The organism is Helicobacter aurati, from assembly GCF_003364265.1.
Classification (GTDB): Bacteria; Campylobacterota; Campylobacteria; order Campylobacterales; family Helicobacteraceae; genus Helicobacter_A; species Helicobacter_A aurati.
The window spans coordinates 1-57671 of sequence record NZ_NXLW01000002.1 but is presented as its reverse complement, the minus strand read 5'-3'; the positions used below and the strand labels follow the sequence as shown (position 1 = coordinate 57671).

Annotated in this window: 56 protein-coding genes (1 of these 56 running past the window's edge); 28 read left to right on the top strand and 28 right to left on the bottom strand. The window is 33.6% G+C overall.

What is annotated here, in order from left to right:
• Positions 1 to 245 carry the 3' portion of an arginyltransferase gene (locus CQA66_RS01460; protein ID WP_104762975.1) on the top strand. It extends 478 nt beyond the left edge of the window, so 245 of the gene's 723 nt are visible here — the last part of the coding sequence; its start codon lies beyond the left edge, outside the window; its stop codon occupies positions 243 to 245.
• 103 nt (positions 246 to 348) lie between these two features.
• Here CQA66_RS01460 and CQA66_RS01455 read toward each other — a convergent pair whose 3' ends face one another.
• Positions 349 to 966: a DedA family protein gene (locus tag CQA66_RS01455; protein ID WP_104762974.1), complete on the bottom strand. Its 618-nt coding sequence runs from the start codon at positions 964 to 966 to the stop codon at positions 349 to 351.
• Between the two features lie 186 nt (positions 967 to 1152).
• On the opposite strand from CQA66_RS01455, the gene CQA66_RS01450 reads away from it, so the two are divergent.
• From CQA66_RS01450 to CQA66_RS01420, 7 genes are all read left to right on the top strand, one after another.
• Positions 1153 to 2694: a Na+/H+ antiporter NhaC family protein gene (locus CQA66_RS01450; RefSeq protein ID WP_104762973.1), complete on the top strand. Its 1542-nt coding sequence runs from the start codon at positions 1153 to 1155 to the stop codon at positions 2692 to 2694.
• Between the two features lie 2 nt (positions 2695 to 2696).
• The gene (locus tag CQA66_RS01445; RefSeq protein ID WP_233707725.1) at positions 2697 to 3767 is read left to right on the top strand and encodes an RluA family pseudouridine synthase; all 1071 of its coding nucleotides are present in this window, start codon (positions 2697 to 2699) and stop codon (positions 3765 to 3767) included.
• A gap of 221 nt (positions 3768 to 3988) precedes the next feature.
• The gene (locus CQA66_RS01440) at positions 3989 to 5299 is read left to right on the top strand and encodes a fibronectin type III domain-containing protein (protein WP_147289192.1); all 1311 of its coding nucleotides are present in this window, start codon (positions 3989 to 3991) and stop codon (positions 5297 to 5299) included.
• A gap of 57 nt (positions 5300 to 5356) precedes the next feature.
• Positions 5357 to 6541 (top strand): tRNA (guanosine(46)-N7)-methyltransferase TrmB, encoded by a 1185-nt coding sequence (gene trmB, locus CQA66_RS01435; protein WP_104762971.1) that lies wholly within the window; start codon positions 5357 to 5359, stop codon positions 6539 to 6541.
• Between the two features lie 3 nt (positions 6542 to 6544).
• A complete protein-coding gene (locus CQA66_RS01430; protein WP_104762970.1) occupies positions 6545 to 7216 on the top strand; it encodes a cell division ATP-binding protein FtsE in 672 nt (223 codons plus the stop codon).
• Positions 7203 to 8012, top strand: coding sequence for an FtsX-like permease family protein (locus tag CQA66_RS01425; RefSeq protein WP_104762969.1), 810 nt, complete (start codon positions 7203 to 7205; stop codon positions 8010 to 8012). Before CQA66_RS01430 ends, CQA66_RS01425 begins: the two co-directional genes overlap by 14 nt.
• Complete coding sequence (locus CQA66_RS01420; protein WP_104762968.1) at positions 8009 to 9469, top strand: murein hydrolase activator EnvC family protein; 1461 nt, start codon at positions 8009 to 8011, stop codon at positions 9467 to 9469. Before CQA66_RS01425 ends, CQA66_RS01420 begins: the two co-directional genes overlap by 4 nt.
• Before the next feature lie 27 nt (positions 9470 to 9496).
• On the opposite strand, the gene CQA66_RS01415 is transcribed toward CQA66_RS01420, so the two are convergent.
• The 3 genes from CQA66_RS01415 to CQA66_RS01405 form a co-directional block, all read right to left on the bottom strand.
• Complete coding sequence (locus CQA66_RS01415) at positions 9497 to 10150, bottom strand: metallophosphoesterase family protein (protein WP_104762967.1); 654 nt, start codon at positions 10148 to 10150, stop codon at positions 9497 to 9499.
• A gap of 77 nt (positions 10151 to 10227) precedes the next feature.
• Positions 10228 to 10971, bottom strand: a complete 744-nt coding sequence (locus CQA66_RS01410) for a hypothetical protein (protein ID WP_104762966.1) — start codon at positions 10969 to 10971, stop codon at positions 10228 to 10230.
• Positions 10972 to 11002: 31 nt separating this feature from the next.
• Positions 11003 to 11764: an ATP-binding cassette domain-containing protein gene (locus tag CQA66_RS01405; protein ID WP_104762965.1), complete on the bottom strand. Its 762-nt coding sequence runs from the start codon at positions 11762 to 11764 to the stop codon at positions 11003 to 11005.
• 204 nt (positions 11765 to 11968) lie between these two features.
• Here CQA66_RS01405 and CQA66_RS01400 point away from each other — a divergent pair, with 204 nt between their 5' ends.
• Complete coding sequence (locus tag CQA66_RS01400; protein WP_104762964.1) at positions 11969 to 12670, top strand: Bax inhibitor-1/YccA family protein; 702 nt, start codon at positions 11969 to 11971, stop codon at positions 12668 to 12670.
• Between the two features lie 124 nt (positions 12671 to 12794).
• On the opposite strand, the gene CQA66_RS01395 is transcribed toward CQA66_RS01400, so the two are convergent.
• Together CQA66_RS01395 and CQA66_RS01390 are read right to left on the bottom strand one after the other, a co-directional pair.
• A complete protein-coding gene (locus CQA66_RS01395; RefSeq protein WP_104762963.1) occupies positions 12795 to 14351 on the bottom strand; it encodes a YifB family Mg chelatase-like AAA ATPase in 1557 nt (518 codons plus the stop codon).
• Positions 14352 to 14452: 101 nt separating this feature from the next.
• On the bottom strand, positions 14453 to 14944 hold the full coding sequence (locus CQA66_RS01390; protein ID WP_104762962.1) for an META domain-containing protein: 492 nt from the start codon (positions 14942 to 14944) through the stop codon (positions 14453 to 14455).
• Positions 14945 to 15065: 121 nt separating this feature from the next.
• Here CQA66_RS01390 and argB point away from each other — a divergent pair, with 121 nt between their 5' ends.
• A complete protein-coding gene (gene argB / locus CQA66_RS01385; protein ID WP_324843340.1) occupies positions 15066 to 15926 on the top strand; it encodes an acetylglutamate kinase in 861 nt (286 codons plus the stop codon).
• A gap of 37 nt (positions 15927 to 15963) precedes the next feature.
• Here argB and CQA66_RS01380 read toward each other — a convergent pair whose 3' ends face one another.
• The 7 genes from CQA66_RS01380 to CQA66_RS01350 form a co-directional block, all read right to left on the bottom strand.
• Positions 15964 to 16638, bottom strand: coding sequence for a protein-L-isoaspartate(D-aspartate) O-methyltransferase (locus tag CQA66_RS01380; protein WP_104762960.1), 675 nt, complete (start codon positions 16636 to 16638; stop codon positions 15964 to 15966).
• Positions 16638 to 17366, bottom strand: a complete 729-nt coding sequence (locus CQA66_RS01375; protein WP_233707736.1) for a carbon-nitrogen hydrolase family protein — start codon at positions 17364 to 17366, stop codon at positions 16638 to 16640. The genes CQA66_RS01380 and CQA66_RS01375 overlap by 1 nt, the downstream gene beginning before the upstream one ends.
• On the bottom strand, positions 17356 to 18402 hold the full coding sequence (locus tag CQA66_RS01370) for a ribonucleotide-diphosphate reductase subunit beta (RefSeq protein ID WP_104763056.1): 1047 nt from the start codon (positions 18400 to 18402) through the stop codon (positions 17356 to 17358). Before CQA66_RS01370 ends, CQA66_RS01375 begins: the two co-directional genes overlap by 11 nt.
• 121 nt (positions 18403 to 18523) lie before the next feature.
• Positions 18524 to 19315: a hypothetical protein gene (locus CQA66_RS01365; RefSeq protein WP_147289191.1), complete on the bottom strand. Its 792-nt coding sequence runs from the start codon at positions 19313 to 19315 to the stop codon at positions 18524 to 18526.
• A 23-nt stretch (positions 19316 to 19338) separates the two neighbouring features.
• The gene (fliP, locus tag CQA66_RS01360) at positions 19339 to 20052 is read right to left on the bottom strand and encodes a flagellar type III secretion system pore protein FliP (protein ID WP_411698676.1); all 714 of its coding nucleotides are present in this window, start codon (positions 20050 to 20052) and stop codon (positions 19339 to 19341) included.
• A 502-nt stretch (positions 20053 to 20554) separates the two neighbouring features.
• Positions 20555 to 22801, bottom strand: a complete 2247-nt coding sequence (gene metE / locus CQA66_RS01355; RefSeq protein WP_104762957.1) for a 5-methyltetrahydropteroyltriglutamate--homocysteine S-methyltransferase — start codon at positions 22799 to 22801, stop codon at positions 20555 to 20557.
• Between the two features lie 84 nt (positions 22802 to 22885).
• Positions 22886 to 23557, bottom strand: a complete 672-nt coding sequence (locus CQA66_RS01350; RefSeq protein WP_104762956.1) for an NAD(P)H-dependent oxidoreductase — start codon at positions 23555 to 23557, stop codon at positions 22886 to 22888.
• Between the two features lie 159 nt (positions 23558 to 23716).
• Here CQA66_RS01350 and eno point away from each other — a divergent pair, with 159 nt between their 5' ends.
• Both eno and CQA66_RS01340 read left to right on the top strand, forming a co-directional pair.
• A complete protein-coding gene (eno, locus tag CQA66_RS01345) occupies positions 23717 to 24988 on the top strand; it encodes a phosphopyruvate hydratase (protein ID WP_104763054.1) in 1272 nt (423 codons plus the stop codon).
• 307 nt (positions 24989 to 25295) lie between these two features.
• The gene (locus CQA66_RS01340) at positions 25296 to 25883 is read left to right on the top strand and encodes a flagellar FLiS export co-chaperone (RefSeq protein WP_104762955.1); all 588 of its coding nucleotides are present in this window, start codon (positions 25296 to 25298) and stop codon (positions 25881 to 25883) included.
• 105 nt (positions 25884 to 25988) lie between these two features.
• Here CQA66_RS01340 and purH read toward each other — a convergent pair whose 3' ends face one another.
• Positions 25989 to 27560 (bottom strand): bifunctional phosphoribosylaminoimidazolecarboxamide formyltransferase/IMP cyclohydrolase, encoded by a 1572-nt coding sequence (purH, locus tag CQA66_RS01335; protein WP_104762954.1) that lies wholly within the window; start codon positions 27558 to 27560, stop codon positions 25989 to 25991.
• A gap of 119 nt (positions 27561 to 27679) precedes the next feature.
• On the opposite strand from purH, the gene rbfA reads away from it, so the two are divergent.
• Together rbfA and CQA66_RS01325 are read left to right on the top strand one after the other, a co-directional pair.
• Complete coding sequence (gene rbfA, locus CQA66_RS01330; protein ID WP_104762953.1) at positions 27680 to 28054, top strand: 30S ribosome-binding factor RbfA; 375 nt, start codon at positions 27680 to 27682, stop codon at positions 28052 to 28054.
• Positions 28044 to 28532 (top strand): ribosome maturation factor RimP, encoded by a 489-nt coding sequence (locus CQA66_RS01325; protein WP_104762952.1) that lies wholly within the window; start codon positions 28044 to 28046, stop codon positions 28530 to 28532. Before rbfA ends, CQA66_RS01325 begins: the two co-directional genes overlap by 11 nt.
• Before the next feature lie 49 nt (positions 28533 to 28581).
• Here CQA66_RS01325 and CQA66_RS01320 read toward each other — a convergent pair whose 3' ends face one another.
• Complete coding sequence (locus tag CQA66_RS01320; protein WP_104762951.1) at positions 28582 to 29220, bottom strand: carbonic anhydrase; 639 nt, start codon at positions 29218 to 29220, stop codon at positions 28582 to 28584.
• Between the two features lie 69 nt (positions 29221 to 29289).
• Here CQA66_RS01320 and CQA66_RS01315 point away from each other — a divergent pair, with 69 nt between their 5' ends.
• From CQA66_RS01315 to CQA66_RS01300, 4 genes are all read left to right on the top strand, one after another.
• On the top strand, positions 29290 to 29967 hold the full coding sequence (locus CQA66_RS01315; protein ID WP_104762950.1) for a DedA family protein: 678 nt from the start codon (positions 29290 to 29292) through the stop codon (positions 29965 to 29967).
• A 65-nt stretch (positions 29968 to 30032) separates the two neighbouring features.
• Positions 30033 to 30428: a flagellar motor switch protein FliN gene (gene fliN, locus CQA66_RS01310; RefSeq protein WP_104762949.1), complete on the top strand. Its 396-nt coding sequence runs from the start codon at positions 30033 to 30035 to the stop codon at positions 30426 to 30428.
• Between the two features lie 12 nt (positions 30429 to 30440).
• On the top strand, positions 30441 to 31484 hold the full coding sequence (locus CQA66_RS01305; RefSeq protein WP_104762948.1) for a flagellar biosynthetic protein FliO: 1044 nt from the start codon (positions 30441 to 30443) through the stop codon (positions 31482 to 31484).
• 9 nt (positions 31485 to 31493) lie between these two features.
• A complete protein-coding gene (locus tag CQA66_RS01300) occupies positions 31494 to 32333 on the top strand; it encodes a TonB family protein (RefSeq protein WP_104762947.1) in 840 nt (279 codons plus the stop codon).
• Positions 32334 to 32406: 73 nt separating this feature from the next.
• Here CQA66_RS01300 and ileS read toward each other — a convergent pair whose 3' ends face one another.
• Positions 32407 to 35349, bottom strand: a complete 2943-nt coding sequence (gene ileS, locus CQA66_RS01295) for an isoleucine--tRNA ligase (RefSeq protein ID WP_104762946.1) — start codon at positions 35347 to 35349, stop codon at positions 32407 to 32409.
• Positions 35350 to 35445: 96 nt separating this feature from the next.
• Here ileS and CQA66_RS01290 point away from each other — a divergent pair, with 96 nt between their 5' ends.
• The 3 genes from CQA66_RS01290 to cheP all read left to right on the top strand — a co-directional run bounded on the left by CQA66_RS01290 (position 35446) and on the right by cheP (position 38429).
• Positions 35446 to 35835, top strand: coding sequence for a c-type cytochrome (locus CQA66_RS01290; RefSeq protein WP_324843337.1), 390 nt, complete (start codon positions 35446 to 35448; stop codon positions 35833 to 35835).
• Between the two features lie 20 nt (positions 35836 to 35855).
• Positions 35856 to 37232: a UDP-glucose dehydrogenase family protein gene (locus CQA66_RS01285; protein ID WP_104762945.1), complete on the top strand. Its 1377-nt coding sequence runs from the start codon at positions 35856 to 35858 to the stop codon at positions 37230 to 37232.
• Positions 37233 to 37568: 336 nt separating this feature from the next.
• The gene (gene cheP, locus CQA66_RS01280) at positions 37569 to 38429 is read left to right on the top strand and encodes a cheVAW transcriptional regulator CheP (protein ID WP_104762944.1); all 861 of its coding nucleotides are present in this window, start codon (positions 37569 to 37571) and stop codon (positions 38427 to 38429) included.
• Between the two features lie 44 nt (positions 38430 to 38473).
• Here the strand turns inward: cheP and tatC are convergent, their stop codons facing one another.
• From tatC to CQA66_RS01255, 5 genes are all read right to left on the bottom strand, one after another.
• Positions 38474 to 39280, bottom strand: coding sequence for a twin-arginine translocase subunit TatC (gene tatC, locus CQA66_RS01275; protein ID WP_104762943.1), 807 nt, complete (start codon positions 39278 to 39280; stop codon positions 38474 to 38476).
• A 105-nt stretch (positions 39281 to 39385) separates the two neighbouring features.
• Entirely contained in the window at positions 39386 to 40336 is a 951-nt protein-coding gene (locus tag CQA66_RS01270; protein WP_342352818.1) for a glycosyltransferase family 8 protein, read from the bottom strand.
• A 41-nt stretch (positions 40337 to 40377) separates the two neighbouring features.
• Complete coding sequence (locus tag CQA66_RS01265) at positions 40378 to 40641, bottom strand: hypothetical protein (RefSeq protein ID WP_104762941.1); 264 nt, start codon at positions 40639 to 40641, stop codon at positions 40378 to 40380.
• Positions 40642 to 40796: 155 nt separating this feature from the next.
• On the bottom strand, positions 40797 to 41510 hold the full coding sequence (locus CQA66_RS01260) for an ABC transporter ATP-binding protein (RefSeq protein ID WP_104762940.1): 714 nt from the start codon (positions 41508 to 41510) through the stop codon (positions 40797 to 40799).
• Positions 41511 to 41709: 199 nt separating this feature from the next.
• Complete coding sequence (locus tag CQA66_RS01255; RefSeq protein WP_104762939.1) at positions 41710 to 43314, bottom strand: ABC-F family ATP-binding cassette domain-containing protein; 1605 nt, start codon at positions 43312 to 43314, stop codon at positions 41710 to 41712.
• Positions 43315 to 43528: 214 nt separating this feature from the next.
• Here CQA66_RS01255 and ccoG point away from each other — a divergent pair, with 214 nt between their 5' ends.
• From ccoG to CQA66_RS01240, 3 genes are all read left to right on the top strand, one after another.
• Positions 43529 to 44962 carry a cytochrome c oxidase accessory protein CcoG gene (ccoG, locus tag CQA66_RS01250; protein ID WP_104762938.1) on the top strand — a complete coding sequence of 478 codons (1434 nt, stop codon included), beginning with the start codon at positions 43529 to 43531 and terminating at the stop codon, positions 44960 to 44962.
• A gap of 207 nt (positions 44963 to 45169) precedes the next feature.
• Entirely contained in the window at positions 45170 to 45877 is a 708-nt protein-coding gene (locus CQA66_RS01245; protein WP_104762937.1) for an amino acid ABC transporter permease, read from the top strand.
• A gap of 33 nt (positions 45878 to 45910) precedes the next feature.
• A complete protein-coding gene (locus tag CQA66_RS01240) occupies positions 45911 to 46645 on the top strand; it encodes an amino acid ABC transporter ATP-binding protein (RefSeq protein ID WP_181882213.1) in 735 nt (244 codons plus the stop codon).
• On the opposite strand, the gene CQA66_RS01235 is transcribed toward CQA66_RS01240, so the two are convergent.
• The gene (locus tag CQA66_RS01235; protein ID WP_104762935.1) at positions 46646 to 48247 is read right to left on the bottom strand and encodes an inorganic phosphate transporter; all 1602 of its coding nucleotides are present in this window, start codon (positions 48245 to 48247) and stop codon (positions 46646 to 46648) included.
• A gap of 245 nt (positions 48248 to 48492) precedes the next feature.
• On the opposite strand from CQA66_RS01235, the gene CQA66_RS01230 reads away from it, so the two are divergent.
• The 4 genes from CQA66_RS01230 to CQA66_RS01215 all read left to right on the top strand — a co-directional run bounded on the left by CQA66_RS01230 (position 48493) and on the right by CQA66_RS01215 (position 52426).
• A complete protein-coding gene (locus CQA66_RS01230) occupies positions 48493 to 49416 on the top strand; it encodes a branched-chain amino acid transaminase (protein ID WP_104762934.1) in 924 nt (307 codons plus the stop codon).
• A 169-nt stretch (positions 49417 to 49585) separates the two neighbouring features.
• Positions 49586 to 50656 (top strand): SPFH domain-containing protein, encoded by a 1071-nt coding sequence (locus CQA66_RS01225; protein ID WP_104762933.1) that lies wholly within the window; start codon positions 49586 to 49588, stop codon positions 50654 to 50656.
• A gap of 31 nt (positions 50657 to 50687) precedes the next feature.
• Positions 50688 to 51413, top strand: coding sequence for a bifunctional phosphoribosyl-AMP cyclohydrolase/phosphoribosyl-ATP diphosphatase HisIE (gene hisIE / locus CQA66_RS01220; protein WP_342352816.1), 726 nt, complete (start codon positions 50688 to 50690; stop codon positions 51411 to 51413).
• 8 nt (positions 51414 to 51421) lie between these two features.
• The gene (locus tag CQA66_RS01215; RefSeq protein WP_104762932.1) at positions 51422 to 52426 is read left to right on the top strand and encodes a DUF2393 family protein; all 1005 of its coding nucleotides are present in this window, start codon (positions 51422 to 51424) and stop codon (positions 52424 to 52426) included.
• Between the two features lie 67 nt (positions 52427 to 52493).
• On the opposite strand, the gene CQA66_RS01210 is transcribed toward CQA66_RS01215, so the two are convergent.
• The 6 genes from CQA66_RS01210 to CQA66_RS01185 form a co-directional block, all read right to left on the bottom strand.
• A complete protein-coding gene (locus tag CQA66_RS01210; RefSeq protein WP_233707723.1) occupies positions 52494 to 53462 on the bottom strand; it encodes an ankyrin repeat domain-containing protein in 969 nt (322 codons plus the stop codon).
• Between the two features lies 1 nt (position 53463).
• Positions 53464 to 54051 carry an HIT family protein gene (locus CQA66_RS01205; RefSeq protein WP_233707722.1) on the bottom strand — a complete coding sequence of 196 codons (588 nt, stop codon included), beginning with the start codon at positions 54049 to 54051 and terminating at the stop codon, positions 53464 to 53466.
• A 24-nt stretch (positions 54052 to 54075) separates the two neighbouring features.
• On the bottom strand, positions 54076 to 55503 hold the full coding sequence (locus CQA66_RS01200) for a response regulator (protein WP_104762931.1): 1428 nt from the start codon (positions 55501 to 55503) through the stop codon (positions 54076 to 54078).
• Between the two features lie 175 nt (positions 55504 to 55678).
• Positions 55679 to 56122, bottom strand: coding sequence for a hypothetical protein (locus CQA66_RS01195; protein ID WP_104762930.1), 444 nt, complete (start codon positions 56120 to 56122; stop codon positions 55679 to 55681).
• Between the two features lie 141 nt (positions 56123 to 56263).
• Entirely contained in the window at positions 56264 to 56929 is a 666-nt protein-coding gene (gene hsrA / locus CQA66_RS01190; RefSeq protein ID WP_104762929.1) for a homeostatic response regulator transcription factor HsrA, read from the bottom strand.
• A gap of 144 nt (positions 56930 to 57073) precedes the next feature.
• Positions 57074 to 57671, bottom strand: a 598-nt coding sequence (locus CQA66_RS01185) for a gamma-glutamyltransferase (protein WP_181882209.1), incomplete at its 5' end; no start/stop codon positions are given.

Genomic DNA, 57671 nt, shown 5'->3' with positions numbered 1-57671 from the left:
TAGAAGATTCGATGAGTGCTAATTACTTTTTTTATGATCATGGTTTTGGAAAATTCAGTCTAGGAACTTTAAATATTCTACTATTGTTGAATCTTGCCAAAAAACTTGGGCTCAAATATTTCTATCCTGGATACTGGATTAAAAATCATAAATCTATGGGATATAAAGAACGGTTTAAGCCATTTGAAGCACTATTAAATGAAGCAGATTTTTTTGATCGAACCTATTGGAAACGATATGATTAGTATTTGCAGTTAAGACTTGTCACGAAAGTTGTCAAAGAGAAATTCGAAAAGATATATTGAAGAATCAACAATGCCTACCGTTATCGTTGATATTTGTTAATCGTTATAATTTAACTGATTTAGATTCTGAAACATTACTTTTAGTAAATCGTTTGCGCACATAGGCAATGAGTATGAATACAATCATAATGCTCAAAAATGCCACAGCAAAGATATAAGGGTATTGCAATAAAACTTTTAATACAGGTAAAAACATACCCGTTGCATAGAAACCTAAGAGACCGAGACTAATCCCCCAAATAATACATGCAACAAAATTAATACTTAGAAACTTGATAATATTATATTTGCTAATACCCACTGCCAAAGGAACAAAAGTGCGAAATCCATGTATGAATTTACTGACAATAAAAAGTATCCAATCATATTTTTTTATCATAATTTGCAAATAGGCAAGTTTGCGTTTGTGTTTTTTTAATAATTGAAATACCTCTTGCTTTTGTGTGCGAGCAAAAATACAAAAAAGCGAGCTCCCCACAATATTGCCGCAAACTGCCAATAAAATACTAAGACTTAAATCAAATTTTCCTAAAGATGAAAAGACACCAGCTGTTATAATGCCAATATAGCCGCCTCCTACAGAATATAGAAATAATATCGCGTAACCAAAATTTTCTAAATTATTATAATTCTTCAGTATTTCAATAGCTTCATTGTCCATATTATTCCTTAACATTTATAAAATTCATTATTATAATAGGATTTGTTAAATTAAATATGAACATCAAAACTAGAAGAATATTAGAACAAGAATTTCAGCCCGTTTGACCCCAATATCTTGTAGCATTTAGCCTTTCAAGATACAATCAAGCAAGTTTGAGCGAGTAAATCTTTAAGGAAGTCCTTTATGTATACTGATTCGGTGTTAAGTTTATCGGTTCCTCTGTGTGTTATCCTATTGGTGATAATCACAAGACGTATTGTATTTTCTCTTTTTATTGGGATTTGTTTGTCGGGAATAATGGTTGGTTTTGCAGGTAGTATCTTGTATGGAATACAGATTGATTGGGAACAGAATCTAATCTATACTTTGTTTTATATTTATCACAGCATTAGCACAGTGTTTTATAACGTAACAAACGATGGAATAGAGGTGGAGCAGTCGAATCTTTATGTCTTTGGTTTCCTGTTTATTTTGGGTATTTTAACTCAAGTTATTTCCTATTCAGGCGGTGTATCGGCGTTTGTTAAGTGGGCGCGCGATAAAGTAAAAACTGCGAAAGGTTCGGAATTTCTGGCTTTTATTGCTGGCATTGTAATTTTTATTGATGATTACTTTAATGCGCTAACCGTTGGGCAAATTAGTAAATCACTGAATGATGCTAATCATTCTACACGAGAGAGATTAGCTTATATCATAGATTCTACTGCTGCGCCTGTTTGTATTCTTATGCCAATTTCTAGCTGGGGTGCTTATATTTTAGGTTTAATGCAAGGAATAGATGAAGAAAACAAATTCATTACTTTGTTTTCTAGTATTTGGGGTAATTATTATGCTTGGCTTACTTTACTTGCAGTTTTGCTTACGATTTTTTGGCAAATAAATTTACCCGCAATGAAGCGCAATCAAAATATAGGCGTTCGAGATTTCTTACAATCACAACAAAAAACACCAAGCCATATCGCCTTATTAATTGTCCCGATTCTAAGTTTAATTCTTTTTGTAGGTATTCTTATTTTCTACACGGGTTATTGCGAAACAAAAAATTTTAATCTTATTGAAATGCTTGCAAATACACAAACAGGTTTTTCGCTTTTTTGGGGGGGATTTTGTGCGCTTGCAGTAAGTTTCTTGATTTCTTACAGACATCTTACTTCTAATTCTTTTGTATCTATTGTGAAAATAGGCATTCTTTCTATGTTGCCTGCCACTTTAATTTTGACACTCGCATGGAGTATAGGACCTATCATTAAAAATGATTTACAAAGCGGAATCTATCTCGCAAATATTTCTAAAGTGTGGCTTGAAACAAGCATCATAAGCCCACATATTGCTGTTCCTTTGGTTGCATTTGTGATTTCTGCTTTTATTGCATTTTGTACGGGCACTAGCTGGGGTACTTTTGCTATTATGTTGCCTATTGGAGCTACTCTTGCAGGCGCACATGAATTAGACTTTAGTTTCATTATGGCGGCAATACTGTCTGGCGCAGTGTATGGAGATCATTCTTCGCCCATATCAGATACAACAATACTTTCTGCTGCAGGGGCCGGTTGCTCTGTCCAAAGCCATTTTATTACGCAATTGCCTTATGCCAGTACGGTAGCTTTCGTAAGTTTAATAAGTTTTTTTATAGCAAGTATCACCAACTCATTGGTAAGTGGCTATGCCATAGGTATTATTTTGTGTATTGGTATTTTTTGGTTTTACAAAAATAAATATAGTTGAAAATGTCGAATCTACAAATGCTCTATTACTTTACTGTATTGCAAAATTTCTCAAGGTTAGACAAGGCTTTATGCCAAATTTTAGGAATTTCTCGTTCGCAAGCTATACAATGGATAGTTAGTGATTCTGTCTTTATTAACGGTATATTGGCTAAAAAAAGTAGAGCACTTTACAGAAAAGATATAATCTCCATTTATGTTTCACAAGAATTTATGCGACAATTTTTAGCCAATTTTACTGGCAAATCTTTACAACCTATCCCTAGTTTATGTCGTTCATTAAAGCAAGCAATAGAATCTAATCATTCTGAAATTTTAGAGAATCTTGATATTGAAATCATTTCCGAGACCAATGATTATCTTATTCTTAATAAACCACGTAATTTAGCCGTTCATCCCGCACCAAGCATAAAGGATATTACGTTAAGTGAATATCTACAGTTTCACAAATATTCTTTGTCTACTATTAATGGGGAGGAAAGAAGTGGCATTGTACATAGATTAGACAAAGATACAAGTGGAGCGATTCTTATCGCTAAGAATAATGCAAGTCATAGGTTTTTTGCAGAAATGTTGCAAAAAAGACAATTAGGTAGAATTTATATTTGTATCATTTCTCCTCCACTGCAACAAAACCGTGTTGTAGTAGAATGTTTTATGGGCAGAAACCCACATAATCGTTTAAAAATGGCAAGGCTCGATAAACGGCGATTCCCACAAGCAAGGGATTCTAAAAGTGAATTCATGAGTATTATGCAAAGTAATGACGGTAAATATGAATTGATAAGTGTGCGATTGTTTAGCGGTAGAACCCATCAAATACGCGTGCATTTACACATACTCAATCGTTATATTTATGGGGATTCATTGTATAGTCCAAATTCTTTAAGCAAACATTATGAAAGCAAAATGCTACTTCACGCCATACTGCTTTATTTTCAAGGTAAGGTTTTTAGTGCAAAAATGCCCGAAGATTTGCTACAATTCTTAGAGCAAAATTTTAGTAATTATCAAGAAAAATTACAGACAACTCTTGATATTTGGAAACAAACATTGCGCATAGAGTGTTTGTAAATGGTAAAATCTTGAATAGGACTATCGGGGTAATCGAAATGATTCAAGCAAATAATTGTAGACATTATTTTTATAATAACTATCACAATGCTTATAAAATATTATCTGGTTTTTTTACATATTGTTTTTGCACTGAAAAATATAGGAAGTTTTTTTTATATTTTTCTTTTTTTCTGCTATTGATATGCAACATAGGTTGCTCTTCATCGCATTTTTTCAATATGATGGGCATTAAAGATGAAATTGATACAGAGTTGCCGACAATTACATCATTTCGTGCTTTGCCTGATGTAACATCCATTGGTTTTGAATGGAAAGTTCCAGAAGGAAATGTAGATTTTTTAAGTGGATATGTTATTTATCGTAAAGATAAAAAAGGGCAGTTTCAAAAAATTGCTTTTATCAAAAATATTCTTTCTACACATTATTATGACGGTAAACTCCAACCGCAAACAGAATATGAATATGCAATTGCAGTGGTGGGGGAGAATTCGCATGTTTCTCAAAAAAGCGACACTTTGCGAGTTAAAACTTCATTTATTGACCCAGTAGACTTTATTTATACTTCAAAAAACTATGCAAAACGTATTAAAATCTTTTGGAGTCCTAGTCCTAACCCCATAGTGAAAAATTATATTGTTCAAAGAAAAGATACCAAAACAAATAAATTCATTAATATTGGTTCTACTAATAATCGCATGTCAGTTGAATATTTCGATGATGACCTTGAGAATGGTATGGAATACACATATAGAGTTATTGCTCAAAGTTATGACGGGGCAAAATCTCTGCCTAGTAAAATTGCGATAGGACAAACCCGTTCTGCTCCGAATATGATTGGTGGTATTACAACAACAAACAATAAACCGCATGCTATTTGGATAGAATGGAATCCGAGTGACAGTAAAGATGTAATAGGGTATAGTGTTTGGGTTGCAGATTCTGAAAGCGGCAATTATACGAAATTGGCTTTTGTACGTTCCCCGTCTTATATTGACAAAATTCAAGAAAATGGGGTTGAACGTTTCTATAAGATAACAGCACAAGATAGCTATAAATTAGAATCATCTTTGCAAGAAACTCCAGTGAAAGGGCAAACATTGCCACCTCCGCAAACGCCGCACATTATTGAAAGCAAAATAGAAAATAACACGGCAGTTATTGTGTGGACACCAATAGAAGACGAACGAGTGAAATACTATGTTGTTTATCGCAAAAGCAACAATTATAACCATGTCAATCGATTTGATAGAATCATGAATACAAATTTTATTGATGCAAATATGGAAAAAGACATAACGTATTCTTATTATGTTGTAAGTGTAGATAAATTCGGCATAGAATCTCTACCAAGTCAAACTGTTACTCTTTCTCTAAACACAAATGCTTCACCTGATATAACAGAATTACCAGAAAATAAAGATAATCCTAGTTCTAGTTTTCTCAATATGAGCAATCATTTTTTCGCACAATACGCAAATTGCAATAATGTTTTTTATAAAAATTCGCATTTTTTTTGCTACAATCAGTAGTTTATCATAAGTTTTAAATTAGTAACGTCTCGAATTTATTAAAAACAAAGAAGATATATGCCTCATTTTGTCAGTTCTAAGAAATTTATGCAAACCAATGTTGTCTATCAAGATTTTCAGATTGCAGATTATCTTTATAATGAATCATTCCCCAATCTTTCGATTCTCCCTGTTATATATCAAGATGAAATGATTTTTATACGTTGTATTCAAAGGCAAAAAGATTATCTTTATAAAGTGGATAAACTCGCACGTATTGCAGATATTGTCAAGATAAAAGAGTTATTATGTTTTCTCTCAAAAGATCTAGGAATAATCACACACAATCTTAATCACACAAAAAAAAAACATACACGAGGATTCCAAACAGGATTCTTGATTGAATTAGCAAATATCCGTGAATTGCAGGTTGACTTCATTGAGATAGGTTTCGGGAGCGGCAGACATATTTTAGAACTAGCAAAAAATAACCCAGATAAAACTATCCTAGGTTTTGAGATTCATTTGCCTTCTATTAGGCAGGTTATGAACGCCATTGAAATCTATAATTTGAATAATCTTTATATCTGCAATGTTGATGCGAGATTGGGCATACAAATCATTCCAACCGACACTACACAAAGAATCTTTTTACATTTTCCAGTACCGTGGAATAAAGCCAAACACAGAAGAGTGTTTAATCGTGATTTTTTAGAGCATAGCTTTAGAATTCTCAAAAGCAATGGCAGTATTAATGTACGAACTGATGATTTAGAATATTTCCAAGATTGCATACATGAATGTCTTAGCGCAAATCATACATATATTGAAATTCACAAAAACAATGCCACGGAAGTTATAAGTAAATATGAACAAAGATGGAATGCGAAGCAAAAAGATATTTATGAATTAAATATCTTTAAACAATCTTTGCAATTTGATAGGCAAGATGAAATTCAAAATTTTCATTTTCCTGATGCAGTAGAAGATTTTGCATTGTTTTGCAATAAAAAATGGATTGAAAAATCTTTTTTTGTTAGCATTGGGGATTTGTATCAATCTCAATCGGGACACAAAATTTCTTTAGCGCAACTTACTTTCGGAAGTTTTTATGTTCCTTTTAATACCTATTTGATTGCGGAGCAGCAGATGTTAAGCTATTTAAAATGTCCGCTTAACATCCGTTCGCATCGTTTAGCGCATCAATTCCTATGTAAGATTCTTAGTCAGAAAATATATGCGCAACGAGACGTTAAAGGATAATTTATGGAGGCAATTATTCAAGCAAAACAACTATGTTTAGGGTATAAACGCACAGGTCTAATTATTAAAAATGCGAATTTTTCTATTTATCCTAAAGATTTTATTTTTATATCAGGAGCTAGTGGTAGTGGAAAAAGTACACTTTTACGTTCCATCTATGGTAATTTGGAATTACATGCGGGGGAACTTAATGTATTGCATTGCAATATGCGTAAGCTTAGCAAGCACCGCTTGACGTTATTGCGCAGAAGGATGGGTATTGTTTTTCAGGACTATAAGCTTATACAAGAATGGAATGTTGAAAAAAATATTGCACTACCAATGATTATCAACAAATTCCCTAAAGAAGAAATTAAGATGCAGGTTCAAAGACTTTTATCGCACATTAGTCTTTTACATAAAGCCAACAAATATCCTTTGGAATTAAGTGGCGGAGAGCAGCAAAGAGTAGCCTTGGCACGCGCAATAGCACATAGACCTAGGCTGATTTTATGTGACGAACCCACAGGGAATCTTGATGATTATTCAAGCGATATGATTTGGGGATTGCTTAAATCTTCTAATGAGCAGTTAAATATTACGATTGTAGTTGTAACGCACCGTGTTCCAAAACATCTCAATTTACGTTATCGCAAAATAGAAATTAAAGAAGGAGCAGTTAATGAATACGCTTAAACAGCATCTTTCACTTTTGGTTCCTCTTTTAACTATGCTTTTTAGTTTGCAGTGCCTCTTAATACTAGAACGTACAGTAGCAAAACAAGAACAATTCATTACGCAAAAATATGCAATTGGAATCACAGCAAAAAAACCAATTACATTGGAATCCATCCAAAATAAAATAATCGAAGCGAAGACTCTTACTCCACTTAATCCAAAAGATTCACTTGCAAAGCTTACAAAAGACATTAAAGAAAGTACATTGTTGGATTTAAGCAAGCAATTACCGTATTTTTATAGTTTAAGTTTAGAATATTTTCCCAGCATAGAAAGGTTAAATGTTATTAGCGCGGTACTAAAAAAAAATCCAAATATTCTAGCAGTAGATACTTTTTCTAAGCAACATTCAGAAAATTATATGCTTTTAAGTTTTATTAAGTTTAGTGTAATAACTTTCTCTATCATATTAGGCATTGTGAGCTTCATGCTTATGCTAAAGCAAATTGAGATTTGGCGTTATGTAAGCAAAGATAAAATGGAAGTCATGGATTTTTTAGGAGCAAGTGTATGGACTAGAAATAGAAGTCTCTTTAAGCTCGCGGTACTTGATTCCTTTTTTTCAAGTTTTTTTATTGCTTTACTAACATTTTATATAGCTAGTTTGCAGATTACTAAAGAGATCTTAGAATCTATAGGGTTAAGTCTCAATATCTTTCAAATCCCTCTTGACTTTGTGAAGCTATTTATAGCTGGGCTTCTTTCTTCTTGTTTTTGTGTTATCCTCGTTATAGTCTCAAAGGTACGTTCATGAGTAATTATAGGTTATTCATTATAGCTATTTGGATTGTTTACGTATTGGGATTTTGTGTTGCCAATGATCTCAATGAAATCAATAAGAATATACAGAATCAACAAGCCAAGCAAAAAAATATTGACAAACAACGAGCGAATCTTAATCTTAGGTTAAGCACATTGGGGCAAAATATTGCAAAAAATATGGCTCAAGTCAAAAAATTAGATTCTGAAATACAAAATTTAGCGAAGAATATTCAAAATAATAAAGACCAAAATAAATCACAAGAAGCAAAACTGCAACTATTAGAGAATCGACTTTTAAAACTTAACGACGAAATGAATTCGTCTCAAGAGCAGCTTTCCCAAATCATTCTACGTTATATGACATATTCGTATGTGCTTGATGATGAGGAGATTTGGAGTCTGCATGATATGATGACTAAGGAAGCTTTTTCGCTTTTGAAAAAAGATACGATAGCAAAACTTAATTTGCTACAAAAACAACAAAATGATATTGTCAAACAAATTAATGACACCAACAATAGTATTAAGGAAGTAACGCAAATTATTACAAACCAAGAAAATAGACACCAGGATTTACAAAATATGATTGCCAAACAAAAAAATCTTGTTGCAAACATGCATGACGAAGTCAAAGTGTATAATCAGAGATTAAAAACCATTGATTTACAAAAAAGGGAGCTGGACCAACTTCTAAGTAAGCTCAATATTCTAAAAAAAAATACACAAGAAGAGATTCGTAAGAAAGCTGAAGCAGAGAAAAAGGCAAAAGCTGAAGCGGCACGATTAGCAAAGCTTGAACTTGAAAGGAAGAAAAAAGAAGAAGAACAACGTAAAAAAGCACAAAGAGCAAAAGCTGAAGCAGAGAAAAAGGCAAAAGCTGAAGCAGAGAAAATTGCTCAAACTGATTCCAAACAAGCGCAAAAGTTTCTTGAAGCACAAAATAAAGTTATAGAAAGTGATTATCAGGCAAAAATTAGCACACAAGAAACAAATGCCGCGATTGATAATTTTGAGTTGGCTCGAGTGGATAGTGTTTATCAGCCTGTTAATACCATAAAATATACTGGAAAAAAAACACTTGCTCCACTTAAATCATATAGTTTAGAGCAATCTTTTGGCGATTATTTGGACCCTGTTTATAAAATTAGAATCTTCAATAACGGTGTCGTACTAAAACCTAAAGGAGAAGATTCCCAAGTTTATAATATTATGGACGGTAAAATTATCCATGTCCAAGAAATGCCCGGATTAAAGAAAGTTGTTATTATCGAACATGCCAATTCTCTACATACGATTTACTCTATGCTGGATAAGATTCCTCCAACACTCAAAAAAGGATTTGTCATCAAGCAGGGTTATGTAATAGGAAGGGTAAATGACAGACTAAATCTTGAGATTATACAAGGGGATAAACATATTAACCCTATGGAAGTAATTGCTCGTAAATAATAAAGCAAAAGTCTTTGGATAGTATTCTTATATATTTGCCCATTCAAGTAAAATATCGCGTAATTTTTTTGGTTTAAAAACAAGTTTTTCTGTACTTGCATTAAAGCAATATTTTTGTTTGCTTGCACGCGAATGGATATGTCCATGAATATTAATTTCAGATTCTGTGAGACTATAAGCATAGTCTATAATATCTCTTGCCTGCCAATATTTATCATTCTTTTTTCTTTCTCCAACAGGGAAATGACTAAACATGATACGCACATTATTTATGTCAGTAATTAATCCTGTTGCATAAGGATTTTTAAGTGCGGACCCCCATTTTTTTTCCATTATTTTTTGATATTCTTTTTTATCTTTAATTTTAAATTTGATACGTTTTATTACTTTCCAATCTTGTAGATTTTCGCATTTTCCTATATCATTATTACCAAGAATTAGCATTTTTTTGCCATACAAACGTGGTAGAATTTCATACCCATTATTAAAGAATAAATCACCCAAATGCAAAACAGAATCTTGTGTATTTACAACTTGATTCCAACAATTTACACTAAATTCATCAAAGTTATTGAAATGCGTTTCGTTAAGTGCAGCTATGCGGCTGGGCTCTTTTTTTAGGACACCTTTATGACCAAAATGTGTATCAGAAATAACAAACGTATCAAGCGTAATTTTCATTAATATGCCTTCTGTTAATCAACCCATATATAAAGTTTATCAAGAACAAATAAATAAAAATTTTTCCTTTATGAACTCTACAATGAAAGTTTATTTTTAATTATCCATCGACAAACTAAATAATATAAAACGCTAGATACAATAAGAAGTGCTTCATAAATAAACATTGTAAAGTCTGGATTAAAACGTTCGGAAAGCATATAGTCTGTAATATAAACGACAATGATAAACAAAAGTGTCTTGATAGCAAAATAAGTAACAATACCATATACCATAGTATAAGTTTTTTTGCGGTGAACAATAGCTGCTATCATAAAAATATAGGTAATTTCTGAAAATATTGTCCAAAACCAAAACATACAAATATGAAATAAATCAGGACCATAAAAAAAGAACCGACCAATCATATCGTTATTATCATTGAGTATTAAGCAGAATAACGAAAATTCAGCTAAGCCGACGCAAGCCCATAAAAAAAATACAAGAATCTTAGAAAATAAAATAGAATCTAATAAGATAGGCAATGAGTGTGTGAGATAGGCATTCTTTCCAAAAACCCCTTGATAAAAACTAATTGCTGCACTTAAATAATAGGCAATAAGAAATACCATAAAAGCGAATATCTGCAATAATACAATTATACTAATACTAACTTCGTTGTGAGTTGACGCTTGAGCATTATAGGATAAGAATAAACAAATATTTAACAATGTGCAAATAATTGCCAAGATAACAAGTATCCTTGACATAAGAAACTCATACTTGCATATTTTTAATCCATTCGTAATATGCGATAAAAAATCGCTCTGTAAAGTGCGCATATTTATCCTTTCCTTAATTAAATGGGATATTTTATTGCATAGAGCCTTGCATTGTATCTGGAACCGTTGGTGTAGGTTTTATTTGGTGATCGGCTGCATAATATCTAAAACTGTCTTCTAAACTTGTAAAACCATACAATAAGCTTTCTTTGTCCCCATAAGCCATAGTTTTTTTATTTAAAAATAGTGCCTTAGTAACAATAGCTTCCACACTTGAAATTAAATGTGTAGCAATAATAACGGCAGCATTACTGCAATATTCTTGTATCATTAAGAAAATTTCATCACGGCTAATTACATCTGCGCCAGCTAAAGGTTCATCAAAAATATATAACGTACTTTTTCTTGCTAAGGTTAAGGCTATACCTACTTTCTCTGCTTGCCCTTTTGACATTGTGCTAATTTTCTGCGAGGGAACAATTTCCAAACGATTGCATATTTCTAATGCTTTATCTTTAGAAAAATCTGCAAAAAAATCTGCAAAAAACCTTATGCACTCTAAGCCATTCATATTGCCATACAGAAAATCCTTGTCAGGTAAATAGGCAATGTGAGATTTGAAAAACAATAATTTGCTTTTATCTCGTAAATCATAACCCAGAAATGTAACATTACCTATATAATCTGAAATCGTAGAAGTCAAGATTTTGATAAGTGTAGTCTTCCCCCCACCATTTCTTCCTAGAAGCCCAAATATATCTCCTTGCTGTAACTCGAATCCAACGTTGCTCAAGGCTAATATTCCATCATAAGATTTCGTAATTGAATCCACTTTTAGTAGAGTATTACTCACCCAATATCCTTATTAAATTGTTCATTCTTATCTCGTGAAAAGTATATTATAACCGAATTTTAAAAATGATTTTTTCTTAAAATATTATTCTTGTGTACTAATTGTGGGCAAACATCTAAAAAATAGATTCATGTTTTCCCATATTAATTATTAACAAAATTCTGTTAGAATCCGTCAATCTCAATTTTACAATTAGGAGAAAACATGGGAATCTATGATAGAAATTATACTCAAAACGAAAGAGAGAATAGCGAGGCTTTCGCACGTGAATATGCAGGAGATACCGCATTAGTTAATTTTGTCAAAACAACTTATAAATTTTTTGCTGGCAGCTTGTTATTAGCTACCATAGGTGCTTTGGTGGGATTGCAGAATCCTACGCTAGTTGCTGAATATAAATTTCCGATATTTATTGTAGAGCTTGCATTAATTTTTGCTTTAGGTTTTGTGCAAAACAAGCCTGGTATCAATATTGCTGTATTTGCTGCCTTTTCTTTCATTAGCGGGCTAGCACTTGTACCACTTCTTGCATTTGTTATGATAAAGAATTCTGCGATTGTTCCACAAGCTTTAGCTATGACCACGATCATTTTTGGGATTATGAGTGTATTTGCCCTAAAAACTAGCCATGATTTAGGTAATATGGGTAAAGCTTTATTTTATAGTGCTTTAGTTATATTTGTATTTGCGCTTTTAAATGTTTTTTTCTTTAAAAGTCCGATGTTGCAGTTTGCTATCGCAAGCTTTGTAGTGATCGTATTTAGTCTGTATATAGCCTATGATACACAAAATATTATTCGCGGTCGCTATGATAATCCTCTTGTAGCCGCTATGGCACTTTATTTAGATGTATTGAACGTCTTTACTGCTTTGTTACAAATTTTAGGATTTACTAATAGAGATTAATTCTTTTATTCCAAAAACAAATATAAGCTTTCATAATAAGGAAAGCTTAAAAATGCTTTCTTTTATGTTTATGGAGCAAGTTTGGGTATTGATTATTTAGAGATTGAATTTTATGCCTAAACATTCATACTTTACGATAACTTAACGCTTCGAGTAAATGCTCTCTTTTAATAAATTGGCTTTCTTGCATATCTGCCAAAGTTCTTGCAACTTTTTTTACTTTTTGTTCTCCACGGTAACTTAATCCAAATCGGTTTTTTGCTTGTTCTAAAAGTGCTTGAGAAGATTGATCAAGAATGCAGAATCTTTCTACTTCAGATTCTGATAATTTACCGTTAAAGATTATATTGCCTTTAGGGTCTCGTTGTCCCCTTTCTATCTGTTTTCTAAAAACCTTAAAAACCATTTGTTGCATATTCTTAGAATCTAAAGGTATGATGAAATGATTTTTCGTGTGTTGTTTTTGCATTTCTGGCTCTCGCATCTGTACATACAAATCAATTCTGTCTAAAAAAGGTTCACTCAAATGGTTGCGATAATTACGTATATCAGAATCCTTGCAATGACACTCCTTAATTGTGGAGAGAAGATTGCCGCATGGACATGGATTCATAGCGGCTGCAAATAAGAATGAAGTATCATAAATAATTTTCGAATGTACCCTAGAAACTGCCAGCTGATTATTCTCCAAAGGCTCACGTAATGCTTCTAAAATATCTCTTTTGAAATAAGGTAATTCATCAAAAAATATCATACCATTATGCGCTAAAGCTATTTCACCAGGATACACTTTTGCATTTGACACGCTACCTAAAATGCTAGATTTAGAGGCACTTTGGTGCGGGGCACGAAAATTCCTTTTAGGTTGGTATTCTAATGTTTGTTGATTAAAGGCTTGTAGCTTAACACTTTCAATCATCTCGCGTAAAGTAAGAGGAGGCAAAATATATTGCATACGTTTAACAATCATACTTTTCCCACAACCAGGACTACCTTCAAATAAGATATTATGGAATCCACAAACACTAATAAGAGCTACATAAATTGCATAATCTTGCTCCTTTACCTCATTAAAATCATACGGAAATTCATTGTTGTAATAGAACTTTTCTTCTCCAATTTCCAAGAAACTAAAATCAAAATCTACTTCTGATTTTATACATGTATTATTATTGTGTTCCCCGCGTAAAACTGCCATAGCTTCATTAATATCATCAGCAAAATTCATGATAAGATTCGGTATTTTAATAAATAACCTTTCTCCCTCTTTTGGCAATAGCACTCGAGAATGAGGGAAATGCAAAGCAATATCTAAAAGCATAGGATAAATAAGAGGGACATTTTTAATATGTCCATCTAACCCCACTTCACCAAAGGCAAACCACTTATCAAGCACCAAAACCTCTTTACTGGCAGCAATTAATAGTGCTATGGGCAAATCGAATTGGCTTCCACTCTTGGGAATGTCAGAAGGAGAGAGATTAATAGTGAGCTTCAATGGAGGAAGGTCAATACCTAAATTTGTAAGTGCGCTTGAAACTCTGTATTGTGATTCTTTGATAGAACTCGAAGCCAACCCTATAATATTAAAGGCTGGTAGTCCACGTGTAAAAGTTGATTGTACTTCAATAATACTAGCATGAAGTCCATCTTGTGTGGCACAGTAAATCTTATTCACCATATAATAATCTCTTGGAGTAACTACCCCATTATAAGGGCTGCTATTCTATGAATCTAAAATCAATAAATTAAAAGATATAACGTACAGCAGATACACTCATATTAACGTACAAGATAAACCTTAGTATCGTCGTGCACAAGAACAACGCCATCGAAAGATGGTTCGACAGTAAATAATCCTGTAAAAATTTGTAGAAAAATATCCTCAAATTGCATTACTTTAGGCGAACACATTTTTTTTGTTGCCGCCCCGTGACTAATATCGATCTGTGTATTACTTCTTGGTATATATCCTGCCATAAAATGGTTACAACCCGCTGTACCTGTAATTTGATTGTTATTAATTTGAATTTGCGTATTTTCAGATTCTCTTGGAACATAGAATAAAATACCTTTGCGTTCAATAAGCTTTATATGCCAATCCCCTAAAATATTGCTAACACTAACCCTCTCGTTCTTTTCATAGCTATATTGATTTGTATGTGCCTGTACATTTGCTGCAAACAAGCTACTAGCACACAAAAGTAAAGAACAAATATTTAATCCTATATGCCCATTTTTTTTGCTATCATTATGTCTTTTAGTATGATTCATAGAAATCCTTAAGAGTGGTATTTGGGTTGATTTGATAAAACTGCACTATTATAGCAAAAAAGCTCAATAACGCATAGAATCTCTTGAATTTTCTAAATGAATATAAGGGGCATGCATGGATATGAAATCTTGGCAAGAAAAAGCAGCAATTCTCATTGAGGCATTGCCTTATATACAGCTTTTTCGTGGAAAAATGGTTGTCATCAAATATGGTGGTAGCGCAATGGATAACGAGGAATTAAAAAAGAGCCTTATTCGAGACATTGCTCTGCTTAAATCTGTTGGCTTTAGACCCATTATAGTGCATGGTGGTGGGAAAGAGATCGATAAATGGTTGAAAATTGCTGGGATTGAACGTAAATTTCAAGATGGATTGCGCATAACAGATGAACCAACTATGGAAATTGCTGAAATGGTACTTAATAAAATTGGCAAAGAGATTGTCGGATTACTAAGTGAATTTGGCATACACTCTTGCGGTTTGAGTGGGAAAGATGGGCACATGTTACAAGTTCTACCCAAAGACAAAGAAAAATTAGGATTCGTAGGGGAAATTACTAAGGTGGATTCTTTACTTATAGATTCTATTTTACAGCATGATTTCATTCCTGTAATATCTCCAATTGGCATAGGAAATGTCAATGGTAAATCACAAAGTTACAATATTAACGCAGATGATGTTGCATGCGCAGTAGCCGAATCTATGCGTGCAGAAAAGTTAGTGTTTTTAAGTGATATTGATGGCGTTTATAGCGATTATGCAAACAAAAATTCCCTTATATCAGAACTTAGAATCTCCGAGATAGAAGAGCTCATAACAAATGGTAATATTAGCGAAGGAATGATTCCAAAAATTAGAAATTGTATCCAAGCCGTAAGAGGCGGTGTTTCGCGCGTACACATTTTAAATGGAAGAATACGTCATTGTTTGTTACTAGAGTTTTTTACACAAAAGGGCATTGGAACTGCCATATTGCAATAAATGCGCCATTTATATAATGATGTTTATGAGTTAAGAATTAAATTATATTGTTACCTTTTGCTATTCCCTCTTGAATTGGTACAAATTGGCAATGCTCAAGCACCTCTTGTTTAACAAGCATACCATTTTTTTTGATAAACCTCACAATAACCTGTCTGCCATCACGGTAAAGCGGTGCTACTAAAATAGCATTAGTATTTAATTGCTCAATAAGTATATTCGGAATCTCATTTGCACAAGCTGATAAAAGTATTCTATCATACGGAGCATGCTCTACCCATCCTTTCATGCCATCGGCGTACATAGTAGTGATATTTTGTATCTGCAGACTTGCAATACGTCTTCTTGCTTCAAATAATAGAGATTCTATACGTTCAATGCCAAAAACTCTACGAAACAAATGTGAAAGAACAACTGCTTGATAGCCGCTACCTAATCCAATTTCTAAAACATTATCTGGTTTTTGCAACATAGCATCTGATATATCATAAGCAAGAAGATAGGCACTCATCTTTGCAACAGTACTAGGTGAGCTAATCCATTGTCCGTCATTCATTGGCAATGCGTGATTCTCGAAAGCATAATTTTTCATTGTAGAATGAACAAAGATTTCGCGATTGGTTCTTGTTATAGCATCTATGATTCGCGAATCAATATGCAACGGCAATCCTTTTAGTAGTTTTACAAGATGATAACTATAATGAGATTGCATTAGTATGTTATTCCAGTATTGATATGCGCACGTATTTTGTCTGCCTCGGCAAGATTGACATGTGCTTGAATAATTTCTTTAGAATCATTTTTATAAACATTGCCATACGGGGTAATAATACAACTCCCCTTAGCATATCCCTTTCCTCCACATGAACTAGCAATAACAAAACTTTGATTGATAATAGCGAGAGAACGTGTAATTGTTTGAAAATGTACCTTCCTTGCTTTGCCCCAAGCAGCAGGCACAAAGATAATCTTTGCTCCTCTAATTTTTTGCCATAATTCAATAAATCGAATTTCAAAACAATTAAGAATTGCGCAAGGAATACCATCAACCTCAAAAATTTTAATATCTTCTAATTTGCCAGCCTTAAAATATAAATGCTCATCACCTAAAGCAAATAATTTAACTTTAGGTTGAGTATAAAGAATCTTCCCACCGTGAAAAATTTTAAAAAGATTAAGATATTGCAAACCTTGTTTTTCCATCATAGTGATTGCGATGGTTTTATTATGACTTAATTCCTGTAGTTTTTTCGTGGCTAATTTACTAAAATTATAGGCTTGCTCCATTTGTTGATAGGCAAAACCCGTCAAAAACATTTCGCTTCCAAGTATAAACGAATTATCTGGACATTCTAGAATCTTGGATTCTAATATGTCAAGATTTTCCTGCCACACTCCCTTTGTTTGTAACTGTATGGTGCAAAGAGTTTTAAAAATCATCAAAATTTAATCTCCCTTTTGAATAGTTGGTAACTTTTGCCTCAAAGAAATTAGTTCTTTGATCGTTAAATTGAGCATAATCGTCAACCCATTTGATGGGGTTATTTTTTTTGTATATTCTAGGCAATCCAACGGCATTTAACCGTTTATCAGCCAAATATTCAATATAATCACGAATGATTTGTGAAGTAAGCCCTAATATTTGCCCTTGCGTAATGTATTCTCCCCAACTAGATTCTATATCTACCGCCTTACGAAACATTTCAATCACTTCTTCTGCTAGTTGAGCGGTAAAAAGGTCCTCCCTTTCATTTTGTAGGCTCTTAATCATATTTTGAAAAATACTCAAATGTGTTACTTCATCTCTCTGAATGAAACGTATCATTTGAGCACTATTGAGCATGCGTCCACTTCTTGCTAATGTATAAAAAAAGCTGAATCCACTATAAAAATAAATACCCTCCAATATTTGATTAGCATACATGGCTTTGAGTAAATTAATTTCAGTGGGGGATTTTGCCAGATCCATATAAACATTGGCAATATAATCGTTTTTACCCCTTAAACGTTTATCGCTGCGCCACATATTATAAATATCATCTGTGTTAGCAGATATAGAATCAACCATAACAGCATAGCTTTGTGCATGTAAAGATTCTTCATAAGCTTGACGAACAAGAACCAGATTGATTTCTGGACTTGTAATATAGGGATTAATATTATCAATGAGATTGTTAGTTTGTAATGAATCCATAAAAATTAATTGCGCTAAAGCTCTATCATACCCCTGTTTCTCTTGTGCGCTAAGATTTAATTCATAATCCCGCCTATCTTGATTCATATTAACTTCTTCGGGAAACCAAGTATTTGCTAGCATTATACGCCAAGTATTATAAGCCCATTGATATTTAATTTTATTAAGTTCAAAAATAGCAGTAGGATTCCCACCAAAAATACGACGTTCATTTACAACTTCATTGGATTGTGGATTATAAATGAGTTTTCGTCCAACTTGCGCAACATGTAAATTCTGCATGCGAGGATTTGATTCTACTGCATAATTTCGAGTAGATTCCTGCATACTTGGCATACGTTCATAAAACATCTTTTCTCCTCGTAATAGATTCCAAAGTGCAATTATACATTTTTCAATTAAATCATAAATTCTTTTTGATTTGTACTAATTCCTGTGGAATAGCTTTGAAAAGCTTAGATTTTTCTAGCATTGACGTCACACTAGCATGGTTGGCGGGATAGGTAATCGGTATATTATCATCAGCAAATGCAATACTGCCTTTGGCACCACCAAGCAAGGCGGCAAGATTGCTTCTATGATATAATTCAAAATATTCTTCGATAAATATATTTTCCCAATGTACAATTCGATTTGGTCTATGGGTAATTGCAAAATGTCCAACACAGTCTAACGTTAGCAAATTATCAATCGCATAATTCTCATGCAAACATAGTCGCAAGATATTCTTTGCTCCCCAACTATGCGCAATAATGGAAATTTGCAAACCATATTGTAAGAGCGAATGCAGAAAAGAATGCAGAAAAGAATAACAATTAAACGTAGTATACATAGTGCATGGGGCGATAGGGATATTATTAGCAGTGCGTTTGTGTTTTTTATAAAAAGTATTATAGCAAGAATGTATAAAAGCACAGAACGTCTCAAACATAGTGCGATGTAAAGAATCGCAAAACCCGCCTATAAAAATAACAATGTGCTGTGGCTCTATAATATCCCCATATTGTAGTTTGTCGCTTAAATCAATTTTTTTACACATACTATTGACGTTTAGAGAATCTATATGAGAGTCTAAGATGATTTGTAGTGATTGTTGTGTTGCATTGCATAGATTCATTGACAGAAGATTATGACTATGAAAGAAGTACTTCAAACACTTAGGTATAACAACAATAGGTAAAAGCCGCGATAACATTGAATTTCTCTAAATTTATAACTTTAACCATAATTAAAGGAACGAACGAGATTCCAAATTAGAAGGTTAAAACCGTCAACTAACACGAAAATTAGAATCTTAAAAGGTAACGAAATCATTACTGGCGGTAGCATCATCATACCCATAGCCATAAGAATTGAAGCAATTACCATATCAATTACCAAGAAAGGCAATAGGAGTAAAAAAACTATTTGAAAGGCAGTTTTTAACTCGCTTATCATAAATGAAGGCAAAATAACAGTCAGCGAAACTTGATCTATTAGCCTCTCTAACTCTTCTGGAGTATTAAGATTGTCCATTTGCGGCGGATTCTCATTACGTATTTTATAGAATAGGGCAATATCACTTTGACGCGTGTTAGTTAACATAAATTTTTTAAAGGGCTTTATTGCTTTCTCAAAGCTTTCTTCATAACCAATTTTCTCTTCCATATAAGGCTTAATGCCTATGGTGTAAGATTCTTTTGCAACTGGCTCCATGATAAAGAATGTCAAAATTAAAGCAAGCGATACTAAAACTTGCGTAGGTGGAGATTGTTGTGTACCTAATGCCACGCGCAAGAATCCCAATACAATAATAATACGTAAAAAACTCGTCATCATCAGTAGAAGAGAGGGGGCTAATATCAATAAGGTAAGTAATACAATAACATTGAGCGTTGTTACTAACTGTGTCGGAGTCTGTGGTGGATTAATGCTTAAATCCACCGTAGGGATGGGTACGCCGTTAAGAGTGAGATTCTTTTGCGCATTTTGCGTTTTTTGAAAATCAGGGTTATTGGGAACATTTAGCTCATTTGCAGCAAATGCACTTTGGTGAACAAACATTAATATCAATAAAATTACACTAAGCAATATTCGAAATAATCTTATTGTATTTTGCAGGATAAAATGTCTCAATGTACAACCTAATCATTAAATAGCAACATGAAAACTATGAGGTATTTCTCAATCATTATAACGGCTATTATAACACATAACAACGCAATCAGAGAAATTGAATTTCTTCATAGCGTTATTATGAGTTTTATCTTATCAACATTTGAAATTATTCAGAATACAACATATTGTTAATTACTAAGACAAAATTACAATCGTTACGTTAATAGTTTAATCTCCAAGTAATCAACTAACTTCCTTAACAATTAACACAATTAGTCAATAAATTCTTGTTTAGAGAAAATTACATATAAGTATTCTACAAAGCTTTCTAGGTTATTTATTTATCTATTTCTGCTCGTACTTTTTTTACTGCCTCAATCATATTTTTAAGACTAGGCTTCACTTCTTCCCATTTACGAGTTTTTAATCCACAATCCGGATTTATCCATAATTGTTCTTGTGGCAAGACTTCCAATAAGAGCTTAATTTGTTTGTAAATTTCATCCACGCTTGGAATTCTTGGACTATGAATATCATATACTCCGGGACCCACCTCATTGGAGTAGCCTACTTGTTTAAAAATTTTGAGCAATTCATTTCCACTTCGAGCAGTTTCAATGCTAATAACATCCGCATCCATTGCTTCAATAGTCTTAATAATATCATTAAATTCACTATAACACATGTGAGTGTGAATCTGCGTGGAAGACTTCGCAACAGAACTAGAAATCTTAAAACACTCTAATGCCCAATTTTCATATTCTTTAATATTTTCTTGTCTTAAAGGATACCCTTCTTTAAACGCAGCTTCGTCAACCTGAATGATTCTTATCCCTGCATCTTGTAAATCTGAAATTTCATCTGCAATACATAAAGCGAGTTGCTTGCAAACTTCGTGTCTAGGTAAATCATCGCGCACAAAAGACCAATTTAAAATCGTCACGGGTCCTGTTAGCATACCTTTCACAATTTTTTTACTTAACGATTGCGCAAAGCTCGACCAACGAACAGTCATAGGACTCGGTCTGCTTGTATCACCATAAATAATCGGCGGTTTCACACATCGACTACCATAACTTTGTACCCAACCATTTTGACTAAACACAAATCCTTTCATTTGTTCGCCAAAATACTCTACCATATCATTTCGTTCTGGCTCACCATGTACGAGGACATCTAAACCTATTTGTTCTTGAAAGGCGATACATTCTTTTATGTAATCTTTAATACCACTTTCATACTCATTTGTATTAATCTCACCTTTTTTATATTTTTGACGCAAGATTCGCAACTCAGGGGTTTGAGGGAAACTACCAATAGTAGTAGTAGCAAGATTTGGATAGGCTAGTTTTTCCCTTTGAATTTTAATTCTCTCTTTAAATGTATCCGAACGTACATTGATTTTTAAATTGCTTACTCTGTGTTGTACTTTCACATCATGAATTTTATTGGAGCTCTTACGTGTCGCATTAACAGCTTGATTTTGCTCATAAGCTTTTCTGTTTGATTCTGTAATGCCATTTCTAAAGAGAGACTCCAAAAGTTCCAATTCTGTTATTTTTTCCCTAGCAAAGCTTAACCAACTAAGAATTTCAGAATCCATTTTCACTTCAGAATCTTTACTGAATGGCACATGCAAAAGAGAACATGAAGTACTAATGTGGATTAAATCTTTCGGCACAATGATACTTATTCTATCAAGAAGCTGTAATTTAGAATCTAAATTTGCTACCCAAATGTTTCTGCCATCAATTACTCCCGCATAAAGCTTTTTACCTGCATCAGCAATTAGCTTAAGGCTTGTAAGATTATTTTCACCATAAATAAAATCAAGTCCCAAACCATCAATTTTTGTTCCAACCAAAATTTTTGTAGCTTCATTGCTTGCTTCAAAATAAGTGCTAACAATAGCCTTTATACCAAAATCTACAATCGTGTCATAGACGTCTTTAATTTCAGAGAAAAGTGGATTCTGTCCTTTAACAAAAATGGGTTCATGAAATTCAATAATAATTTCTTCATCTAACGTCGTGAGGGATTTTACCAATTCTAAATACGCCTTTTTCAGTTGAGAAAAAGCTTCTTCCTTGCTGGAGTTATCATGTATTTTTGCTAATTCAAAGTATGTAAAAAGTCCAATAAGGCTAATTTTAGGAATATAACCTAAGGCTTTTGCTTCATTATACTCTTGAATAATTTTTTCTGCATTCACTTTATAGTGTAAATCTTTACTTAACTCGGGCACTACAAAATGATAATTTGTATTAAACCACTTTGTCATTTCACAGGCAACACTTTCTCCATTGCCTCGAGCCATTGCAAAATATAAATCCAATCCTTTAAGATTCTGGAAACGTTGTGGGATAGCACCAAGCATATAACTCAAATCAAGCATATTATCGTACAAACTAAAGTCATTTACCGTAACAAAAAGTAGATTTTTTTGATACTCCCAATGTAGTGTCCGCATTTTTTTTGCCACCACAAGCAGCTCTTCTTCGCTACTCTTCTTTGCCCAAAATGATTCTAACGCCTTTTTTAGCTCCCTTTTTTCTCCAATTCGTGGAAATCCCAATATGTTCATATTATTACCTTAATTTGAAAAAATAATTTACACATTTTAACATTTACATATTGTGTTTGTCAAATATGTCTTAATGATAATATTCTAAAGAAATTGCACAATATCTTCTAATGCTTGCCTAGTTTTACTATGTTTGGGTTCTTTCAAACGATAGCCAAATGCAACCATAACAGCTACACCAAAATGTTTGCTGTCTATATTCTTTTCTTCTTTCAAGATGTGCTCAATATGTTTTTGATGGAATCCTTCAATAGGCAATGAATCTATTCCTAAAAGAGCGGCAGTATTCATCATGTTTGCAAGTGCGATATAGCATTGTTTGCATGCCCAATCAAAGATTCTTTGTTCATCATTGTAAATTGCAAAATCATCTTTTTGAAAACGTTCGTAAAATTCGGAGCGAAGTTTGCAACCTTCTTCGCGTATATTGTGTACATTGCGCATAATATGCCAAACATATTCGCTATTTGGATATAAATCAATATGTTTACGTGCCAAAATGATGATAAATTCGCTTCCATTTTTTAAACTATCTTGTCCACCCCAAGCATTATGATAAATTTTATCTCGAAGCGACATATCGCGGATAACAAGAAACTTCCACGGCTCTAATCCAAAAGAGCTGGGACTAAGTCTTGCAGATTCTAATATTGTCATAAAATCATGCTCTGCTATCTTTTGTGTAGAATCAAAGCTTTTACAGGCATGACGAAAATTGCAAGATTCAAGAATTTTATCATTATCCAAAAACCGCATATTCTTTCCTTTAACTTCAAAAAATTATAGTAATTATACATAAAACAAAACATTATTTACGAAATTACCTACCGTGTTATTTCTCACCAAAATATATAAAATTACTTTTAGTATGTTAGAATGCTAGATACATTCGCTTGTTAAAAAGGAGACAGCATGATGGTAACAATTAAAGAGCTTGATGCGTTTGAGGTATTAGATAGTAGAGGGAATCCTACAATATGCGCAAAGGTGATATTAAGTGATGGTAGTGTTGGTAGCGCGATTGTGCCTAGTGGTGCTAGTACGGGTAAAAGAGAGGCATTAGAATTAAGAGATAAAGATGAATCTAGATTTTTAGGTAAAGGCGTATTGAGAGCCTGTGCAAATATTACTGAAGTTATTTCGCGTGAAATTATGGGGATGGAAGCTTACAGGCAAACAAGCATAGATGATGTGTTAAAAAGCGTAGATAACACGGAAAACTACAATAAATTAGGTGCCAATGCGACATTAGGTGTTTCGATGGCATTAGCTAGGGCTAGTGCCCATTCGTTAAATATTCCTCTTTTTAAATATTTAGGGGGTATTAATGCAGCAACTTTACCTGTGCCAATGCTTAATATCATTAATGGAGGCAGCCATGCGAACAATACAATAGATTTCCAAGAATACATGATTATGCCATTAGGTTTTGATTGCTTTAAAAGGGCATTGCGAGCAAGCGTTGAAGTCTATCATAAGTTGCGAGTTATTTTAGATTCCAAAGGATTTAGCACAAGTATAGGAGATGAAGGTGGATTTGCGCCAAATTTAAAAAATAATGAAGAGCCTATTGTACTGATACTTGATGCAATACAAAAAGCTGGCTATAAACCAAAGGAGGAGTTTGGCATTGCCCTTGATATTGCTGGGAGTGAATTATACAATAATGGAATCTATCACTTAAAAGGGGAAAATCTTAAGCTGGATTCTAAAGAATTAGTGAGTTATTATCAAAAATTAACGGAAAAATATCCAATTGTTTCTATTGAAGATGGATTAAGTGAGGATGATTGGAATGGATGGACCTATCTCACAGAAAAATTAGGCAATAAAATCCAGCTTGTTGGTGATGACTTATTTGTTACCAATGCAGCAATTTTACGTAAAGGAATCTCACAAAACGTTGCCAATGCAATTCTCATTAAGCCCAATCAAATTGGTACAATCACGCAAACTTTAGAAACCATTAGGCTTGCTCAAGCCAATGGCTATAAGACCGTGATTAGCCATAGAAGTGGAGAAAGCGAAGATAACTTTATCGCAGATTTATCAGTAGCAGTTAATGCAGGAGAAATAAAAACGGGAGCACCGGCTAGAGGCGAACGTAATGCAAAATATAATCGACTTTTGGAATTGCGACACCAAAATAAGCTATTAGCTTATAATGCAAAAACGTTGTTTAAATAGTCATTTTATATGTTTTGTTTTATCCGGTTCATATCTCTAAGAAATTTGATTCTATAACGGAACACAAACAAATAACTTTGCTAGCAACAACTCTACATTTCACAACTCTCTAATTTCATTGCACCCACATAGCGTAATTGACACTATCATCAACATATTTTGAATATTTTTATAATTTCCATGCAATTATTCTCATTAGATAAGAATAATTTGTCGATTTATTCATAATTGTTAAGGATAACAACAAATATCTGTTTGGGCATACTATTTGCTTTAATAGATAAATTTTTATACAGAAGGATTTGTTATGGATAAAATGTTACAAACATTTAAAAAACACCTCAACGGATTGGACAATATTGAGGATATTATGCTTAATGCAAGAAAACAAAGCAAGATTCAAATATATCGCTTTGGTGAAGGGATTAAAGCGGCAAATGAACTTATTGGTTGTTTGCAAGTTTTAACTGCGAAATTAAATAAATTACAAGTTATTGTCTCAAAAATTGAATTTAGCCTAGAAGATGATTCAAATAACCCTGCGAATATCAATATGAGCGAAATCTTACTTTCACAAGCTAGAGATTTAATTGCAAATACAAAGTTTATTGATAAAGAATTATTTGATAGTCAATTATCTGCTTCTATATATTCACATAATGTAAGTTTTGAGATAGAAAATCCTATTGCATTTTTGGAAAAGAAAGAGTTTAAAGCATTTAACGAATATATTTCTGCCAAAAAAGAAGAAATAAAAACTTGCATGGAGCAAATACGTAAATTGACAGAACAAAGCATGTCGGTATCAGATAGCTCTGTAACAATAGAGTCTCCAACAATCAACTTGCGCGGCAAAACTATTGGTGAAGCATTACGTTTAAGTGCGCTTTCTTGATATTATTTAATGATAGGATATTTGAAATAGTACATGACATGAATCAAGTAGAATGTACTATTACGCATAGAGGAATACATATAATAAATCTACTCATTCCTCGTTTTAATGCAAAAAATGCCTTTTCCCTGAAAAATAAAGAGCTATTGAACGTTTGTTTGCCTCTTCTATTACTTCATTATCGCGTATACTACCCCCAGGTTCAATCACTGCGCTTACTCCAACGCGAGAAGCTAATTCTATACTGTCTTTAAAAGGAAAAAATGCTTCGCTTGCAAGACTCGAATCTATAAGAGATAATTGCATCTGTTCTGCTTTTTTAATCGCTGCTAACATTGCATCTATACGACTTGTCATTCCCATACCAATCGCCACTAAAACACCATCTTTCACAAAAACCACAGAATTTGATTTTGTAAAAGCCGCCAACTTATAGGCAATCTCCAAATCAAACTTTTGACAATCCTTTGCTGCTTTGTTGCTTACAAGCTTTGCGTTATTTATCTCATCGGATTCTATCCTGTCGCTTTGCTGATAAACAAATCCTCCCTGAATGTATTTAAAATTCCACGTATCAAGTGGCAAACAAGAGTCCTGCCAATTTCTATGTGTTTTTTCTATGTCGGGGTTACACACAACAATTTTAATACGTTTTTTCTTTTGAAACATTGCGAGGGTATCATTACGGATTTTCTTACACACGACAACTTCAACATAACTTTTTAGAATCTCTTCTGCCAAAGCCGTATCTAGTTCGGCATTAATTGCAACAACTCCGCCATAAGCACTTACACTATCGCAGAGCATTGCGTTTTTATAAGCCAACAAAATATTTTCTTTAATTGCAAATCCGCAGGAGTTGCCATGTTTGACGATACACACACAAGGCATATCACCAAAAGCATTGGTAATTTTTAATGCGGCATTAATATCCAAAAGATTATTAAAGCTAATATTCCCCTTAACTGCATGAAAATATTTAGAATAAAAATCATCAAATTCATAAAGTGCACCTTGCTGATGGGGATTCTCACCGTAGTTTGTTTGCATAACTTTAGAGCCAACAATAAATTTTTTTTCTCCAAAACCGTCTTGAAACTTCTCATTCATATAATTTGCAATGACACAATCATAATGGGCAGTATGATTAAAAGCTTTAATCATAAGCTCCTTACGGAACTCCAATAATTCATGAGAATCTTGCCTACTTAATGTTTCAATTACCCTAGTGTAATCTTTAGGATCAACCACAACAGTAACACTTTTAAAGTTTTTTGCTGCAGAACGGATGAGAGCAGGACCGCCTATATCAATATCCTCGAGAATTTCATCAAAATCATCGCTTCTTTGCGTAGTTTCATGAAAAGGATAGAGGTTCACACATACAACATCAATAGCAACAATGTCTTGCTCTTGGACTTGTTCTCTATCTTGAGTGTTTTCTCTACGAAATAAGATTCCGCCATGCACTTTGGGATGAAGTGTTTTTACCCTGCCGTTAAACATCTCCTTACTATTTGTGTAAGCAGCAATGTCTGTTGCTTCAATGTTGGCATCTATCAAAGCTTGCAACGTTCCTCCTGTGCTTAGAATCTTGTATCCCAACGTGGATAATCCTTGCGCAAAGAACGAAACATTACTCTTATCACTCACACTTATAATCGCGTATTTTTGCATGGCTATCCTTTCTAAATTGTAAAACTCTGCCTGAAAATAAAAGGGAATTGTAGCATAAGAAAAATTGGAATCTTTATGTTATGATATTATATTCAACTCACAAAATAAAGAGGAACATCATGCAAAATCAGATAACGCAACAAAAAAAGGAAGCATTTCTTAAAGAGATTCTTACTGAAATTTTTAGTGAATTACATAATGAACTGCTCAATACTCTCGAAATTGTGAATGTACAATGCTCTAGAGGTAAATATAATGCAAAAATCTTTGTAGAAAGCAGCTTGCTTACTGATACGCAAAGACAAGAAATACAAAAAGCATTCAAACGTGCAAAACCATTTATCCAATCCAATGTGTTGCGGATCAGTAAGTGGTATAACGCGCCAAAATTAATGCTTTGCTTTGATTCGAGCTTGCAGCATCAAAATAGACTTGATGTTCTCTTTTCCCAAATCTCCAATGAAAGAAAAACAAAGGTAAAACATGATATCTGATACGTTGTATAACCAGTTAGATAAACTTATAGAATCTAAAGGAATAGGGTTATACGGGATAGACTTTCTCAAAGATGACGCAACAAGGATATTGCGCATTTCCATTTATAAAAAAAATGGAATAACACTCGATGATTGTGAGACTATTAGCAATCTTATTTCACCCCTTTTGGATGTCGAACTGCAAGATGAAGACGCCTATCACTTAGAGGTAAGTTCTCCAGGTGTAGAAAGAGTATTGAAAGAACCTAAACATTTTTTTTATAGTATAGGTGAGAATATTGAAATATATCTTTTCAATAAACAAATCATACGGGGCATCTTAAAAGAATATTGTCCAGCTAACCAAGATAGCGATAGCTATATCGTAATAGACGTAACAGATTCTAAAAACAAGCGTTATCCTAAGGGATTGCAAAGCATTATCCTAAGGGATTGCAAAAAAGTAAAAACATTCTTTGTTTGGAATAAACATTAACGATTTAATTATGCGATTCTCTCTATCGCGTATTTAATCCTCTATTGCATTATTCAAGTGGCGGTTTATCACCTACAATTGGCTTAAATTCTCTTTGAATTAAATTGTAGTTAAGAATCTGACCGCTCATAATATTATAATACCAACCATAGATATGCAATTCCCCACGATTAAATTTTTCTTCAACAAATGGATAACTTAAAAGATTGTGCAATTGTTGTTGGATATTCTGTAATTCTGTAAGCCACGTCTTTTTCCTGTCGTCTTCTGGATTCATGTTTTTAACTTCTTTAACAGTTGGTTCCAATAATTCTAGCCACTTCTTAACATACGGCATTTCATTAAGCATATTTTTATCATATACAATTGCACATGCTCCACAATTACTATGCCCACATACAATAATATTTTTCACTTTTAATTTACAAATGGAATATTCAATTGATGAAGTTACAGCAAGAAACCCGTCATTATTAACCTTATAGGGAGGTATGATGTTGCCTATATTGCGTATAACATAAAGTTCGCCCGGTTTCGATTGAGTGAGTCTATTAGGATCAATCCTAGAATCCACACAAGTAATAAAAAGCGTATGTGGTTTATTTTCTTGTAAGCTTTTAAAGAAGTTCTTTTCGTTATTGTAATCCTCCTCATAGAATTTAATCGCGCCCTGAAATAACTCTGTCATACCGTTTCCTATTGAAATTTTAGTATAATTTTAATGCAATTTCACAAACAACTAACGACAGGGATAAGCATGGTTAATACCATAATACATTACATTCTCAATATTATTGAACAATCAGGATATTTAGGTATATTTTTCTTTATGGCCATAGAATCAAGTATTCTACCGTTACCTAGTGAAATTGTCATGATACCTGCTGGCTATTTAGTTTGGCAGGGCAAAATGAATATGAGTCTAGTAATTCTCGCTGGTACTCTTGGTAGTTTGGCAGGAGCACTATGCAATTATTTCCTTGCTTATAAAATTGGTAGAATCTTCATTGTTAAATATGGGAAATATTTTTTCATTAGAGAGAAAAGCCTCATTGCAACTGAAACTTTTTTCGATAAACATGGAGAAATAAGCACTTTCATTGGTCGCCTAATTCCTGTTGTTAGACACTATATTTCTCTACCTGCTGGTTTAGCAAGAATGAACTTATGGAAATTTTCTCTCTTTACTATTATAGGTGCAGGATTATGGGTGAGTATTTTAAGTGTATTCGGTTGGTGGCTCGGAGATTCCATTGGATATACTAATGTCAATGAAATTGCCGAATCTTTCGGTGGTGGAGAAAAAGATTCCACACAGGAATTTATTAAATGGCAAATGCGTAATATTCTCTTAATTGTATTATCAATAGTTGCAGCAATAACTATACTTTATGTTGCTTGGCAATATAAAAAGAAAGCAATATCTAAGAGATAATTTTAGTTGCAAATTTTGTTATATAATGCAGGGATTACAAATAGCCAACTTGATAGGAGAATACTATGGCAGACGACAAAGCAAGCAAAAATGTGATTGAGGATAAATATAATATCTTAGACAAAAAACAAGTCCATACTCCTCGTGAAATTGAACTCGCTTCTTACCTTGAAGATATGATGAGTAATTATGAGGGGCTACTTGATATGAAAGTCCTCTTTAGTGCAGATTTAGGTTCTACACAGATTCCTCTTCACGACATTTTACGATATGAAAAAGGTTCTATTATCGATTTACAAAAACCAGCTGGTGCAAGTGTGGAGATTTTTGTTAATGACCGTGTAGTAGGGAAGGGGGAAGTTATGGTTTATGAACGTAATCTTGCTATTCGTATTAACGAAATCCTTGATTCCAATGCAATTGTCTATTATATTGCAAGACAAATCGCAGACAACACCTAAAAGTCCACGCACATGAAAGAAGTGAAAAATCACTTTTTCTCAAGAGCTTTTACCCATTATAATGACTATATTTGTAACAAAAAATCCCATTGTGAAGCCCGTTCTGTGTTTAAAACGTCGTTATTTTCCCTTTTCATTATTGTAAACTTGTTGTCCCTATCGCTTTTGTCAGCAAACAGTAAAACTCTCAGAATCAAAGAAGTTTATGTTGTGCATGATAAAGTTTTGCTCAATGATTTTGCTACTCGGCATAATGTTGCACTACTACTAGCTATTCGTTTAGATAAATCCGCACAAGATATACACACTCTATCTCCAAAAGTGATTCAAAAAGACAACATGCTTTACATTACTTTTCCCGGTGTTGTCAATCATAGTCCCCACAAATTTGAGACAACATTAGGACAATTGGAGCTCAATGCAAGACCCAATCATGAAGTATATTTAGCACTTAAGAGTGATGCTTATTATGATATAAAAACTGAAATTCACGGAAGTATGCTCTATGTTATTTTTGCTGGAATCCATTCATTGAGTGAAGATTTGCTCTCCCATAAAACGACTATTATTCCTGCTAGTCATCATAGTGAATCGCAAACGGTAATTGCACAAAACGTTACAAAAGAAAATCAGAAAAATTCACAAATACAACCCACATCAGACGATAATTATACGCAAAATAAACAAGAGCCTTTGCAAGATTCCTTGACAGACAATTATGAGATAAGCTCATGGCGTTATTTTGCAGTGCTAGCTATTATGATAATACTTATTCTTGTGTTATATCTTATCAAACTACGGCAGAACAAAGGAATAGGTACTTCTAATATTGCAATTAAGCATGTAAAAATTATTGACTCAAAAAATAAAATTCTTGTTGTTCACCTTGATAATATGCAATATATACTTGGAGTCAATCCACATGGAATCACTTTTATTGATAAAATTCCTCAATCACAGCCAGAAATGCACGCAGAGCATCAAAATAAAAAAGAAACAACCACCCAAGAACATGCGCAAGCATTGAATTTCAACAATCTCTTACTAAAAGATTAGGAAATTGCAATGACTAGACAATACAAAGTCTACAAAGATAGATTTTTGCTCTCTTTAGGACTTTCTATACTAGCACATGGTATTATTATCTTGTGCTACATATTGCTACCCAAACCAGATAAACATATTTCTTTGCAACCCATTTCTCTTGGTATTTTACAGAATAATGTACTGCAAAAATTACAGAATTCTACTCAACAAATACCACAACACGCAACGCAAACAAAAAAACTTCCTACAACACAAGTTCCATCAAAGATAGATACCCAGCCTAAGTCTAACCAACGTACCACTCAACCGCAAACAACAATATCCCCACAATTACAAGAACAAACAATTAATAGACAAGCAGAGCAAACACCGGATCTTAACATAGACTTGGAATCCCTTAACTTACCACAAGAAAAATTCAATCCGCTGATTGTTACAAAACCGAGTCTGACACAAAGTATTCAGGAAAAGGAAGAAAATGTCAAGTTAGAAAAACTTCCATCGCAAGCACTAGAGGAATTGCAACGTTTATACGGTAACAATATTTATCGTATGAGCAAAGAACAAAAAGACTATTTAGCAGAAAGTTATTTTATTAACTTTGCTGTATTTCAGCAAACTGCTGACAGAATGGGCTACCCAAAACTTGCCGCATATCTTAAGCAACAAGGTGAGGGCATTATTGAATTTACTTTATATCCAGATGGACACATTGAAGACATACGAATTATTGTCTCAACAAAGTATGAAGTACTCGACGAATCAATGCGACAAGTTGTAGAATTGTCTGCCAAAAATCTCAAACGTCCACCTATACCTATTCAAGTGCGTCTTGGGGGAAAATATCAAATACGTTGAAGTTTAAATGAGTGGCTAGAATAAAGGATAGATAATATAAGGGATAGATATTTATCTGTAAATTCTTTATAAATTATTTCAAGACTTCTATGCACCTCTGGCATAGTTGTGTAGTATTTTTATATTCTGATTCGATAAGATGAACATCTACCTTAAATTGCCAACAACGCAGACACTTTTCTTTTTTTGCTTTAATGATAGAGAATTTTTGATTATGCAAACTAATTTCGAACAAATATTGTTCCTGCTGTATCTGTGAAGAATCGGCGATAGTACATGAACTTACCATTAAAAAATCTGCTACTAAATCTATAAAACGTATCTGTACTTGTGAATTTTTGGATGAATCTGATACTATAATTTCTAGCTCCAAGCTAGACTTAATAATTTTCTCCTTTTTTAACCTATCAACATGTTCATTAAAAATGCCACGTAATTCCAACAAAATATCAAAGTTTTCTTGCTTAAATAAAGGATACTCACTTAAGTCTGGCATAGATATTTTTTCTAATTCAAAAACATTGCTCGCGCTTCCTTTAAGTATTGGTTCAGCATATTCTAATGCTTCATCTACAGTGTAAGTTAAAAACGGTGCAAGCAAATGTAATATATGATTAGCCAATATACCAAAAACACTTTGAATCGCAATACGTTTAGAGGAATTTTTGCTGTCACAATACAAGCTATCTTTGCAAATATCAAGATAAATGCCACTAAGGCTAGCCGTGAGAAAAGAATTAAGAATCTGGAATCCTTTAGAAAAGTCATACAAAGCAAAAAATTCTTCAATTTGCGTAAAAGCTCTTTTTGCTTCGTGCAAAATCCAAATATCAATGGGACTAAGATTTGTAAAATCCAATGTACTAAGCCCCTGTGTGTTGGCAAGCAAAAAACGAATGGTGTTGCGAATCTTAAGATAATTTTCTGCGACTTGCTTTAAAATGTTCTGCGAAATTTTTACATCATTTTGATAATCACTTAGCGCGACCCATAGACGTATGATTTCGCTTCCATGATTGCGCATAATTACATTAGGGGATAAAACATTGCCTTTACTCTTAGACATTTTCTCGCTTTTATCATCTACAGTAAATCCATGTGTAACAATACTTGCAAAGGGCGACTTGTAATTGATAGCACAACTAATAAGCAATGAGCTTTGAAACCATCCTCGATGCTGATCGCTACCCTCTAAGTACATAGAGCTAGGATAAAAACCAGCATTATATTGAGATGTAGAACTCGTAGATTCTTTATTGCCAATCATTGTAGTAGATGTGCTTGCTCCATAATTATCGCAATTAAGCACTGCAAACCACGTACTTCCGCTATCAAACCACACATCTAAAATGTGCATGTTTTTTGTGTAAAGATTAGCTTTGTCTTTAAAAGCAGGGGGGAGTAAATCAACAATATCTTTTTCCCACCAGACATCACAACCATGTTTTTCAAATAAATCTGCAATATAATTTGTTACTTCCGAATCTAGCAGAGGCTCGCCGCTTTGTCTTTCTAAGAAGAAAGCCAAAGGCACTCCCCAATCTCTCTGACGTGAAATACACCAATCTGGACGATTCTGTACCATTGTTTTTATGCGATTCTTACCGTTTGATGGATAGAATCTTGTCTTTTCAATTTCCTCGAGTGCTATTTCGCGTAGTGTCTTTCCTTGATAATACGGCTTATCCATAAGAATAAACCATTGTTTAGTTGCACGAAAAATAATAGGCTTATTAGTACGCCAACAATGAGGATAAGAATGTGTTATCTCCTCGTGAAAGAGTAAAGCTTGAGAATCTCGAAGAATCTCTAAAATTCTCTTTTGCGCCTTAAAGACATGTACACCTTCGAACTCCTTTGCAATAGATGATTCAAACAATCTTTCTTTTATAATGCAGTGATCAAATAGTCCAGAATCATCAACAGCCATAATAACAGGCAAATCATACTTCAAACATGAAAAATAATCGTCTTCCCCGTGTCCAGGGGCATTATGCACAGCACCAGTACCATCTTGCATACTTACATAATTGGCTAAAATCAGCAAGGATTCTCTCCCATTGAGTGGATTAATTGCCTTTAGCCTCTCAAATCTTTGAGCATTTATTTCACAGAGGATTCTACCGTTTATTATTTTTTTTGCTTGTAAATCTTCGTACCGTTTTTTTGCTACAATAGCCCCATCTTCTACTAACACATATTGCTCTTCGGGATGAAAAGCAATGGCGACATTGCTAGGTAATGTCCAAGGCGTAGTCGTCCATATTGCGATAAAAGGCTGTTTATGAGTAGAAAATGATTCTAAATTCAATGCAAGAATAGATTGCGATTCTAAAGGAAAAGCCACATAAATAGAATCCGACTTCTTATCTCTATATTCTACTTCTGCTTCCGCTAATGCGCTCCTAGCTGCCCAACTCCAAAAAATTGGTTTGCTTCTTTGGATAAGTAAACCTTGATTGGCAATTTTCACTAATGCACGGTAAATATTTGCCTCAAAACGATAATCCATTGTTTTATAGGGATTAGCAAAATCTCCTATAATTCCCATGTTTATAAATTCTTCTTTCTGAATCTCAATAAATTTTGCAGCATGCGCACGGCACGCCTTACGCATTTCAAGCTTGCTTGGAAGGATATTCTTAGATTCAAACTCTGTGCTAATTTGCTGTTCTATCGGTAGACCATGACAATCCCAACCAGGCGTGAAAAAAACCTGCTTACCACGAAAATAATGCAATTTAACGATAAAATCTTTGAGAATCTTATTAAGCGCGTGCCCCACGTGTAAATGTCCATTGGCATAAGGCGGACCATCATGCAGTGTAAACTGCGAATCTTGTACAGATTCTATAGAATCTATATTCGCATTAATCTGTTTTTTACGACTCATAAGGGAATAGGCACTATCTTGCCATTTTTTATAACGTTCTGGCTCTTTTTGAGGGAGATTGCCTCTCATAGGAAAATCAGTTCGAGGGAGGATTAACGTGTCTTTATAATCTTTATCTTGCATAGAATCTTCCTTGTGAAAGTATATAAATAAACAGGTATTTTATCAAACTTTTGCAAAGAATGCTATAATAGCTACTTTTTTAAAAAGGTAGAACTATTGTTAAAGAATGCAAAACAACCGTTAATATTTATAGTCATTTTTATAAATATAGTAATTGTTATGGTAGCAGCAAATTCTATGATAACGCATTATGAAGATGTAAACACAGAAGAAACCTTCATCACACAACAAGAATACGGTAAGCAGCTTTACAATAACCCTCGCGGCATTAGTTGTAAGTCCTGCCATGGAGAATTTGGTAAGGGGCAACAACTTGCTCAATATAAGCACAAAGGAAAATTGCAAGAAATCTATGCGCCAGATATTACGGAATTAGATATCTCTCGATTTAAGAAAAAATTATATAGCAATAGAGGTGTTATGCCAAAATACTATCTCACAGATTCTGAAATTGAAGCAATTTATGAATACATTACTCAAAAATAAAAGATAATAAGGAGAATATTATGCAAGTCACTATCGTTGGCAGCGGTTATGTAGGACTTGTGGCTGGGGCATGTTTTGCACAAATGGGCAATCATGTAACTTGCCTTGATAAAGATTTGGATAAAATTACACAGCTACAAAAGGGTCGGATTCCTATTTATGAGCCCGGTCTTGAATCCATGATTAAAGATAATGCTGCACTCGACACATTACATTTTACTGCGGATAAAAAATTAGCCTTACAGAATGCAGAGGTTATTTTTATTGCTGTAGGTACGCCTATGGGAGAAGATGGCAGCGCAGATCTTTCTTATGTGGAAAGTGTAGCAAAAGATATTGGTATGTTTGTAGAAACTACTTATTTTGTAGTTGTTAACAAAAGCACTGTGCCTGTAGGTAGCGCAAAAAAAGTACGTACGCTTATAGAATCTACCTTACTAAATCGCTTGAGCAATGCTCATAATGAGCCTCTTCAATCTAAAAATATACATAGTATAAGTTTTGATGTAGTAAGCAATCCGGAATTTCTTAAAGAAGGTGTAGCTATTAAAGATTTCATGAGTCCAGACAGGGTGGTAATTGGTACAGATTCTATACGTGCCCTTGACATAATGAAATCCCTATACGCACCATTTTTACTAAAAAGCGATAGATTGATTCACATGAGCATAGAATCTGCAGAAATGACTAAATATGCTGCGAATGCCATGCTTGCAACAAAAATTAGTTTCATTAATGAAATCAGTCAGATTTGCGAACGTGTAGGAGCAAACGTCAATGATGTACGGCTTGGAATTGGCTCAGATTCTCGTATTGGATATAGTTTTATTTATCCTGGCTGTGGTTATGGAGGAAGTTGTTTCCCTAAAGATGTTCGAGCATTAGAAAGGAATGCCCAAGATCATGGCTATGAGGCACAAATTCTTAAAGCCGTACAAAACGTGAATGCAGCACAAAAAATGCTTTTGGTACAAAAAATTGTGCGACATTTTGGGGAAGATTTAACAAACAAAAGTTTTGCGCTATGGGGGCTTAGTTTCAAACCAGAAACTGACGACATGCGCGAGGCTAGCTCTTTGGTTGTAGTGCGTGAGTTAATTACAAAAGGAGCAAAAATAAAAGCCTATGATCCAAAAGCCTATCAACAAGCACAATTTTACTTTAAAGACTATTTAGATTCTATTCAATTGCAATCAAGCAAGTATGATGCAATAAAGGATTGTGAAGCGCTTGTACTTTTAACTGAATGGCGTGAGTTTAGAAGTCCAGATTTTGGAGAAATCAAAAAACTTTTACATAACCCTGTGATTTTTGACGGACGTAATATCTACCAACACTACCAATTGGAAACACAGGGATTTATATATTATCAAATTGGCGTTGCAAAAAATATATAAAATTAACCAACAATTCTTGAGTTTATAACGCAATATAAAATGATTGTATTCGAATTAAACATCAGTGCGATCTTGTTTTATAAAACAAAACAGAAAGATTAAATAATCTTTTGCGGTAATATCATCTGGTTGCTATGAATCAACCATGCTGTAAGTTATCATAATGAAACTGAATTTCACGGTGTTTCTTTCTTTAACTTGTAAAAGAAAGGAAGAAAATGTTCTATCTTTATTTTCACCTTACTCCCAATTTTGATATTTTTCATAAAAAGTTGGTAATAATTCTGTGTTATAATCAACAAAGATTTATGTTAAGTCCATATAAGGGTTAAAGCTATGATGCACGAACTGTTAAATAAAACAATTGAGAATCTGCCACCATTACCTGAAACAGTAATGAAGCTACGGGATTATATTGATAAATCCGGAGTTGAAGTGCAGATTCAAGAGGTAGTCAATATAATTTCCAAAGATCCATTATTAACTGCCGATTTGCTTCGTCTGGCAAATTCTCCTTACTATGGATTTTCAAGAGAAATCTCTACAATAAACCAGGTGGTTGCATTATTGGGGGTAGGGAATATCAAAAATATTGCAATTGCTAATTCTCTTAACGGTCATCTTCATATTGATGTGTCCCCTTACGGGCTAGATACTGCCACGTTTTTACGTAATTGTACGGAAGAAGTTAACTTTATGACAGATTGGCTGGGAGAAGAAGATAAGAAATTATTTCAGCAAATTGTTCCTTGTGTTATGTTATTGCGACTTGGCATGATACTATTTTCTAGTATGCTCATTCAAAACAATAAAGACAAAGAATTTCTTGCGCTTATTCGACAAAATAATTTCCAAAATATTGCTTTTATTGAGAATGAGTTCTTTGGAACGGATCATTTAAGTTTCTCTAGTTTTTTATTTAATCATTGGAAGTTTGATGAAGATTTAATCGAAAGCCTCGCTTACATCACTGCCCCACATGCTTCTTCCGAACATGTCAAAAAACGTTCTTACGCATTGGCTATTACAAATAGAATCTTTGAGCCTTATCAAGGTGGCAGTGCTTATAATGTACATGAGGCAATAGCTCTTATACAAGAAGCAGCAACACAAGGAATTAAATTCGATTTACAAAACTTTAAAAATAAACTTCCTCCCCACGCAAAAGTAAACTTGGAAGTAGAAGTGCAAATGTAGCGAAGCTTGCACTTTTTGATACTCGCTTTTTACGTTGTTTTGAATCAAAAACTCGTTTTCAAATCAGATGATTCCGAATCGTTCCTTGTAGATGTTTCTGATGTCTCTTCTGCAAAATGTTCTGTATCAATAGATGATTTAGACGCGGGATTCACAAACTTTAAAATCAAATAAGCAAAACCATAAAGTATCACCATAGGTATGGCTAATAGCAATTGAGAAACTACATCAGGTGGAGTTACTATGGCAGCTATTATAAATATAATAACAACGGCGTAACGAAAATATTTCTTTAGTGTTTCATCTGTAATCAAGCCAATCTTACCAAAGAAATACGCTACAACAGGTAGCTCGAATATAAAACCAAAAACCAGCATAATACGAACAAAAAAGACTAAATATTCATTAATTGTAATATTTGCTTCTACAACATCACTTCCAAAAGCAATAACATATTTAATAAGAAAAGGAAAAACAACAAAATAACAAAAACAAAGTCCCGCAGCAAACATTAAAGAAGTAAAAAAAACAAAAGGAAGAATCAGTTTCTTTTCATGTTTATATAACCCAGGTGCCACAAAAAGCCATAATTGCCAAAAAATAATAGGAATTGACACAATAAAAGCGGCAAAAAAACTAATTTTAATGGCGACAAATAAATATTCTGCTGGAGCAGTTTGAATAATCTTACCCCCACTATTAACAAAAGCATTTTCTAAAGGAATCTTCATCCATGTTGCTATTGTTTCGTGAAAACTGAAAGCCACTACAAAACTAACTATCAGTGATAATAGAGAAATGATTAATCGTTTACGTAAATCTTGTATATGAGGACGCAACTCTTCGAGCATATTGTATCTCCAAACGTTATTGCCAATAATCAAATATTATAGCCAATTTAAAGAATCTTATGTATCTTTCGTGGCACTTTTGATTTTATTGATTGACTTATATCATCATGGATTGTCTTTTTTTATGTTGTGATTTTTCATCAAATTTTTAAGATATTTTCTACCTAACCTTTGAATCTTGTCGGGTAATTTTATGAAGTCATACAATCGATTTTTTATTCCACGTTTATCAAGCTCCAAAATATGCCATGAAATATCACGATAAAAAGGTGTACATGCTGCATTTATCCACCAAAGTCGAAAATACCATCTTTTCAAATTCCACATAGCAATATCTGGAAAATCATAAGCCTTTTTTTGCCATGGCTTTGGTCCTCCAAAATGGATAATTTTAGCCTCCTTGCAAACTTCCTCATACTCTGCTCTTGTCAATGAAGTAGTGGGCTTAGATACTTCATTGGCTTCATCTTTGAATATATGATGCCATGCTGTTGAAGGTTGTTGTTGCAATAAAACTGGGAAACAATTCCATCTTGTATCGAGCATTATAATATTGTCATTAAAAACAATATTTAACGCATCTTGATCCGTTAACACAACTTTTTGTAATAAGGCAAAAAGTTTAGATTCTATATTGTGTTCTCTCCACTTTTTAAGATTAAGCAATAGCAACCCCGCATTAAAACTATATTTAGTCTTGATACTGAAGTGTTCATTGTTCGGTAATGCTACCATGGGCTGTTCAAACGTTCTTTCTTCGCCTACAACGGCACAGATATGTTCTTGCAAGGCGATTGCATATAGTTCTCTTATGTCTGCATTAAGAATCATATCGCAGTCCAAATAAATACACTTATCGATATGCTGCGGCAATAATGAGGCAATTTTTAAGCGATAATAAGTTGTATAGTTTTGCCCTTCACCCCAAGGTACAAGATTCTGGAAACTATTGCTATCGATAATATGTGTTTGAATTGAAATGTTTAAAAAAGATTCTAAGAAACGGAGTTTTTTAAGATGATACGAGGCAATATAATCTGAAATAATATGAAATATGAATCTTGTTTTTAATAAATAGGAGCTATGAGATGGATTGTTTATGTGTGGAGGTAGTGCCCCCCCCCCCCGTATTTCTGCGCGTTATAAACAAAGCTAAATGATTGCAACTCTTTAAAATGTCCACTAAAAATTTCATACCAACTTACACGTTCCAAATAGTGAACATTATTTGGATTATAGGCAAAACCATCATGAATTGCCGCGGTATTGACAATACTAAAAATCGTAGTAGTTGCATATTTAATATAATTATCATCGCAACATAACACAATATGTATTTCTTCTATTTGTTCTTGCTTCATGGTATCTACCCCTTAATTTTGTGTGATAAGTTTTCCAACAATCAAAATAACTTTATGCAACCCTACAAAGCCTAAACCATTTAAAAATTTCTATACAGAAAATTCAAATAATAAAATTATTTCTTTGCATCTTATGAATTAAATAGTTCTTATATTCATAATGTTTTAGTTTGATATAACTCCGAATCCAGAATTATTTCCTTTTGAATATTTCCATCCAAGAAATAAATTTCTCGGTGAGCATATTGCGCCATCTCTGGCTCATGTGTTACCATGAGAATAGTAATGCCCATTTCTTTGTTGAGATACGTCATAATTTCCATAACTTCGTTACTACGTTTTGTGTCAAGATTACCTGTGGGTTCATCTGCTAAGAGAAACAAAGGTTCAATAACAATAGCCCTAGCAATTGCAACCCTCTGACATTGCCCGCCACTTAACTCAGAACTACTATGATGTGCCCATTGTTCAAGTCCTACCATTTCCAGCGCACGTAACGCTAATTTCTGTCTCTCCTTCTTTTGCATACCACGGTATACAAGAGGTAACTCTACATTTTCAAGAGCAGATGTACGCGAAAGAAGATTGAATCCCTGAAAAATAAACCCCATATAATGTCTTCGCAAAAGCGAACGTTGAGTGCGAGTAAGCTCGGATACATCCACACCGTTAAAAAGATATTTGCCGGTAGTAGCAACATCAAGGCATCCTAAAATATTTGCCATTGTAGATTTACCTGAACCAGAAGGACCCATAAGAGCGATAAATTCCCCTTGTTGTACCTGTAGATTCACACCGTGTAATGCTTGAAAGGAATTTTTACCTTTACCGTAGGTCTTTGTAATTGCCTCCAGACTAATAAAACTCATAATACCTCTTATGACTGATTACTTACATGCGATATTGTAGCACAATTTATTATTACAACATGCAGAGCTACTTTGAAATTGGGGGCAATAAAGATTCTTGCAAGTTACCTTGGCAGACACCGCAACAAATAGCGTTAAACATTTCAAAGCATATTTCTATAATACTCTTATTTGCTCTTTAACGTGCAAAAACATCACATTATAAATCATATTGTTGTAAAAATTCTTCATAGCTACCACGAAAATCAATAATCTCTGCGCCGTTTTTTCCTTGCTTCATAAACAAGATTCTATTTGCATACGAGTCAATAAGCTCTCTATCATGACTTACGCACAAAATACCTCCGTTATAGTTGTAGAGTGCCTCACCCAATGCAATAATGGATTCTAAATCAAGATGATTAGTTGGCTCATCAAGCAATAAAAAATTTGCTCCAGATAACATAAGTTTAGAAAGCATAAGTCTGTGCTTTTCCCCACCGCTTAACATGCTGACATATTTTTCTTGTTCCTCTCCACTAAAAAGCATTCTCCCTAGCGAAGTCCTTATTTCGTTAGAATCAACACTTTTATCAAATGTTCTTAACCATTCATAAAGACTAACTTCACCGCTAACTGCTTCGCTTGTATTCTGCGGGAAATAAGCCATTTGTATTGTTGTTCCCCATGTAATATTACCTTTATTGGGGCTCATATCTTCAGCAAGGATCTTGCATAATGTGCTTTTCCCCACTCCATTTGCGCCAATAAGTGCAATCTTATCATTTGGTAGAATCGTTAAGTCTAAATCTTGTAAAACATGATGATCGGCATAAGCATGGCTGATGTTTACAACATTTAATACTTCATTACCAATTTGACGTTTTGATTTAAAAACAATACTAGGATCTCTCCTGCTAGAAAGCTGCAAGGATTCTATTTGTAATTTATCAAGCTGTTTTTGTCTTGCTGTTGCCTGTCTTGCTTTGCTAGCGTTTGCACCAAAACGACGGACAAAATCTTCTAATGCGGCCTTTTCTTTCAGCTTTTTATTGCGCTCCATTTCTTGTTGTTTTGCAAGAATAGTGGAAGCGATATACCAATCATCATAATTACCGCTAAACTCTCTTAACGTTTTAAAATCCAAATCAAGAATATGCGTACAAACAGCATTTAAAAAATGTCTATCATGTGATATAGTAACGAGCGTACCTTCATGTCTTTTCAAATGTTCTTCAAGCCAAGCGATAGTATATAAATCAAGATTGTTAGTCGGTTCATCAAGCAATAATATATCCGGCTTTGGAAAAAGCACTTGAGCTAAGAGTATCTTAAATTTATCACCGCCTGTAAGTGTCTTCATAAGATTACTGTGCTTTATAGGGGGAAACCCTAAATCTTGCAAAATCTTCTCAATGACTACTTCATACTCATACATAGGATCTTCTTCAACACAAATAATCTCCAATTCACTTAATTGTTGATTGACTTTACTATCACTCAAGTCTGCTGTGCTATATAAATGTTCCTTTTCTTTGATTGCGTCATAAAGTCTTTTATTGCCAAGTAAAACAACATCTTTAATGCTTAAATCCTCGTAAGCATATTGATTTTGACTAAGCACACCAAGTTTCAATCCAGAATCTATAATAATTTCACCGCTATTTGCTTCAATTTCTTTACTAAGAATCTTCATCATGGTTGATTTGCCCGCTCCATTCGCTCCAATTAAGCCATATCTTTTACCCTTATCTAGTTTAATAGTGATATTTTCAAAAAGTGTTTTGGTAGGATAACGCATACTAATATTGATTGCTTGTAACATAAAATTCCTTTTTAATTAATGCAAATTATTATCTACGTTTATAATTTTCTTAACAATTCAAAATATTGACAACACCAAATAATATCAATATAATTTTAACATCAAAATTATGTAAGTCATGACAATATTTTATTACTCATGCTCTCGATGCAAAACAAGAACGGCTTTATTTTAAAATGAACATTAATATTATATAAGTTTTAAGGACTGATTAATGGATAGTAGTTTGGTTAGTAAAACCTCTTTTATTAAAGATTTTAAACGTAAAAGACATATAGTTTATACTCTTTTAACCATTGCATTATTGATTGTTCCGTTTGTTCGCCTTGGAGAATCACAAAATCATATATTTTTACTGTCTTTCGATCATAAAGTATTGCATTTATTGGGCATTGAATTTAACATACAAGAGTTCTATGTCTTACCATTTATGCTAATGATTCTATTTGTTGGCATATTTTTTATTACCGTAATGGGCGGCAGAATATGGTGCGGTTGGGGTTGTCCGCAAACCATTTTTCGATCTATCTATCGCGATGTTATTCAAACATATTTATTAAAACTACGTAAAAAGACAACCAATAAACAAGAAAAATTAATATTAAATACTCCAATAAAAAAACTAAAGTACTCTTTTGGAATCTTTTTGTTCTCCTGTATTTCCTTGATTGCGGCAGCAGATTTTCTTTTTTTCTTCGTCCCGCCCGAAGATTTCTTCCCTTACATTGCAGATATTTCTAACCATACGTTATTGCTCGGCTTTTGGTTAGTTATTGCAATTTTCATGACAATTGAAGTATGTTTTATAGCCGAATCTTTTTGCATCTATATGTGTCCTTATGCGCGAGTACAATCCGTATTTTTTGATAATGACACACTGATGTCTATCTATGATAGCAAAAGAGGTGGGACAGTTTATGATACTGCAGGACAATTGCTTAAGCTCACCCCGAAAAAACAAAATCCTGCTAATGAGTGTGTCAATTGCATGCGTTGTGTGCAAGTTTGCCCTACACATATTGATATTCGTAAGGGCGTACAACTCGAATGTATTCATTGTTTGGAATGCGTCGATGCTTGTTCGCACACAATGAGTTCACTAGGTAAGCCATCTCTTATTAATTGGAGCTCATCGAATGCCACTTTGCAGCAGACAAAAGTCCAATTATTCCGAACAAAAACCATTGCCTATATTGTCCTATTGAGTATATTTTTTATAACTTTAATCTTTGTAAGTAATATGCGAACAACCATGCTTCTTAATATTACGCGCACATCGGAACTTTATATGGTCCGTCAAAGTGGAGCAGTTGACAATGCCTATAAATTCTTAATACAGAATATTGATGACAAAGAACATGCTTTTGGTTTTTCCATAGAAGGTGAAATGGCTAATCACATTGAGATTCTTATCCCAGATTATCCAAACAATAAAGAATTTGTCATTCCAGCAAAAAGCGAAAGAACACTTGTCGTACTGCTACGCGCTAAAGAATCCCTCAACGATTCAAAAGAAAGCGATAAAAATATCCCCATTACTATTCTATCTTATGCAATTGATTCCAAAGAAACCATTCAAACAAGCTTCAAAACATTCTATATGTATCCTAGTCAGAGTTACATAGAAAAGAAATTAAAGAAAAATTGATTCTATAAAACTCTATAAATTTATACAGAATCAACATAAAAACTTTCAGCATTGTCTATTTCTTGTAATTAAGAAATTCATTTCTCACAAGAAGCGATATAACATATTTATATAAATATGTTATATTTTACAACATCAAGCAATCAAGCGCAGGCGCAAAATGACAATGACAAAGTTCGAGTCTCTTGATAAATTCACTCGAGGTTAATGGTGGATAAATATTGTAAACTTTTTATTTTTTGTCTTATTATCAGTATTGGCATCTATTATACTTTTCCCCACCATCTGACCACAAAAGAATATCAGGCAATCCTGAAAAGTATTGGAGTAACACTGCTACTAACAGCCGGCGGGGTATTTATAGGTACAATTTTAGGATTCATATTAGCGTTTTTGCGCATGATAAACAACACAATATTAAACTTTATCATTGATGAATATATTGATATTCTTCGTGGAACACCAATGGTTGTGCAGTTACTTATTTTTGCCTATGTCATCTTTGCTACTTTAAGTGATAATTTTTATGCAGCATTATTTGCGCTTGGTTTAAATTCTTCCGCCTACATTGCAGAAATTGTACGTGCAGGAATCCAAAGTGTGGATAAAGGACAAATGGAAGCGGGCAGATCTATGGGATTAAGCTACTCTCAAACAATGCGACAAATTATTTTACCTCAAGCTATTAAAAATATTTTACCTTCTTTGGCAAATGAGTTTATTGCATTATTTAAAGAAACTTCAATTGTAGGGTATATTAGTGTCAATGATTTGACATCACAAAGCAAAATCCTACAAGCAGCAATATACAATCCTACTCCTATCATTTTTGCGGCAGTTATTTATTACACTTTAGTTAAAATTTTTTCTGTATGTACAAAACTATTAGAAAGATTTTTACATAAGAATGATTAGTCAAGGACAATAATGACTAGAACACACACGAACATCATCAAAGTTATTAATCTCTCAAAGTATTATCATTCCCTCAAGGTGTTAGATTCTATTAATGTGAGTTTTCAAAAAGGAGAAGTAGTTGCTATTATTGGTCCGAGTGGAAGTGGGAAAAGTACATTTTTACGTTGTCTCAATCTTCTTGAAAGTCCAACAAGCGGAGAAATCCATATTAATGGAATAAACATTATAGATTCCCAAACAAATATTAATAAGATTCGACAAAAAGTTAGCATGGTTTTTCAACACTTTAACCTATTTAATAATAAAACCGTATTAGAGAATCTTACTCTTGCGCCTATTACAACTAAACTCATGACAAAACAACAAGCCTTAGAAAAAGCTCGCATGTTACTAGAAAGAGTAGGGTTAAGCGACAAAGAAAATACCAAACCGTCCAAGCTTTCTGGAGGTCAGAAGCAACGTATAGCAATTGCTAGAAGTCTTTGTATGAATCCCCACGTGATTCTATTTGACGAACCAACAAGCGCACTTGATCCTGAAATGGTGGGAGAAGTATTAAACCTTATGCAGGAAATAGCTAAAGAAGGGATTACCATGCTTGTAGTAACGCATGAAATGGGTTTTGCAAAAAATGTAGCACACAGGATACTTTTTATGGAAAGTGCTCAAATCCTTGTAGATTCTACTCCCGATCAAATTTTCAATGCAAATACCCAAAAAAATCCAAGATTAAATAACTTTTTACAAAAAGTTCTTCACTTATGATTATATAATCGTTCCTATTTTCTCAACAAGATAGTAACCTATCGCGCCTAATACAGCGGAAAATGGAACCGTAATAAGCCATGAAGCAACAATTCGATTAATGGCACTACGTTTTACTAATTCATGTTTATAAGCTTTTTTGAGTATTTTACGTTCTTTCTTTTTCAGTAACGGCAAATCTTGGGTGCCTGTTCTTTTTTCCGATTTTGATTGTAAATTTTTTAATGATTGTAACATTTCCTTTTTTTGTCTTATGCTTGCACGGTGAAATTTTGTTAGGAATCTTTCCACTACTTCTTCATCTTTCCCAACATGAGCTTTGACAATTTGTTGCTGCATATCATAATAACGTTTCTTAAGATATTCACGTAAAAAACCAACACCAAAAATCGCTCCAATGGCTATATGTGTAGAACTGACAGGAAGCCCTAACTGTGAAGCAATTAAAACGGTTATGGCGGCAGAAATGGCAACGCAAAAAGCACGCATTTTGTCTAATTCTGTAATTTCACTACCTACAGTTTTGATGAGTCTAGGACCATAAAGTGCCAATCCCAAAGAAATCCCCAAACCACCAATAAGCATAATCCAAAACGGTACATTTGCTTGACGACCAAAGGAATCATCTGAAGTAGCAATAGCTTCATAAATACCCGCTAATGGTCCAATAGCATTGGCAACATCATTTGCACCGTGCGCGAAACTCAACAAAGCCGCAGAAAAAACAAGTGGCATTGTAAAAAGCTCATTTATATCTTCTTTGGTATTTGAAAGAGTATTTGCTTTATTAATAATAAAGGGACGAGAGATAAAAAATATAGCCAATGCAATAACCAAGCCAACCAACAAGGTAGTTTGAAAATCTATCTTGAAAATACCTGTTTTTTGCACCAGGTACACGCTGAAACACCATGACATGATAAACAAAAGGAAAGGAACAACTTTTTTAGCTGCAGCTCTCTTATCCCTTTGATAGGTAATAAGATGCTTAATCATAAAGAGAAATAGCATTGCAACAAAACCGCCAAGACAAGGAGAGACAACCCAGCTTATTATAATTTGTCCTAGGGCAGACCAATTGGCTACACTGAATCCCCCAGCCATAATGCCCGCACCAAGAACACCACCAACAAGGGAATGTGTTGTAGAGACAGGTGCTCCTATCATAGTGGCTACATGTAGCCAAATTGCCCCCGAAGCTAATGATGCCAACATAACACAGATAAAAGTTTTATTGTCTTGTAAGCTATTAGGATCGATGATTCCAGATTTTATTGTATCTACAACGTCTTTTCCAGCAATAATTGCACCCAATGCCTCCGCGATTGCAGCTATAACAATTGCACCAATCAAGGTGATAGCATGAGAACCGACAGCAGGTCCAACATTATTTGCCACATCATTAGCACCAATGTTTAATGCCATGTAACCGCCTATTACAACAGCAAAGATTAGCACTACAGGGCTATTCACAGGATACCCACAAGTAATTGCAATAACTGAAATGACTATAAAAAATAAAAGTACAATTCCAATTTTTATAATATCTCTTTTGCCGAAAGAAGTTGCATTTTCAATTTTTTCAATATTACCCATATCCATAAAAAACACCTTAATCCTAGTTGTGAGTATAAGATTATTTTTAGATTATACCAAGATTACTCTCTCAAAATTCACTCAATTCTTAAACAATCAAACGTTATTCGTGGGTCATAAAACAAAAACTCTTTATTTTTGCTATTAGGATACTCAAAAAGCAATAAACACTATAATCTCAATTGCTAACTTTTATGTTATAATCACAAATTAATTCACTTAAATATTTTGTAAAATTTAAGGATTGTATTATGAAAGAAGCGAAATATATTTGGAAAAATGGCGAAATTATCCCATGGAAAGATGCAACCACACATATTCTAAGCCATACATTGCACTATGGTAATGGCGTGTTTGAAGGTACAAGAGCTTATATGACAGAAAAAGGATTGGCTATATTTAGATTGGAATCCCACACAAAAAGACTATTAGAAAGTGCCAAAATTGTTATGATACAATGCCCCTACTCACAAGAAGAGTTACAAACAGCACAAATAGAGATTCTACGAGCTAACAAAGAATGTTTTAACAGCAACGTTTATTTACGTCCAATTATTTATTTAGGATATGGTGCAATGGGCGTATATCATTTACATTCACCTGTGGAAGTAGCTATCGCAGCTTGGGAGTGGGGTGCTTATTTAGGAGAAGAAGCATTGCAAAAAGGAATTCGTGCAAAAATTAGCTCTTTTGTACGAAACAACGTAAAATCCAGCATGGGGAAAGCAAAAGCAGTTGCGAATTATCTAAATTCACAAATGGCAAAGCATGAAGCTATTGCTTGCGGATTCGAAGAGGCTCTATTGCTTGATGATAATGGATTTATTGCCGAAGGAAGCGGGGAATGTCTTTTCATAGTTCGAAATGGAAAACTGATAACCCCTCCTTATGATAATTCTTTAGAATCAATAACACACAATACGGTTTTCCATATCGCAAGAGACCTAAAAATAGATATTGAACAAAGAAGAATCACACGAGATGAAGTCTATATTGCAGACGAAGCTTTCTTAACTGGAACAGCAGCAGAAATTACACCAATTTATGAAGTTGACTTTAGAACCATAGGCAATGGTTACCGAGGCGAAATAACAAAAAAAATCCAGGATGCCTTTTTTGAAATTGTTATGGGCAACTCACAGAAGTACAATCATTTTTTGACGTACATAAATTAAAAGAATGAAAGAATATTTGTGGTAAATTGTGATATAGGCAATCTATAAACAAATCCATAAACAAGAAATGTGTTAGGGTCTAAAATATTTTCGTATTGCCTCAAAATAGGAAATAAACATAAGGATTAAGAATTATGAGCAAAATATATCAAACAAATAAAGGAAAAATATGCCAATTGATTTAAATGAGCACAGAAATAAGCATAACAGCCAAAAAAAACAAGACTCTACCACACCTCAAAACAAGCCAAACAACACAAACGGTAACAACAGGAACAATAAAGGATTTAACATGGATTCCTTGCAGATTCCTCCCATGCCTAGTGGGAAATTGCTTACGGTTATACTTATTTTTGTTGTAGTTATATTGATATTTTTGCTTGCAAAACCCTTTATGATAGTTAATGATGGAGAAGTAGGTATCAAGGTTCATTTGGGTAAATATGAGGATATTCCTTTGAATCCTGGTTTGCATTTTTTCATTCCTGTTATTGAAGATATTATCACAGTTGACACACGTGTAAGAGCATGGAACTTTTCAAGAAACGAAGACGCAATTGGTAGCGGTATTAACGCCCAAAGTATTGTTCGTAGTAAAGCAATAGATGTGATTGATGTGCGCGGATTACCAGTATCAATTGAATTAACAGTCCAATATCAGCTTGATAGAAGCAAAGTTCCTCAAACCTTTAGAGAATATGGTTATTCATGGGAACAAAAAATCATCAATGCAAAAATATTAGATGTAGTTCGTAGTGTTGTCGGAAATTATCCAGCAGAAGATCTGCCAAATAAACGTGATGAAGTGGCTAATGCAATTATTGCCAATTTTCAAGGAAAGCTAGATGCAACTCCCAATAAACCCGTTAAACTAGATTCGATTCAATTACGAGAAATTGTTTTACCTCCATTGGTCAAAGAGAAAATTGAACAAGTTCAGGCTGCAAAACAAGAAGCAGAAAGAGCAAAACAAGAAGCAAATGCTGCCAGAGAAAGAGCACAAGGAAAAGCCGATGCAAATATTATCGAAGCAAAAGGACAAGCAGAGGCGAATCGGCTAGTTAGTGATAGCCTTTCAGCTAGATTGCTTGAATTGCGCCAAGTTGAAATACAGGGAAAATTTAATGATGCCCTGAAAGAAAATAAAGATGCTCAAATCTTTTTAACTCCAGGTGGTGCCGTTCCTAATATTTGGGTAGATTCTAAATCTAAACAACGAACAACAATAAGCAACCAGTAATTGGCTTGATTAACGGTTATATAGGACTTTAATGATGTCAAAGACATTATACAACATTATCGAAACGTTAGCTTGGGATAAGATGGATCTTCTTCCTTGTATTGTCCAAGATTATACAACCAATCAGATTCTAATGCTAGCCTATATGAATAAAGAAGCACTGTATCAAACTGTTCAAACTAACAATGCGCATTATTTCTCACGCTCCAAGCAGAGAATTTGGAAAAAAGGGGAAACAAGTGGACATATTCAAATTGTTCAAGAGATATTTTTTGACTGCGATAGAGATGCAATTTTATTAAAAGTACAGCAAGAAGGGGTAGCCTGCCATACTGGTAACATAACATGTTTCTTCAATAAAATTACGCAAATCAACCAAGAGACAACAATACATCAAGATTCTACCAAACAAGAATCCATAAAATATTCCCTAATGAAATATGATGTGATGGATACACTTTATCATACAATATTAGACAAGCAGCATGATGACCCAAAACTTTCCTATACAGCTAGTCTTTTTGATAGCGGTGATAATACGATTGCAAAAAAAGTTATTGAAGAATCTGGAGAATTCTGTCTTGCATTTAAAGATCGAGATTTGCAACAAGTAATTTATGAATGTGCTGACTTGTTTTACCATGTCCTTATAGCTCTAGCTAAAACACAAATTCATCCCGATAGGATTTACCAAGAGTTACAACGACGTATGGGGATAAGTGGTATAGAAGAAAAACGTAACAGAAATAAAAAGTAGATTTGATTATGAAAGAAAAACTAATTGAATTTTTATCCTACTTGAATGTATATGACCTCATATTATTTGCGGCATTGCTAATACTTGGACTTTGTCTTATATTTCTATCTTTCATCGCATTTCGACATAAGATTATATCTATTCCACTATTCTTTATTGGCTTTAGTGCTATTGTTTGTTTGCCTTTCATTATGCGCTATTTGATGGAAAATATATTTTATAAAATCAATACTGAAGTACACTATGATCGCGTATTACGTTATTCGGATATCTACAAATACAGTGCGACAATCACAAATATTGGCAAAAGAAATATAGCAGGTTGTGTCATTTCTCATCGTATCCTCTATGATACAGAAGACAAACCTGCAATAACCAAATATAAAAATATGCTACTCAATTATATAAAACCTAAAAAAGTTTACACTAAAAATATTCCGATAAATTTAAAAGTCAATCAATCGGTAGATGTATCGATGCAATCACAAGAATTTATACAAGAATATCCATATAGAGAACAAAAACATCTAACAAAAATAGAATGTTATGGTAAAGAAAATACACTTAAAAATGTTACACCTTTAGAAGGAAAATATCTACAAAAACACCACGGTACTACAGACACGAATCACGATACAGAAGCAAATAATACCCTTTCTGATTCTAAGGAAGCTAATAATATTGCAAATACGTTTAATGAACATACTGGCTCGATTGAATCTGAAATCAAGACAAAGCACACAAACAGTATAACGGCTCAAGGTGCAAATTCTATGACTTCCGAATCTAACAATACGAGCAGTATCAATTCACCACAAGATTCTGAAGTCCAACAGCAAAACTCTCAAGAAGATTTTAAACAAGATCCTATACTAACTCCGCAAGACATGCCAGATTCGCAACATAAAAAAGAAGAGTCTGAACAAGATTCTTCTCCTATCCCTACAATACCAACACAACCAGATTTAAAAAGCATGGAAAATATTCCATTACTCAAAGAAACTCCAAGATAGACAATCTTCAATAGATAATCTAATACACTATAATAATGACACAATGGATAAAATGGGGGGGATTAGATTATTTGTTATTGCTATTTTTTCGTTGTAAGGGTGGATTCCATAGCTGCATTCTCATTTCCCTGCTGTTAAAAACTTGTTCCATTTTTCCTTCTGCCTGATAATCGATACTAAACCCCACTTTAATATCTACTATGCCTTCTTTATTAGGCTTAATGAGTGTTGCAAGAGTTGGAGAAATCGACATAGTATTAACTTCTGTAATAGTTGTACTGGCAGGGATAAGTAAAGGTTTTTGTTGAACAGCGACCAATTGCCCATTAACATATAATCTTGTATAAAAAATTGTCAAAGGTTGATTGGTAAGGTTTCGAACATTAAAAGTTACCGCACCATACCCCAACTTAAAACTACTAGCACTTACCGCAAGATTATTATCTTCTAATACAATAGGGGGAGCAATAATTTCTGAACTAATAATTTGTATTGGATTTTGTCCTTGAAAATTCTGAATTGTCGTATCGGCACTATGTTGTGTTAGAATATTAATAGAACGAGTATCTGCATTAATGGCAGCATAATGCAACGGGGTATTTCCATACTTCTCATCTTGAGCATTAACTTTTGCTCCAGCCGTAACTAATAGTTCCACCATAAGAGGATTTCCTACCTTTGCAGCTTTATGCAATGGTGTTTCTCCATTCACTACAGCATTAACATCTGCACCCATAACAACTAAAATATAAGCTATTTCGATTTGATTAGTTGCTATTGCTTGATAAAGTGGAGTAATACCCTTTATTCTTGCATTCACATCTGCCTGTAATTCTAATCCACTTTCTACATCACTTAATACATGACTAAAGAGTAAATAGTCATATTGATTTGCATGTAATAATCCGCCAAATAAAACAATAAATAAACTTTTTTTTAAAAATTCCATAATATTCAAGACTTTATACCACAAATATTCCGTGCCAACAAACCATCTAGTAACAGATTGCTTTGTTGCACATTCAACGAATAACATATTAGCATAAATATTTCTTTGCCAATTCTACCATTCTATCAAAAATTCTCGCAAACTCTACTCCATATACTCGAGTGTTTCCAATTGCAGTAATAAAATTTGTATCGCCAGTAAATCTAGGTACAAAATGTACATGCAAGTGCTTAGGGATACCAGCACCTGCTGCCTGCTTGATATTTATACCCATATTGATTCCATCAGCACCATATTCTTCTAGCATTGCAATAGCCTTTTGTGAAAGCTTACTAAGATGCAACCATGTTTCTTGGGAAAGCAAACTAGGAGAATCAACATGAGTATGTGGGATAAGCATAAAATGTCCTGGTGTATAAGGATAAAGATTCATCACAGCATAACATAACGAATCATTATAAAAGACATGCAACTCTTTCTCTTTACCCATATTTCTAACTTGTTGTTCTAAGGAGTAATCTGGATTAGCCAATCCTTGATTCACAACGTTGTCTATCGATTCCTTACAAGAACCATTTTTTATCATAATTTGTTCAGAAATATTACAGAAAACACATTCATCATCAGTAATCGCAAAATAGGGGCTACGCCATGGAGAATAAATAATATCATACATAATGAACCTCTAACTATTGAGAGTTTAAATTGCCATACGAATCGCGTCTGAAAAAGCCTCAGAATCTGTTGCTACAACAAAATACTCTATTCCTAATGCTCTCCCATCTTCAACAACTTTATATTCTACCTGTTGAGGAGTAACAACAATAAATATAGGATTCTTAGCATTAGGCGTCTCTTTGTATTCACGCACAAAGTCAAAAGCATGTAAACCGTTAATTTTAGAATCAATTACAACAATATCTTGAGGCTTTGCATGTAATTTTTCCAACGCGTCAAATGGGTTGTGCTCAACAGTAACTTTTAATCCTGAATCTACACGTTCAATAAGCTGTCTTGACCTAAAAGACTTCGTATCATTCTCTTGGATAATCATAATGTTTTTAACGCTTTTATCTTCCATACTTTTTAAAAGAGTAAAAAGTTCTCTTGTTTTGCCCGATATTTTATTCTTATCCAAACCTCTTAAAAAATAACGTAAATATGTCCTTGAATTATAACCACCATGAATATTGGCGTCACGAAAGAATTTTTTAACATACTGATTTGTTTTGGCTCTCTGCCATAAAGATTTATCTAATTCATATCCCTTTGTATTAAGTAACTTGATAAAACGAGTTTTTATTTTGTTTGTCATAGGTGCAAAAGTTTCAGAAAATTTCTGAAAATGTCTTTCCTTAAAACTTTGCAACCTAGCACTTTCTTTCGCAATAATATCTTTTTGCTTAGCTATGTAATCAATCAAATCAACAAGTCGCCTTCTTAGTGCTTTTACTTCTTTTTCATATTCAAAATATTCCTTACTTTTCTTATCCGGTATTAATCGCAAATTACGTTCTTCTTCCTCCAAGCGTCTGCCTAATGGTTCAGATTCTGCCTTTGCTCCTTGCATACCAATTTTTGTATCTTCAACAAATTGCTCTAAGTGCGTATAGTTTACTTGTCTTACTAGGAATATCTTTTCAAAACAATAGGGTAAAGGGTATTGCATTTTTTTGTTATATTCTTGGAAATCACGGTAAAGAGAATATACTTCATTTTTTATTGCTTTTAATTCTTGATTCTCCAAAGAAGAATCTAAATCACATAGATCATTATAAGCCGTAAATAAAAATCTCTGCATACGTATAAAATCCAATTCAGGACTATCCTCAATAAATTGTTGATATTCAGCTAAAATCCTTATTTCTCTAGCAAAAAATTCGTTGATACAATCATCAGCAGACTTTGTTACTTGTATAGCCTCTAATTCTTCTAGCGAAAGTTTGACTTTCATTTTGGAGACAACTCTATTTTCTACAGCAAATTCAACTTCTATATTGAGAGCCAGATCTTCCTCTTCTCCATCCCACACACTAAAAGAAAAAGGATAAATACGTTTTGTTGGAATTTGTTCTACTTGCCCTTCTTTTCGCTCTTTATCCAAATGAATAATTTGCCCAAGCAACATACACCCCCTTTTTCATAACTCAATTACAAGCCTAGATTATATCCAAACAACGAGAGAGTAAGTAAAAAAAATCCAGTTATCATACAAGAAATTACCTGTTATATTGAAAAATCAGTAAAATAAGCTACATAAGCTTCTGTATTTTCTAACCTCTTATTCAAATATCTTTAATCTATTAAGAAGCCATCATTACTCCGGCATGTACATAATTAATATTGTATAGTTTATTAACAAGCTGACTAATAAGCCCACGCATCTCCATGCTTAAATTTTCATTCTTTAGAATCTTATTAAAAGACTCGAAATTAATTTCATCACTCGTTCTTGCAACATAATTTGCAGCAATGACATCTTGACTATTAAGAATACTTTCTCCTCGTAAAATACTTATCATAGACATAAAAGTATCTGCATCACGAAACCCCCCTTGTATAGAATCCCCCAAATTTTCAATTTTTTGCAAATAATCAGATTTTACAAACACGTCTTGAGGTAAATAACTTTCCTCGTTACTAGTTGGAACATAATAACTTCTTGTCCCGTGTTCCATATCAACATTCTGCTGATTATGCACTCCCTGCGCATATCTCTTATATAAAATACCTTGTGAAACTTGCATATTGAAATCCTTTCATTAAACTTATATAAATATAAGCAAAAATGATTCCAAACTAGAATAAGCAAAACGATAAGTTTGATTCTTTCAAGGTATTTATTAGCTGTCGATATTTCATTTAATAATTGCTATCCAAAAAATAAATTATTTTTTTGGATAGCAAAAACGATAACCTCTCCTTCTGACAGTTTCTATCGTATTGATATTAAGAGGTTTATCCATCTTTTGTCTTATTTGATTAATAGCCACTTCAATGACATTGGGGGTAACCAATTCCGGTTCATCCCAGATAGCATTGAGCAACTGATCCTTAGAAACTATTTGGTCTTTTTGTCTAGCAAGATGAGTAAGCACTTCAAATGGCTTTCCTTTTACCCCCACTTCTCTGCCTTTATAAGTGATACGTTCCTCATCGGGAATAATGACTAAATCACCTATTTCAATCAAACTAGACCCCCATAATTTTAGTCTTGCTTGTATATGTGCTAAAAGTACTTCAATATTAAGTGGCTCAACAAGATAATCATCAGCACCGGCTTTAAAGGAAGCAACTTCATATCCTATATTATACTCACCTGTTACAATAACTGGGACTCTAGGATATTTTTCTTTTACGGTAAAAACAACTTCACCAGGTTTAGTATCATTCAGCTGCCATGCGCATAAAATTAAATCATAACTACGCACACTAATATGATATTCTCCATCTTTCATATTGCGCGCAATATCAACTTGATAGCTATTTTTTGATAATTCGCGATTTAAATATTCTACCGTTTCTTTGTTATTGTGTATGACTAAAATACGCATTAACGCACTCCTAACTAAAAACTCGCTTCTACAAAATTATAGCATTTTTGATTGAAATTTAAACTTTTTTATAAAATCCATCAAGCAAGCACATAAGACTTCATTGAGCCTTTTATTCAATGTAAGAACACTTATTTCAATTGATTATATTTTACGTCTAGGGTCAGTCGTTCCATAATAAACACCTGTCTTCATATCTCGTATAATGGCATTAACATCACCCATATCTGGAAGTTCTACAATTTTATATCCCATTTTTTGAAGAATATTTTGTGTGTCTTTGCTGAAAGCAAAAGATTCTATCTCTAATTCATCTGGCATCCATTGGTGATGGAATCTTGGCACTTCTACGGCTTGAGCTAGATTCATACCATGGTCGATAACATTGGAAATCACTTGAGCAATAACAGTAGCTATCTTTCCGCTTCCTGGAGTACCCACTACCATAAAAACTTGATTCTCTTTAAGGAGAATAGTAGGACTCATAGAGCTTAGGGGACGTTTATTGGGTACGATAGCATTATTGCCTTTTTCTATCAAACCATGTCTGTTAGGATAACCATATTTAATAGAAAAATTCTCCATCTGATCGTTCATTAAGAATCCCGCATTATTGATTGCCACTGCATTGCCATATCTCTTGTTAATCGTATACGTCACACTCACAGCATTACCCCATTTATCCACTACTGAATAATGCGTTGTATGATTACCTTCTTTAAAGCCTTTTGCATTTGGATTA

Excerpts from the sequence above, each read along its gene's own strand:
- CQA66_RS01455 (WP_104762974.1), bottom strand. The coding sequence starts at position 966 with ATGGACAATGAAGCTATTGAAATACTGAAGAATTATAATAATTTAGAA.
- CQA66_RS01450 (WP_104762973.1), top strand. The coding sequence starts at position 1,153 with ATGTATACTGATTCGGTGTTAAGTTTATCGGTTCCTCTGTGTGTTATC.
- CQA66_RS01445 (WP_233707725.1), top strand. The coding sequence starts at position 2,697 with ATGTCGAATCTACAAATGCTCTATTACTTTACTGTATTGCAAAATTTC.
- CQA66_RS01440 (WP_147289192.1), top strand. The coding sequence starts at position 3,989 with ATGATGGGCATTAAAGATGAAATTGATACAGAGTTGCCGACAATTACA.
- trmB (WP_104762971.1), top strand. The coding sequence starts at position 5,357 with ATGCCTCATTTTGTCAGTTCTAAGAAATTTATGCAAACCAATGTTGTC.
- CQA66_RS01430 (WP_104762970.1), top strand. The coding sequence starts at position 6,545 with ATGGAGGCAATTATTCAAGCAAAACAACTATGTTTAGGGTATAAACGC.
- CQA66_RS01425 (WP_104762969.1), top strand. The coding sequence starts at position 7,203 with ATGAATACGCTTAAACAGCATCTTTCACTTTTGGTTCCTCTTTTAACT.
- CQA66_RS01420 (WP_104762968.1), top strand. The coding sequence starts at position 8,009 with ATGAGTAATTATAGGTTATTCATTATAGCTATTTGGATTGTTTACGTA.
- CQA66_RS01415 (WP_104762967.1), bottom strand. The coding sequence starts at position 10,150 with ATGAAAATTACGCTTGATACGTTTGTTATTTCTGATACACATTTTGGT.
- CQA66_RS01410 (WP_104762966.1), bottom strand. The coding sequence starts at position 10,971 with ATGCGCACTTTACAGAGCGATTTTTTATCGCATATTACGAATGGATTA.
- CQA66_RS01400 (WP_104762964.1), top strand. The coding sequence starts at position 11,969 with ATGGGAATCTATGATAGAAATTATACTCAAAACGAAAGAGAGAATAGC.
- CQA66_RS01395 (WP_104762963.1), bottom strand. The coding sequence starts at position 14,351 with ATGGTGAATAAGATTTACTGTGCCACACAAGATGGACTTCATGCTAGT.
- CQA66_RS01390 (WP_104762962.1), bottom strand. The coding sequence starts at position 14,944 with ATGAATCATACTAAAAGACATAATGATAGCAAAAAAAATGGGCATATA.
- argB (WP_324843340.1), top strand. The coding sequence starts at position 15,066 with ATGAAATCTTGGCAAGAAAAAGCAGCAATTCTCATTGAGGCATTGCCT.
- CQA66_RS01380 (WP_104762960.1), bottom strand. The coding sequence starts at position 16,638 with ATGCAATCTCATTATAGTTATCATCTTGTAAAACTACTAAAAGGATTG.
- CQA66_RS01375 (WP_233707736.1), bottom strand. The coding sequence starts at position 17,366 with ATGATTTTTAAAACTCTTTGCACCATACAGTTACAAACAAAGGGAGTG.
- CQA66_RS01370 (WP_104763056.1), bottom strand. The coding sequence starts at position 18,402 with ATGCAGAATTTACATGTTGCGCAAGTTGGACGAAAACTCATTTATAAT.
- CQA66_RS01365 (WP_147289191.1), bottom strand. The coding sequence starts at position 19,315 with ATGTTATCGCGGCTTTTACCTATTGTTGTTATACCTAAGTGTTTGAAG.
- metE (WP_104762957.1), bottom strand. The coding sequence starts at position 22,801 with ATGAACATATTGGGATTTCCACGAATTGGAGAAAAAAGGGAGCTAAAA.
- CQA66_RS01350 (WP_104762956.1), bottom strand. The coding sequence starts at position 23,557 with ATGCGGTTTTTGGATAATGATAAAATTCTTGAATCTTGCAATTTTCGT.
- eno (WP_104763054.1), top strand. The coding sequence starts at position 23,717 with ATGGTAACAATTAAAGAGCTTGATGCGTTTGAGGTATTAGATAGTAGA.
- CQA66_RS01340 (WP_104762955.1), top strand. The coding sequence starts at position 25,296 with ATGGATAAAATGTTACAAACATTTAAAAAACACCTCAACGGATTGGAC.
- purH (WP_104762954.1), bottom strand. The coding sequence starts at position 27,560 with ATGCAAAAATACGCGATTATAAGTGTGAGTGATAAGAGTAATGTTTCG.
- rbfA (WP_104762953.1), top strand. The coding sequence starts at position 27,680 with ATGCAAAATCAGATAACGCAACAAAAAAAGGAAGCATTTCTTAAAGAG.
- CQA66_RS01325 (WP_104762952.1), top strand. The coding sequence starts at position 28,044 with ATGATATCTGATACGTTGTATAACCAGTTAGATAAACTTATAGAATCT.
- CQA66_RS01320 (WP_104762951.1), bottom strand. The coding sequence starts at position 29,220 with ATGACAGAGTTATTTCAGGGCGCGATTAAATTCTATGAGGAGGATTAC.
- CQA66_RS01315 (WP_104762950.1), top strand. The coding sequence starts at position 29,290 with ATGGTTAATACCATAATACATTACATTCTCAATATTATTGAACAATCA.
- fliN (WP_104762949.1), top strand. The coding sequence starts at position 30,033 with ATGGCAGACGACAAAGCAAGCAAAAATGTGATTGAGGATAAATATAAT.
- CQA66_RS01305 (WP_104762948.1), top strand. The coding sequence starts at position 30,441 with ATGAAAGAAGTGAAAAATCACTTTTTCTCAAGAGCTTTTACCCATTAT.
- CQA66_RS01300 (WP_104762947.1), top strand. The coding sequence starts at position 31,494 with ATGACTAGACAATACAAAGTCTACAAAGATAGATTTTTGCTCTCTTTA.
- ileS (WP_104762946.1), bottom strand. The coding sequence starts at position 35,349 with ATGCAAGATAAAGATTATAAAGACACGTTAATCCTCCCTCGAACTGAT.
- CQA66_RS01285 (WP_104762945.1), top strand. The coding sequence starts at position 35,856 with ATGCAAGTCACTATCGTTGGCAGCGGTTATGTAGGACTTGTGGCTGGG.
- cheP (WP_104762944.1), top strand. The coding sequence starts at position 37,569 with ATGATGCACGAACTGTTAAATAAAACAATTGAGAATCTGCCACCATTA.
- tatC (WP_104762943.1), bottom strand. The coding sequence starts at position 39,280 with ATGCTCGAAGAGTTGCGTCCTCATATACAAGATTTACGTAAACGATTA.
- CQA66_RS01265 (WP_104762941.1), bottom strand. The coding sequence starts at position 40,641 with ATGAAGCAAGAACAAATAGAAGAAATACATATTGTGTTATGTTGCGAT.
- CQA66_RS01260 (WP_104762940.1), bottom strand. The coding sequence starts at position 41,510 with ATGAGTTTTATTAGTCTGGAGGCAATTACAAAGACCTACGGTAAAGGT.
- CQA66_RS01255 (WP_104762939.1), bottom strand. The coding sequence starts at position 43,314 with ATGTTACAAGCAATCAATATTAGTATGCGTTATCCTACCAAAACACTT.
- ccoG (WP_104762938.1), top strand. The coding sequence starts at position 43,529 with ATGGATAGTAGTTTGGTTAGTAAAACCTCTTTTATTAAAGATTTTAAA.
- CQA66_RS01245 (WP_104762937.1), top strand. The coding sequence starts at position 45,170 with ATGGTGGATAAATATTGTAAACTTTTTATTTTTTGTCTTATTATCAGT.
- CQA66_RS01235 (WP_104762935.1), bottom strand. The coding sequence starts at position 48,247 with ATGGATATGGGTAATATTGAAAAAATTGAAAATGCAACTTCTTTCGGC.
- CQA66_RS01230 (WP_104762934.1), top strand. The coding sequence starts at position 48,493 with ATGAAAGAAGCGAAATATATTTGGAAAAATGGCGAAATTATCCCATGG.
- CQA66_RS01225 (WP_104762933.1), top strand. The coding sequence starts at position 49,586 with ATGCCAATTGATTTAAATGAGCACAGAAATAAGCATAACAGCCAAAAA.
- hisIE (WP_342352816.1), top strand. The coding sequence starts at position 50,688 with ATGATGTCAAAGACATTATACAACATTATCGAAACGTTAGCTTGGGAT.
- CQA66_RS01215 (WP_104762932.1), top strand. The coding sequence starts at position 51,422 with ATGAAAGAAAAACTAATTGAATTTTTATCCTACTTGAATGTATATGAC.
- CQA66_RS01210 (WP_233707723.1), bottom strand. The coding sequence starts at position 53,462 with ATGTTATTCGTTGAATGTGCAACAAAGCAATCTGTTACTAGATGGTTT.
- CQA66_RS01205 (WP_233707722.1), bottom strand. The coding sequence starts at position 54,051 with ATGTATGATATTATTTATTCTCCATGGCGTAGCCCCTATTTTGCGATT.
- CQA66_RS01200 (WP_104762931.1), bottom strand. The coding sequence starts at position 55,503 with ATGTTGCTTGGGCAAATTATTCATTTGGATAAAGAGCGAAAAGAAGGG.
- CQA66_RS01195 (WP_104762930.1), bottom strand. The coding sequence starts at position 56,122 with ATGCAAGTTTCACAAGGTATTTTATATAAGAGATATGCGCAGGGAGTG.
- hsrA (WP_104762929.1), bottom strand. The coding sequence starts at position 56,929 with ATGCGTATTTTAGTCATACACAATAACAAAGAAACGGTAGAATATTTA.